The sequence below is a fragment of the Stenotrophomonas sp. SAM-B genome (assembly GCF_013387485.1).
Classification (GTDB): domain Bacteria; phylum Pseudomonadota; class Gammaproteobacteria; order Xanthomonadales; family Xanthomonadaceae; genus Stenotrophomonas; species Stenotrophomonas maltophilia_AA.
Genome location: NZ_JABBXB010000005.1, coordinates 114,153 through 171,061, shown reverse-complemented (window position 1 = coordinate 171,061; position 56,909 = coordinate 114,153). Strand labels below are relative to the sequence as shown.

General features: G+C 67.8%; 48 protein-coding genes (2 of these 48 cut by a window edge). 25 read left to right on the top strand and 23 right to left on the bottom strand.

Annotated elements, in window-relative coordinates:
- Together rplS and HH110_RS12850 are read left to right on the top strand one after the other, a co-directional pair.
- Nucleotides 1-56, top strand: partial view of a 50S ribosomal protein L19 gene (gene rplS, locus HH110_RS12855; protein WP_019184486.1) — the end only. Its footprint begins 352 nt before the window's first position; 56 of the gene's 408 nt are visible here — the last part of the coding sequence; the start codon falls outside the window, past its left edge; it ends in the stop codon at nt 54-56.
- An 85-nt stretch (nt 57-141) separates the two neighbouring features.
- Nucleotides 142-519, top strand: a complete 378-nt coding sequence (locus HH110_RS12850; RefSeq protein WP_176990032.1) for a DUF6404 family protein — start codon at nt 142-144, stop codon at nt 517-519.
- Here the strand turns inward: HH110_RS12850 and HH110_RS12845 are convergent.
- A complete protein-coding gene (locus HH110_RS12845) occupies nt 516-2,003 on the bottom strand; it encodes an MATE family efflux transporter (RefSeq protein ID WP_176990031.1) in 1,488 nt (495 codons plus the stop codon). The two genes, HH110_RS12850 and HH110_RS12845, sit on opposite strands and share 4 nt — an antisense overlap.
- A 244-nt stretch (nt 2,004-2,247) precedes the next feature.
- Between HH110_RS12845 and HH110_RS12840 the strand changes: the two genes are divergently transcribed.
- Both HH110_RS12840 and HH110_RS12835 read left to right on the top strand, forming a co-directional pair.
- A complete protein-coding gene (locus HH110_RS12840; protein ID WP_241696564.1) occupies nt 2,248-2,409 on the top strand; it encodes a hypothetical protein in 162 nt (53 codons plus the stop codon).
- Nucleotides 2,402-2,806 carry an RNA-binding S4 domain-containing protein gene (locus HH110_RS12835; RefSeq protein ID WP_176990030.1) on the top strand — a complete coding sequence of 135 codons (405 nt, stop codon included), beginning with the start codon at nt 2,402-2,404 and terminating at the stop codon, nt 2,804-2,806. The genes HH110_RS12840 and HH110_RS12835 overlap by 8 nt, the downstream gene beginning before the upstream one ends.
- A gap of 69 nt (nt 2,807-2,875) precedes the next feature.
- On the opposite strand, the gene katG is transcribed toward HH110_RS12835, so the two are convergent.
- From katG to HH110_RS12815, 4 genes are all read right to left on the bottom strand, one after another.
- Entirely contained in the window at nt 2,876-5,110 is a 2,235-nt protein-coding gene (gene katG, locus HH110_RS12830; protein WP_176990029.1) for a catalase/peroxidase HPI, read from the bottom strand.
- Between the two features lie 203 nt (nt 5,111-5,313).
- The gene (locus HH110_RS12825; protein WP_176990028.1) at nt 5,314-5,919 is read right to left on the bottom strand and encodes a DUF937 domain-containing protein; all 606 of its coding nucleotides are present in this window, start codon (nt 5,917-5,919) and stop codon (nt 5,314-5,316) included.
- Nucleotides 5,920-6,123: 204 nt separating this feature from the next.
- The gene (gene mutS, locus HH110_RS12820) at nt 6,124-8,679 is read right to left on the bottom strand and encodes a DNA mismatch repair protein MutS (RefSeq protein WP_176990135.1); all 2,556 of its coding nucleotides are present in this window, start codon (nt 8,677-8,679) and stop codon (nt 6,124-6,126) included.
- 310 nt (nt 8,680-8,989) lie between these two features.
- Entirely contained in the window at nt 8,990-9,394 is a 405-nt protein-coding gene (locus HH110_RS12815; protein WP_176990027.1) for a barstar family protein, read from the bottom strand.
- 172 nt (nt 9,395-9,566) lie between these two features.
- Between HH110_RS12815 and HH110_RS12810 the strand changes: the two genes are divergently transcribed.
- The 4 genes from HH110_RS12810 (at nt 9,567) to HH110_RS12795 (ending at nt 15,197) form a co-directional block, all read left to right on the top strand.
- The gene (locus HH110_RS12810; protein WP_176990026.1) at nt 9,567-10,754 is read left to right on the top strand and encodes an OsmC family protein; all 1,188 of its coding nucleotides are present in this window, start codon (nt 9,567-9,569) and stop codon (nt 10,752-10,754) included.
- A complete protein-coding gene (locus tag HH110_RS12805; protein ID WP_176990025.1) occupies nt 10,735-13,725 on the top strand; it encodes a TonB-dependent receptor in 2,991 nt (996 codons plus the stop codon). Before HH110_RS12810 ends, HH110_RS12805 begins: the two co-directional genes overlap by 20 nt.
- A gap of 5 nt (nt 13,726-13,730) precedes the next feature.
- Nucleotides 13,731-14,705: a DUF1684 domain-containing protein gene (locus HH110_RS12800; RefSeq protein WP_176990024.1), complete on the top strand. Its 975-nt coding sequence runs from the start codon at nt 13,731-13,733 to the stop codon at nt 14,703-14,705.
- A gap of 174 nt (nt 14,706-14,879) precedes the next feature.
- A complete protein-coding gene (locus tag HH110_RS12795) occupies nt 14,880-15,197 on the top strand; it encodes a glycine zipper 2TM domain-containing protein (protein ID WP_237334345.1) in 318 nt (105 codons plus the stop codon).
- Nucleotides 15,198-15,260: 63 nt separating this feature from the next.
- On the opposite strand, the gene fabR is transcribed toward HH110_RS12795, so the two are convergent.
- Nucleotides 15,261-15,926 (bottom strand): HTH-type transcriptional repressor FabR, encoded by a 666-nt coding sequence (gene fabR / locus HH110_RS12790; RefSeq protein ID WP_176990134.1) that lies wholly within the window; start codon nt 15,924-15,926, stop codon nt 15,261-15,263.
- 93 nt (nt 15,927-16,019) lie between these two features.
- Here fabR and HH110_RS12785 point away from each other — a divergent pair, with 93 nt between their 5' ends.
- Nucleotides 16,020-17,093, top strand: a complete 1,074-nt coding sequence (locus HH110_RS12785) for a ferredoxin reductase (RefSeq protein ID WP_176990023.1) — start codon at nt 16,020-16,022, stop codon at nt 17,091-17,093.
- A gap of 2 nt (nt 17,094-17,095) precedes the next feature.
- On the top strand, nt 17,096-18,229 hold the full coding sequence (locus HH110_RS12780; RefSeq protein WP_176990022.1) for an acyl-CoA desaturase: 1,134 nt from the start codon (nt 17,096-17,098) through the stop codon (nt 18,227-18,229).
- Here HH110_RS12780 and HH110_RS12775 read toward each other — a convergent pair whose 3' ends face one another.
- From HH110_RS12775 to HH110_RS12755, 5 genes are all read right to left on the bottom strand, one after another.
- The gene (locus HH110_RS12775; protein WP_176990021.1) at nt 18,230-20,401 is read right to left on the bottom strand and encodes a TonB-dependent siderophore receptor; all 2,172 of its coding nucleotides are present in this window, start codon (nt 20,399-20,401) and stop codon (nt 18,230-18,232) included. It lies immediately after the preceding gene.
- Nucleotides 20,402-20,511: 110 nt separating this feature from the next.
- Nucleotides 20,512-22,011, bottom strand: coding sequence for a M23/M56 family metallopeptidase (locus HH110_RS12770; protein ID WP_176990020.1), 1,500 nt, complete (start codon nt 22,009-22,011; stop codon nt 20,512-20,514).
- On the bottom strand, nt 22,008-22,394 hold the full coding sequence (locus HH110_RS12765; RefSeq protein ID WP_176990019.1) for a BlaI/MecI/CopY family transcriptional regulator: 387 nt from the start codon (nt 22,392-22,394) through the stop codon (nt 22,008-22,010). Before HH110_RS12765 ends, HH110_RS12770 begins: the two co-directional genes overlap by 4 nt.
- Before the next feature lie 99 nt (nt 22,395-22,493).
- Nucleotides 22,494-23,627 carry a metallophosphoesterase gene (locus tag HH110_RS12760; RefSeq protein ID WP_176990018.1) on the bottom strand — a complete coding sequence of 378 codons (1,134 nt, stop codon included), beginning with the start codon at nt 23,625-23,627 and terminating at the stop codon, nt 22,494-22,496.
- 100 nt (nt 23,628-23,727) lie between these two features.
- Nucleotides 23,728-25,152: a diguanylate cyclase gene (locus tag HH110_RS12755; protein WP_176990017.1), complete on the bottom strand. Its 1,425-nt coding sequence runs from the start codon at nt 25,150-25,152 to the stop codon at nt 23,728-23,730.
- A 143-nt stretch (nt 25,153-25,295) separates the two neighbouring features.
- Here HH110_RS12755 and HH110_RS12750 point away from each other — a divergent pair, with 143 nt between their 5' ends.
- From HH110_RS12750 to HH110_RS12740, 3 genes are all read left to right on the top strand, one after another.
- The gene (locus HH110_RS12750) at nt 25,296-26,330 is read left to right on the top strand and encodes a cation diffusion facilitator family transporter (protein WP_176990016.1); all 1,035 of its coding nucleotides are present in this window, start codon (nt 25,296-25,298) and stop codon (nt 26,328-26,330) included.
- A gap of 89 nt (nt 26,331-26,419) precedes the next feature.
- Nucleotides 26,420-27,169: a 2,3-diphosphoglycerate-dependent phosphoglycerate mutase gene (gpmA, locus tag HH110_RS12745; RefSeq protein WP_176990015.1), complete on the top strand. Its 750-nt coding sequence runs from the start codon at nt 26,420-26,422 to the stop codon at nt 27,167-27,169.
- Nucleotides 27,170-27,384: 215 nt separating this feature from the next.
- The gene (locus tag HH110_RS12740; RefSeq protein ID WP_176990014.1) at nt 27,385-29,481 is read left to right on the top strand and encodes a M13 family metallopeptidase; all 2,097 of its coding nucleotides are present in this window, start codon (nt 27,385-27,387) and stop codon (nt 29,479-29,481) included.
- A 71-nt stretch (nt 29,482-29,552) separates the two neighbouring features.
- On the opposite strand, the gene HH110_RS12735 is transcribed toward HH110_RS12740, so the two are convergent.
- From HH110_RS12735 to HH110_RS12720, 4 genes are all read right to left on the bottom strand, one after another.
- Nucleotides 29,553-30,149 carry an HD-GYP domain-containing protein gene (locus tag HH110_RS12735; RefSeq protein ID WP_176990013.1) on the bottom strand — a complete coding sequence of 199 codons (597 nt, stop codon included), beginning with the start codon at nt 30,147-30,149 and terminating at the stop codon, nt 29,553-29,555.
- Between the two features lie 106 nt (nt 30,150-30,255).
- On the bottom strand, nt 30,256-33,723 hold the full coding sequence (gene mfd, locus HH110_RS12730) for a transcription-repair coupling factor (protein WP_176990012.1): 3,468 nt from the start codon (nt 33,721-33,723) through the stop codon (nt 30,256-30,258).
- A 147-nt stretch (nt 33,724-33,870) separates the two neighbouring features.
- Complete coding sequence (locus tag HH110_RS12725; protein ID WP_019184458.1) at nt 33,871-34,416, bottom strand: GNAT family N-acetyltransferase; 546 nt, start codon at nt 34,414-34,416, stop codon at nt 33,871-33,873.
- 126 nt (nt 34,417-34,542) lie between these two features.
- Complete coding sequence (locus HH110_RS12720) at nt 34,543-35,400, bottom strand: 23S rRNA (adenine(2030)-N(6))-methyltransferase RlmJ (RefSeq protein ID WP_176990011.1); 858 nt, start codon at nt 35,398-35,400, stop codon at nt 34,543-34,545.
- A gap of 45 nt (nt 35,401-35,445) precedes the next feature.
- Here HH110_RS12720 and creB point away from each other — a divergent pair, with 45 nt between their 5' ends.
- From creB to HH110_RS12685, 7 genes are all read left to right on the top strand, one after another.
- Nucleotides 35,446-36,135 (top strand): two-component system response regulator CreB, encoded by a 690-nt coding sequence (gene creB, locus HH110_RS12715; RefSeq protein WP_176990010.1) that lies wholly within the window; start codon nt 35,446-35,448, stop codon nt 36,133-36,135.
- 2 nt (nt 36,136-36,137) lie between these two features.
- Entirely contained in the window at nt 36,138-37,595 is a 1,458-nt protein-coding gene (creC, locus tag HH110_RS12710; RefSeq protein WP_176990009.1) for a two-component system sensor histidine kinase CreC, read from the top strand.
- Nucleotides 37,596-37,689: 94 nt separating this feature from the next.
- Nucleotides 37,690-39,009 (top strand): cell envelope integrity protein CreD, encoded by a 1,320-nt coding sequence (gene creD / locus HH110_RS12705; protein WP_176990008.1) that lies wholly within the window; start codon nt 37,690-37,692, stop codon nt 39,007-39,009.
- Nucleotides 39,010-39,018: 9 nt separating this feature from the next.
- Nucleotides 39,019-39,456 (top strand): hypothetical protein, encoded by a 438-nt coding sequence (locus HH110_RS12700; protein ID WP_176990007.1) that lies wholly within the window; start codon nt 39,019-39,021, stop codon nt 39,454-39,456.
- Nucleotides 39,457-39,550: 94 nt separating this feature from the next.
- Complete coding sequence (locus HH110_RS12695; protein WP_176990133.1) at nt 39,551-41,137, top strand: M20/M25/M40 family metallo-hydrolase; 1,587 nt, start codon at nt 39,551-39,553, stop codon at nt 41,135-41,137.
- A gap of 118 nt (nt 41,138-41,255) precedes the next feature.
- Nucleotides 41,256-42,659: a glutamate--tRNA ligase gene (gene gltX / locus HH110_RS12690; protein ID WP_176990006.1), complete on the top strand. Its 1,404-nt coding sequence runs from the start codon at nt 41,256-41,258 to the stop codon at nt 42,657-42,659.
- Between the two features lie 16 nt (nt 42,660-42,675).
- Nucleotides 42,676-43,161: a Fur family transcriptional regulator gene (locus HH110_RS12685; protein ID WP_019184450.1), complete on the top strand. Its 486-nt coding sequence runs from the start codon at nt 42,676-42,678 to the stop codon at nt 43,159-43,161.
- Nucleotides 43,162-43,524: 363 nt separating this feature from the next.
- Here HH110_RS12685 and HH110_RS12680 read toward each other — a convergent pair whose 3' ends face one another.
- The 5 genes from HH110_RS12680 to HH110_RS12660 all read right to left on the bottom strand — a co-directional run bounded on the left by HH110_RS12680 (nt 43,525) and on the right by HH110_RS12660 (nt 50,660).
- On the bottom strand, nt 43,525-44,709 hold the full coding sequence (locus HH110_RS12680; RefSeq protein WP_176990005.1) for an HlyD family secretion protein: 1,185 nt from the start codon (nt 44,707-44,709) through the stop codon (nt 43,525-43,527).
- 8 nt (nt 44,710-44,717) lie between these two features.
- Nucleotides 44,718-46,403 (bottom strand): MFS transporter, encoded by a 1,686-nt coding sequence (locus HH110_RS12675; protein WP_176990004.1) that lies wholly within the window; start codon nt 46,401-46,403, stop codon nt 44,718-44,720.
- Nucleotides 46,400-46,966 carry a TetR/AcrR family transcriptional regulator gene (locus tag HH110_RS12670; RefSeq protein ID WP_176990003.1) on the bottom strand — a complete coding sequence of 189 codons (567 nt, stop codon included), beginning with the start codon at nt 46,964-46,966 and terminating at the stop codon, nt 46,400-46,402. The genes HH110_RS12675 and HH110_RS12670 overlap by 4 nt, the downstream gene beginning before the upstream one ends.
- 100 nt (nt 46,967-47,066) lie before the next feature.
- A complete protein-coding gene (locus HH110_RS12665; RefSeq protein ID WP_176990002.1) occupies nt 47,067-48,308 on the bottom strand; it encodes an MFS transporter in 1,242 nt (413 codons plus the stop codon).
- Between the two features lie 156 nt (nt 48,309-48,464).
- Entirely contained in the window at nt 48,465-50,660 is a 2,196-nt protein-coding gene (locus tag HH110_RS12660) for a TonB-dependent receptor (protein WP_176990001.1), read from the bottom strand.
- 156 nt (nt 50,661-50,816) lie between these two features.
- On the opposite strand from HH110_RS12660, the gene HH110_RS12655 reads away from it, so the two are divergent.
- A complete protein-coding gene (locus HH110_RS12655) occupies nt 50,817-51,230 on the top strand; it encodes a MerC domain-containing protein (protein WP_176990000.1) in 414 nt (137 codons plus the stop codon).
- Between the two features lie 118 nt (nt 51,231-51,348).
- Complete coding sequence (locus HH110_RS12650) at nt 51,349-51,531, top strand: 30S ribosomal protein THX (RefSeq protein WP_019184443.1); 183 nt, start codon at nt 51,349-51,351, stop codon at nt 51,529-51,531.
- An 83-nt stretch (nt 51,532-51,614) separates the two neighbouring features.
- Here HH110_RS12650 and HH110_RS12645 read toward each other — a convergent pair whose 3' ends face one another.
- The 3 genes from HH110_RS12645 to HH110_RS12635 form a co-directional block, all read right to left on the bottom strand.
- On the bottom strand, nt 51,615-52,877 hold the full coding sequence (locus tag HH110_RS12645; protein ID WP_176989999.1) for an ectonucleotide pyrophosphatase/phosphodiesterase: 1,263 nt from the start codon (nt 52,875-52,877) through the stop codon (nt 51,615-51,617).
- Nucleotides 52,878-52,951: 74 nt separating this feature from the next.
- On the bottom strand, nt 52,952-53,443 hold the full coding sequence (locus HH110_RS12640; protein WP_176989998.1) for a methylated-DNA--[protein]-cysteine S-methyltransferase: 492 nt from the start codon (nt 53,441-53,443) through the stop codon (nt 52,952-52,954).
- Nucleotides 53,440-54,906, bottom strand: coding sequence for a DNA-3-methyladenine glycosylase 2 (locus tag HH110_RS12635; protein ID WP_176989997.1), 1,467 nt, complete (start codon nt 54,904-54,906; stop codon nt 53,440-53,442). Before HH110_RS12635 ends, HH110_RS12640 begins: the two co-directional genes overlap by 4 nt.
- A gap of 176 nt (nt 54,907-55,082) precedes the next feature.
- On the opposite strand from HH110_RS12635, the gene HH110_RS12630 reads away from it, so the two are divergent.
- The 3 genes from HH110_RS12630 to HH110_RS12620 all read left to right on the top strand — a co-directional run.
- The gene (locus tag HH110_RS12630; protein WP_241696572.1) at nt 55,083-56,225 is read left to right on the top strand and encodes a hypothetical protein; all 1,143 of its coding nucleotides are present in this window, start codon (nt 55,083-55,085) and stop codon (nt 56,223-56,225) included.
- 62 nt (nt 56,226-56,287) lie between these two features.
- Complete coding sequence (locus HH110_RS12625) at nt 56,288-56,821, top strand: DUF4019 domain-containing protein (RefSeq protein ID WP_176989996.1); 534 nt, start codon at nt 56,288-56,290, stop codon at nt 56,819-56,821.
- 18 nt (nt 56,822-56,839) lie between these two features.
- A protein-coding gene (locus HH110_RS12620; protein ID WP_176989995.1) for an MAPEG family protein crosses the window boundary here: on the top strand, nt 56,840-56,909 show its beginning. The gene runs 320 nt beyond the window's last position; only the first 70 of its 390 coding nucleotides appear in the window; its start codon is at nt 56,840-56,842; its stop codon lies beyond the right edge, outside the window.

Below are 56,909 nucleotides of genomic sequence, written 5' to 3'. Positions count from 1 at the left end.
TGGCTGCTGCTGCGCAGGCCAAGGCCGCGCGCCTGGCTGCCAAGGCTGCCCAGTAATACCCGGCCGACAACTCCGGTTGTCGCCTCAAACGGCCACCTTCGGGTGGCCGTTTGCATTTGTGGCCTCGTGATGGAGAAGCACATGGACCGTTATCCCGCTGACGTTCGCAACGCCTTGCAGGCCATGGCCGACGCCAACGTGCCTGCCGGCATGCGTGCGCCGCCGATGCACCGGCTGCTGTGGCGCATGGGGCTGCGCGTGCCGCCGCCGCTGCTTGCCAGCTTCAGTGCCAACCTGTTCGTGATGGGCGGGCTGTTCGGCGTGTTGTGGGGCGTGTTGTGGCGTGCCTTGATGTGGCTGGTGCTGGACCTTGGCTCACTTACGCTGGGTATCACCATCGGCAGTGCTGTCATGGCCGGGCTGTTGTTCGGCGTGCTGATGGCGCTGCTGATGCAGCACCAGCGGCGCCGCTACCAATTGCCCGCCTGGAAGACCCTGCTGCGGGGCCCTGCGGCCTAATCCGGCCGTGCGGTGCCTGCCGGGGCCGGCTGGAGCGGCGTGGTCGGGTTCGGGTCCGCCACGGGCGAGGGGGGCGAAGCGGGGACCTCGGCCGGTGCGGCCAGTTCCTCGCGGTGGCTGGGCAGCATGCGCGCCTTGCGCCAGCCGCCCCAGCGGTAATACGCCAGCGACATCAGCATCGCGCAGAACGAGCTGACCGGGAAACTCCACCACACCGCATCGGCGCCCCAGCGGTCCTGCAGCAGTTCGGCGAACGGCACGCGGATGCCCCACAGCGAGGCGGCCAGGATCAGCAGCGGCGGAATCACCGCGCCGGTCGAGCGCACCACGCCGGAGATCACGAAGTTCACGCCGAAGAACAGGAACGACCACACCGCGATGTGGTTGAGGTGGCGCGCCACTTCCAGCGCCTGGCTGCCCTCGGGCAGGAACAGGGCCAGCGTGTAGCGGTCGAGCAGGATCAGCGGCAGGATCAGCACGCCGGTCAGCAGGAAGTTGTAGAGCACGCCGCTGCGCGCGGTGCCGCGCACGCGGTCCCAGCGCTGCGCGCCGACATTCTGCGCGGCCATGGTCGAGCACGCCGCGCCGATCGCCATTGCCGGCATCTGTACGTACGTCCACAGCTGCAGTGAGGCGCCATATGCGGCGGCGGTGTCGGTGCCGTAGCTGTTGACCATGGTCATCATCAGGATCATGGACAGCGAGATCAGCACCATCTGCAGACCCATCGGCACGCCCTTGACCACCAGGGCACGCAGGATTTCGCCGTCGATCTTGAACAGCGCCATGTCCTTGCGCCCCAGCCACAGCACGTGGCGCTTGTTGCGCATGTACCAGAGCAGGCCGAGCAGCGAAAGGGTCTGCGCGATCAGCGTGGCCCAGGCCGCGCCGGCGATGCCGAGCTGCGGGAAGGGGCCGATGCCGAAGATCAGCAGCGGGTTGAAGCCGATATCCAGCACCACCGAGAGCAGCAGGAAGCGGAACGGCGTGCGTGAATCGCCCACGCCGCGCAGCGCCGAACTCAGGAAGGCGAAGGCGTACAGGGTTGGCATCGCCAGGAAGATGATGCGCAGGTAGGCCTCGGCCAGCGGCAGGGATTCGGCGGGCGTGCCCATCGCCGCCAGCAGCGGGTGCGACAGCCACCAGCCGGCGATCGCGATCACGACCGACAGGCCGATGAAGAAGGTCGCGCTGGTGCCCATCACGCGCCGGGCCTGGGGCAGATCGCGCGCACCCATCGACTGGCCGATCAGGATCGAGGCGGCCATGCCGATCCCGAACACCGAGCCGATCAAAAAGAACATGATGTTGTTGGCGTTCGCCGTGGCGGTCAGCGCTGCCTCGCCAAGGAAGCGGCCGACCCATATCGCATTGACTGAGCCGTTCATCGACTGGGCGATGTTGCCGGCCAGGATCGGCAGGGCGAACAGGAACAGATTGCGCCCGATGGGGCCGGTGGTCAGGTCAAGCGGCGCTTTGGCCATGTGCGCTGGAGATCGAGCTCAGAGAGCGGCACACTAGCATCAAGCCCGTCAGTGGGATATCGCGATGCGCACCACCGCGTCTCAATGCACGTCCGCCGCTCCACCCGTAGTGCCGGCCGCTGGCCGGCTACAGAGCGTCCCGGCTGACCGGTTCATCCCCGCCGCGCTGGCCCTCTTGATTGGCGCCTCGCTGACCGCATGTTCGAGTACGGACGAGCGCCTGCGTGACACGCAGGTGCGCCCGATGGACCGACCGGAATGCCAGGTCGGCAGCCAGCGCCGCGATCTGGATGCCGGGGGGCCGGCGCTGATCGGCGGTACCGGTTGTCGTGGCACGCCGGACGCTCCGCAACCCCTCAACCGACAACCGGCCAATGCCGTGGAGCTGGATAGGAAGCATGACTGACGCAACACCGGTGGCCGCCGTGCGGCTGGACGTGTGGCTGTGGGCCGCGCGGTTCTTTCGGACCCGCAGCCTGGCCAAACAGGCGGTCGAAACGGGCAAGGTCGATGTGGCCGGGCAACGCCCGAAATCCTCGCGCGCGGTGCGCGTGGGCGAAGCGCTGCAGATCAGCCGCGGCGATGAAGTGTTCGATATCCAGGTGCTTGGGCTCAGCGAAATGCGCGGCCCCGCTCCGGTGGCGCAGCAGTTATACGCCGAGAGCGAGGCCTCCCTGGCACGCCGGGCGGAACTGCGCCTGCAGCGCGCCGCGGCGAAGAACGGGTACCAGCCGCCGGAGCACAAGCCGGACAAGCGTGCGCGTCGATTGATCCGTGCGCTGGGCGATCTGGACGCCTTGTGATCTGCATGCGGCGCACATGAAAAGACCGGGCCCATGGGCCCGGTCTTTGTTTCTGCGCGCGACGTCGCCTCAACGCAGGTCGTAGCGGTCCAGCTCCATCACCCGCGCCCAGGCGGCCACGAAGTCACGGACGAACTTCTTCTCACCGTCCGCGCTGGCATAGACCTCGGCCAGTGCACGCAGCACCGAGTTCGAGCCGAACACCAGGTCCACCCGGCTGCCGCTCCAGCGCGGCGCGCCCGTGCTGCGGTCGCGGCCGCTGTAGCCATCGCCGTGGGCGACCCACTGCGTACGCATGTCGAGCAGGTTGACGAAGAAGTCGTTGCTCAACGTACCGACGCGATCGGTGAACACGCCGTCCGTGCTCCCGCCGACGTTGGTACCGATCACCCGCAGGCCACCGACCAGTGCGGTCATCTCCGGCGCGGTCAGCGTGAGCAGCTGCGCACGGTCGATCAGCAGCGCTTCGGCAGGCACGCTGTAGCGGCCCTTGACGTAGTTGCGGAACCCGTCGGCATACGGCTCCAGCACCGCGAACGACTCCACATCGGTCTGCGCCTGGCTGGCATCGGTGCGGCCGGGGTTGAACGGCACGCTGACCTCATGGCCACCGGCCTTGGCCGCCTGTTCGACACCCACATTGCCGGCCAGCACGATCAGGTCGGCCAGCGAGACCTGCGCGCCGCCGTCGCCCTTGAAGCCGGCCTGGATCTTCTCCAGCACGGCCAGCACCTTGCCGAGCTGCTGCGGCTGGTTGACCGCCCAGTCCTTCTGCGGGGCCAGGCGCACACGTGCACCGTTGGCGCCGCCACGTTTGTCCGAGCCGCGGAAGGTGGAGGCCGATGCCCAAGCCGTGGAGACCAGCTCGCCCGCGCTCAGCCCGGCGGCCGCGATCTGCTGCTTCAGCGTGGTGATGTCCTGCGCGCTCAGCGTGGTCTGCGGTGCCGCCGGCACCGGATCCTGCCAGACGAATTCTTCGGCCGGAATCTCAGGGCCGAGATAGCGTGCACGCGGGCCCATGTCGCGGTGGGTCAGCTTGAACCACGCCCGGGCGAAGGCATCGGCGAAGGCCTGCGGGTCGGCCAGGAAGCGGCGCGAAATCTTCTCGTAGGCCGGATCGACGCGCAGCGACAGATCGGTGGTGAGCATGGTTGGGCGGTGCTTCTTCGACGGATCGTGCGCGTCGGGAATGATCGCCTCGCTGTCCTTGGCGACCCACTGGTGCGCACCAGCGGGGCTCTTGGTCAGCTCCCACTCGTGCCCGAACAGGATCTCGAAGAAGTCATGGCTCCACTGCGCCGGGGTGCGCGTCCACGTCACTTCCAGGCCGCTGGTGATGGTGTCGCCGCCCTTGCCGGTGCCGAACCTGTTGGCCCAGCCCAGGCCCTGGCTTTCCAGCCCGGCCGCTTCCGGTTCGACATCGACATTGTCGGCCGGGCCGGCGCCGTGGGTCTTGCCGAAGCTGTGGCCACCGGCGATCAGGGCGACAGTCTCCTCATCGTCCATGGCCATCCGACCGAAGGTGTCGCGGATGTCGAACGCCGCCTTGAGCGGATCGGGGTTGCCGTCCGGGCCTTCCGGATTGACGTAGATCAGGCCCATCTGCACCGCCGCCAGCGGATTCTCGAGGTCGCGCGAGTGGATGTCGCCGTCAGCGTCATCATCGGAGACCAGCACGCCGTGGTCTTCCTGCACGCCTTCGGAGCCATGCGCATAGCGAACATCGCCGCCGAGCCAGGTGGTTTCGCGGCCCCAGTACACATCCTGGTCCGGTTCCCAGGTATCCGGGCGGCCACCGGCGAAGCCCAGCGTCTTGAAGCCCATCGATTCAAGCGCGACGTTGCCGGTCAGCACCAGCAGGTCGGCCCAGGAGATCGCTTGGCCGTACTTCTGCTTGATCGGCCACAGCAGGCGGCGTGCCTTGTCCAGGCTGACGTTGTCCGGCCAGCTGTTGAGCGGAGCGAAGCGCTGCTGGCCGCGGCCGGCGCCACCACGCCCATCGCCGATGCGATAGGTGCCGGCACTGTGCCACGCCATGCGCACGAACAGGCCGCCGTAATGGCCGAAGTCGGCGGGCCACCAGTCCTGCGAGTCGGTCATCAAGGCCTTGAGGTCGGCTTTGAGGCCGGCGTAGTCCAGCCCCTTGAAGGCCTGGGCGTAGTCGAACGTCTCATCCAGTGGATGCGAGCGGGTCGAGTGCTGGTTGAGCAGGTCCACCCGCAGCTGCTTGGGCCACCAGTCGCGGTTGGTGGTGGCATCGCCGACGAGGGCGTGGTTGAACGGGCACTTGGCTTCGCTTTTCATGGGTATCTACCTGTGGACTGGCGAACGTGGAAACCACCGGCGCGGGGGAGGCGATGGCGACGTCGGAAACGTGGTGCCTGCGAATGCGGGCGTGGGGCGCCGCGATGTGAAGGCGTACCCACACGTTAGACACTGTCGTTCATTCAGTACATTTGAATGAATCAACCAATGCGATAGGCGCAGGCTATTTCCAGCGCCTGTCCTCAGCGCTTGCCGAACAGACCGCCACCGAGCTTGAGCAGGTCACCTACGCCGAGCTGCCCATCGCCGTCCTGGTCCAGCACCGAGGTCAGCAGGCCGCCGCTGTTGGCGCTCTGTGCTTCCTGGCCCAGGACCTGGCTGAGCTGGTTCGGGTTGCCGCCGCTGGCAAAGCGCTGGGCAAGATAGGACATGACGATCGGCGCCAGGATGGCGAGCAGCTGGCTGGTCTTGCTGCTGTCCAATCCCGTGGCCTGGCTCAGGCCCTGGGTGGCGCGCTCGGTGTTGCCGCCGAACACGTGGCCGAGGATGCCGGCGCCATTGGTGGCATTGCCGCCGCCTCCGCCAAGCACGCTGCCGAGCAGACCGCCCAGATCGAAGCCGCCGCTGCTGGCGGGGGCGTGGTCACGCTGCAGGGCACCGAGCAGGGCCTGTGCACCCTGCGGTTCCTGCGCATTGCGGCCCATCGCGCCGAGCAGCAGCGGCAGGGCCGCGCCGATCGCGCCGCTGGCCTGGTTCTGGTCGATGCCGAGCTGCTGGGACACCTGCTGCAGGCCTTGGCCCTGCTGCAGCTGCTGGAAGAGGGACGCGGCAAGCGATTCGGTATTCACGGCGGACTCCAGGGCAGGGATGGGAACCGGCCGAGCATAGCGCTGCGTTCACTACGGGAATGCGAAGAATTCACGCGGGTGGGATGCGCCCACCCGACCAACGGTCGGGTGCTACCGGTTCCGTGTGGAGCCGGCCAGCGGCCGGCACTACCGCACCGCCGTGGTAGGCCACGACCGTTGGTCGTGGCCAGCCCGGACGCTCCTTCAGAGCAGCGTCTTCAACCGGTACAGTGCTTCCAGTGCCTGCTTCGGGGTCAGCTCGTCCGGATCGATCGCGGCCAGCGCATCCTGCGCGGCCGTGTTCGGCGCGTTGAACAGCCCGAACTGCTGCGGTGCATCCAGCGCCTGCGCCGCGACCACCGCGGACTGGGTCTCGTGGCTGCGCTGTTCCAACTCGGCGAGGCGACGCCGCGCCTGGGCCACGGTCGACTTCGGCAGGCCGGCCAGCGCGGCCACCTGCAGGCCGAAACTGCGGTTGGCCGGACCGTCCTTCACCGCGTGCATGAACACCAGGGCGTCGCCATGCTCCACCGCATCCAGGTGCACGTTGGCGATGCCGCTGGCGCCGCCTTCGTGTTGTTCGTCGGCCAGTGCGGTCAGCTCGAAGTAGTGCGTGGCGAACAGCGTGTAGCAGCGGTTCTGGTAGGCCAGATGCCGCGCGACGGCGTCGGCCAGGGCCAGGCCGTCGTAGGTCGAGGTGCCGCGGCCGATCTCGTCCATCAGCACCAGCGACTGTGCGCTGGCGTGGTGCAGGATGTAGCTGGTCTCGGCCATCTCGACCATGAAAGTCGACTGCCCGCGGGCCAGATCGTCGCCGGCGCCGATGCGGGTCAGGATGCGGTCGATCGGGCCGATCACCGCGCGCCGGGCCGGCACGAAGCTGCCGATGTGGGCCAGCAGCACGATCAGGGCGTTCTGGCGCATGTAGGTGGATTTACCGCCCATGTTCGGGCCGGTGATCACCAGCATGCGACGGTCCGGATGCAGGTCCAGGTCGTTCGGCTCGAAGGGCTGCTCGCGCACCGCTTCGACCACCGGATGACGGCCCCGCTCGATCTTCAGGCAGGGGGCGGTCTCCAGTTCCGGCCGCGCCCAGTCCAGTGCCTGCGCGCGCTCGGCGAAGCCGGCCAGCACGTCCAGTTCGCTCAGGGCGGCGGCGCACTGCTTGAGCGGCTCCAGCCCGCTGGCGAGGATGTCGAGCAGCTGCTCGTACAGGAATTTCTCGCGGGTCAGCGAGCGTTCGCGTGCGGACAGCACCTTGTCTTCGAACGACTTCAGTTCTTCGGTGATGTAGCGCTCGGCATTGGTCAGCGTCTGGCGGCGCGTGTAATGCACCGGCGCCTTCTCGGACTGACCCTTGCTGATCTCGATGTAATAGCCGTGCACGCGGTTGTAGCCGACCTTCAGCGTGGCGATGCCGCTGCTGATGCGCTCGCGTTGTTCCAGGTCGATCAGGAACTGGTCGGCATGCGTGGACAGGCGGCGCAGCTCGTCGAGTTCCGCATCGTAGCCCTCGGCGATCACACCGCCATCGCTGAGCTTCAGCGGCGGCGTCGGCGCGATCGCGCTGGCCAACAGGTGCGCGCACTCGTCATGCGAGCCCAGTGCATCGTGCAGCGCGACCAGGCGCGGAGAATCCAGCGGTGCGAGCACCGCGCGCACCTCGGGCAACAGGCCCAGGCCATCGCGCAGCGTGGAGAAATCGCGCGGGCGCGCCGAGCGCAGGGCCACGCGGGTGAGGATGCGTTCCAGATCACCCAGTGCACGGAAGGCGTCGCGCACGTCGCCCTCGGCGCCGCGATCGATCAGCGTGGCGACCGCATCGTGGCGATGCACGAGTACCTCGCGCAGGCGCAGCGGGCGGTGCAGCCAGCGCCGCAGCAGGCGACCGCCCATCGGGGTCACAGTGGTATCAAGCACGCCGAGCAGGGTGTTGCGGGTATCGCCATCGACGCGCGTGTCCAACTCCAGATGCCGGCGCGTGGCCGCGTTCATGGCGATGGCTTCGCTGGCGGTTTCGGTGGCGATCGCGGTCAGGTGCGGCAGGCGCTGTTTCTGCGTCTCTTCGACATAGCCGAGCAGGGCGCCGGCCGCGGCGGTGGCCCGTGGCTTGTCGTCGATCCCGAAGCCGGTCAGGTCGTGCAGCTTGAAGAAACTCAGCAGCTGTCGGCGGCCGCTGTCGGCATCGAACAGCCACGGCGCGCGACGGCGGATGCCATTGCGGTACTGCAGGAAGGCGGGCCAGTTCTCTTCATCAGGCACCAGCAGCTCGGCCGGCTCCAGGCGGGCCAGCTCGGCCTCCAGCGCATCGTCCGAATCGACTTCGTTGACCAGGAATCGGCCGCCGGCCAGGTCGGCCCAGGCCAGGCCATAGCCGTTCTTCCCTCGCGAGAGCGCCATCAGCAGCGTATCGCGGCGCTCGTCCAGCAGCGCCTCATCGGTGACGGTGCCGGGGGTGACGATGCGCACCACTTTACGGTCGACCAGGCCTTTGGCCAACGCCGGATCGCCGATCTGCTCACAGATCGCCACCGACTCGCCCAGCGCGACCAGCCGCGCCAGGTAGCCTTCGTAGGCATGCACCGGCACGCCGGCCATCGGGATCGGGGCGCCGCCCGAGCTGCCGCGCTGGGTCAGGGTGATGTCCAGCAGCCGCGCCGCCTTGCGGGCGTCGTCGTAGAACAGCTCGTAGAAGTCGCCCATCCGGAAGAAGAGCAGCAGGTCCGGGTAATCGGACTTGGCGGCGAAGAACTGCTTCATCAGCGGGGTGTGTTCGGCGGGCTTCTGGGTCACGCGGGGTCCATCGGTGGCGGGGCCTTGGGCAGGCCGGACTCCACATTGTAGGGGAGGGCCGCAGCTGCGGCTGCGGCCTGCGCACCTAAACGGTTGGCTGACTGAATGGTAGGGTCGGTCGCAAGACGACTGCCGATGGTAAATCCACGCCCGGTAACGCATGACCTTGAACGGAACCGTTCCTCCGGTCGCGTCCATGCGCCACCGGGCGTTGCTCGTCTACGTGCGGTCGTTTGGGAATCGACCCTACCAATCGGGGCCCTTCGGCCAGGGAGGCTCAGCGACCTTCCAGCTGGATCCGGGGATGGGCGGCGAAAATCTCCATGACGATCTGGAAGTAGGTCTGGCCTTCGCCGGCATCGAGCGCCTCGAGCTGAGCGGCGACCGTGCGTACGTTGAACGTGCCATCTGCATCCAGCTTCGCCTGCAGCCATGTGCGGGTAGTTTCCACGCCGAGCGCGATGCGGGTCTGCTCGATGTCCTGCCAGATCACCTTCGCGCTTTCGTGCCCGGCCAATACGCCATAGCCGCCGTACAACATGTCGTCCAGTGCATCCAGGCTGTGCCCGAGCTGCCAATCCTCGTCGGCCATGAAGACCCGGTTGATCTCGGCATAGAAACTGGGGATGTCACCTACTGCGCTGCCTTGCAGCACCAGTACCAGTGGATCGGTGGTGGTCATTCAGTCCTGTCCCTCTGCGCCTGCTCAGTACGACTCTAGCAGTGCCGCCCCATCGCCCAGGTACCAGGCGATGGGGCATGTATATGGGAATTGCCAACGGTTATTTAAATGCGGCGATGCGACATGAAAGAGTGGGCTTCTATTCACGAACCACTCCGGAGGCCGTTCTCCCATGTCCATCGCACGCTGCACGACGCCGTTCAAGGTAATCGGCACCACCGCACTATCCGCCATGCTCCTGCTGGCCCCGCTGGTCTCCTCGGCTGCGGACCAGGCCTCGCCGCTGCGCACCTACCTGGCCGACAAGCGCGAGGCCATCCAGGCCCAGTCGGCGAAGCCCGGCACGCCCACCGCGATCCATGCCAAGGTCACCGCCGAAAGCCGCTCCGGCGTACGCCGCCTGCGCATCGGGCCGACCGGCGAATTCCAGTACATCAGCGACAGCGGGCGCAACTACGCCGGCTACAACCTTGGCGCCGGCTCCTGGGATTCGCTGGTGGGCACGCTGGCCAGCTCGGTGGCAGATGAGTACATCGTGCAGGCGGCCGTGCAGGGCGTGCCGCTGGATGGCCTGGACGTGGTGTTCACCAGCATTCCCGAGCGCAAGAGCGAGACGCTGGCCTACCCCAACAATCTTTCCTACGTGGCCTATATCGATTCGCCGGCCACCGATGCGCAGCTGCAGGCGCTCAAGCGTGCGGTGCATGAGAATTCCTCGGCCATCGACCTGGTCACCCGTCCGCAGCAGGTCAGCCATGCCGATGTGGAATACATCCACAGCGCAGCCGAGCGCGATCCGAAGTTGCCGCCGGGCCTGCGTGACTTCATCACCGAGGAGAAGCGCCCGGCGGTGCTCGCCAGGCAGGTGAAGCCGGGCGCCAAGGCCAAACCGGCCGAGCCGGAAACCCTGGTCGCGCGCGCCCACGTCGAGCCGCGGACCGGCCTGCGTCGGGTGTTCCTGGGCAAGGACGGTTACCACCAGCAGCTGCACGACAGCGCGCCGGGACTGCTCGGCTATGGCCTTGCCCCGACGGTGGAAGAACACCTGCTCGGCGTGACCGGTACCTGCCTGACCCACATCTTCGAAGTGCAGGCAGCCTCGCGCAACGTGCTGCTGGATTCGCTGGAGCTGACCGTGGATGGCCAGGTGAGCCCGCGCTTCGGCAGCAACGTGCGTTCGCCGGCGCGGTACAGCGACATCCGTTACAAGGTGCGGATTGAATCGCCGGCCTCGGAACAGGAGATCGATGCGCTGCGCCAGTCGGTCGAGGCGACCTGCCCGCTGTACAACCTGGTGAAGGACGAGCAGAAGCTTGAAGGCAGCATCGTGCGAGGCGCATATGCGGAAGCCACGCGCTAAGCGCAGTCATCTGGCGCTGGCCCTGTGCACGCTGCTTGCGCCGGCCGGTGAGGCTGCGGAGGCCGCCGAACCTGTAGAGACTGCAGAGGAGGCCGCTGCATCGGCGTCGCAGTCGCAGGGCTCCAACGCCCGCACGCTGGACAAGGTTTCGGTACTCGGCTCGCAGATCGCCGGCGGCGGCGCGCAGGCGGCACTGCCGGTGGTGGCGGTGGATCGGGAGCAGATCGATGCCACCCTTGCCACCAACGGCAACGAACTGTTCCGCAGCCTGCCGCAGTTCGGTGATGTGGCCATTACGGAAAAGGGCACCACCAACGCAGGCCGGAACTCCAACGTCGCACGCGGTGACGTGGGCTCCATCAACCTGCGCAACCTGGGCTCGAAGTACACGTTGCTGCTGGTCAATGGCCGCCGCACCGTGCAGCACCCGATCAGCAACAGCGGCGATGACACCACCTACAACGCCAACGCCATTCCGGTCTTCGGCCTCGATCGGGTCAACCTGCTGCTGGACGGCGCGGCGTCCATCTACGGCTCCGATGCGGTGGCCGGCGTGGTGGACCTGGTGATGCCGAGCAACTTGGCAGATGGCGGCGGCGTTCGCCTGAACTACGGCAAGGTCGCCGATGGCCACCGCGAAGAGGTATCGCTGGACGGGTACTTCGGCAGCGACTTCAGCGAGGGGCGCGGCAATCTCTCAGTGCTGTATGGCTTCTCCAGGCGGACCTCGCAGCTCAATTCCGATGCCTGGTTCACTGCCACCGACGGCCGCCGCGCACTGGGTGATGGCACCAGCGTGCCGGACCCGAACGGGACCACCGGCTTCAGCACCCGAACGCCATGGGGGCATTTCGATACCTATACCGGAAGCCGCCGCACGGGCAGCTGGTACGTCAATCCCACCACGGGGGCGTTGACCTCGGGCACGGTACCCACGCGCTATCACTACGATTCGGCGGCCGAGTCGGGCATCACCACGTCACCGGCCATCCGCAAGGGCAACGTGTTTGCCACGGGACGCTTCGACGTCAACGACAGCGTGCAGCTGTTCGGTGAGCTGGGCTATTACCGTGCCACTTCCGAATCGTGGGTGAGCAGCGAGTCGGGCTTTGGCGGTGATGGCTTCCTGCTGCATATCCGCCCGGATGCGTACTGGGTTCCGCAAGCGCTGCGTGGTGTCGATGCGATCCGGCTGCTCAACTACCAGTTCGCCGATTCGGGCATCCGCCGGGTAAAGGTGGACAACGACCAGTCGCGGGTGCTGTTGGGCGTGCGTGGATGGACCGAGGGCGGCTGGAACTGGGAAACCGCGCTGCTGTACTCCCGCGCCCGCAGCACCGATACGCAGCAGGGCGGGCTGACCGATGCCTTCATCGAGGCGGTGAACCGCACCGACGCCAGCGCCTACAACCCGTTCAGCGGCGGCGACCCCACCAGCATCCGGGTGGGCGATGCCACGCCCTACGACACCTCGTCATTCATCGGCGAGGCGACCCGCGAAGGCACCACGGAACTGGCGCTGTGGGACTTCAAGGTGAACCGCTCCGACCTGCTGACCTGGTACGCCGGCGACATCGGCATGGCGGCGGGCGTGGAGTACCGCTATGAAAGCCGGCGGGATGACCGCGACGAGGACATCGATGGCAGCAACCCCTATACCGACTGGTACACCGGCACGGTCGCGGCCAGCAACTTCTTCACCCACAGCCCGCGGCCGGATGTGCGCGGCAGCCGCAACGTCAAATCGGCGCTGATCGAATTCGCGGTGCCACTGGTGTCCCCGGCGCAGGGTATTCCGCTGGTGCAGTCGCTGGACCTGCAGATTGCCGGGCGTTGGGAGGATTACAGCGATGCCGGCAAGGTGGGCAAGCCGAAACTGGCGGCCGCCTGGAAGGTGGTGGACAGCCTGCTGCTGCGCGGCTCGGTGAGTGGCGGCTTCCGTGCACCGGGGCTGGAGCTGGTGAACTCGCCGCCGACCTATGGCTTTGGCTTCAACAACGATGCGGTCCGCTGCCATGCGCTGGTCACCAAGGGCGCGCAGCCCGATTACACCGCCTGCTTGAATGCCTTCAGCAGCGGTTCGTCGGTGAAGCCGTCAGTGAGCTCGGTGACGTCGTACGGCGACGACGTCAAACCGGAAACCACCCGCCAATCCTCGTGGGGCGTGGTGTTCGAGCCGCAGTTCCTGCCCGAAGGGCTGGGGGCGATCAGCCTGAGCGTGGATGCGTGGCGGGTGAAGGTGGAGAACCCCATCAGCACCATGGGCGAGGAACTGCTGTATGACGCCTACCTGCGCTTGGTGGAAGGCAGCAGCAACCCGAACGTGGTGCGCGCGGAGGTGACGGCGGAGGATATCGCCCAGTTCGAAGGCACCGGCCTGGCGCCGGCGGGCGTGGTGACGCACATCTACAACCGCTACCAGAATCGCCGGCCGCTCACCGCGTCGGGCGTGGACTACAACCTCGGCTGGCGCCTGCCGGAAACGTCGTGGGGCACCTTCTCGCTGCTGGTCAGTGCCAGCCAGCTCAAGGAATACACCCAGCAGAAACCGGCCGAGATACAGCAGGTGGCCGCAGCCATCGCCAGCGGGCAGCTGAACATCCTCGTGCCCGACCTGGGGGCGGCCAACGAGGTGGGCATCAACGGCGCGAAGCCGGAGTGGCGGGCCAGCGCGACCTTGATCTGGAACCTGCAGGACTGGACGGTGCGGCTGCGCGACGACTACATCGACAGCGTGACCGCCGGCGCCTATTCCGACCGCACGCCGTTCGTGGTCGGCTCCACGCAGCGCTGGGCGCTGTCGGTAAAGAAGGAGTTCACCCGCGGGCGGTTGAGTGGAACTGCGGTGGAAGTGGGCGCGCGAAACCTGTTCGACAAAGAGCCACCGCTGAGCACCACCGGCAACTACCTGAGCGCACTGCACGAATCCTACGGACGCTACCTCCACCTCGGCATTTCGAAGAACTGGTGAACATCATGAAGACGCATGCAGTCGTTTCGCTGTTCGTGGTAGCCCTGCTCGCCACCGCGTGCAGTCCGCAGGATCGGGCAACGGGGGTGCCATCCGCCTCCGCGGCCGCAGCCGCGGCGCTGGACTTCCAGGACGAACACACGCAGTGGGTACGTCAACGCAGCGCGGACCTGAGCAAGCCGGATGGCTGGACCAGCCTGATCGGGCTGCACTGGATCGAAGCAGGCAAGCGCAGCGTGGGAGGGGGCGCGGACAATGCGATCCGCCTGTCCATTGCGCCGGATCGACTGGGCGAGGTGGAGCAGCGCGCCGATGGCCTGTACTTCCAGGTCGCCGCCGGGGTGCCGGTCACCGTGGACGGCAAGCCGGTACAGGGCGAGGTGCGCCTGGATCCAGAAGGGGCGGGCGGTGGTACCAAGCTGGCCTATGACGAGGGCAGGGGCCAGATCACCGCGATCAAGCGCGGTCAGCGCCTTGCCCTGCGCGTGCGCCACGCGGACGCACCGGCACGGCGGGACTTCGCGGGCCTGGACTTCTTCCCGGCCGATGAAGCCTGGCGCGTGCAGGCACGGTTCGTGCCGCACCCGGCCGGCAGGACGCTTCCCATCGTCAACGTGCTCGGCGAGGTCGCCGACAACCCCAACCCGGGCTATGTGGTGTTCGAGAAGGAAGGGCAGGAGTGGCGGCTGGAAGCGTTGGGCGACCCGGCCAAAGGCCTGAACCTGATGTTCCAGGACCAGACCACGGGCCGGCTCACCTACGGGGTGGGGCGCTACCTGCGCACCGACCCGGTCGCGGCAGACGGCACGGTGGTGGTGGACTTCAACCGTGCGCACAACCCGCCCTGCGCGTACACGGAATTCGCCACGTGCCCGCTGCCGCCGCCGGAGAACCGCCTGGCCCTGCAGGATGGCAGCGGCGAACGCACGCGGCTGGCGGTGCTGGCCGGGGAGAAGAAGTATGCGGGGGGCAACCACTGACATCCCGACGACGCGCCAATGGCTGCCGGCTGAACAGCGCGTGCGGCGTTGACGCGACATCCACGGCTTTTCACAGGGGGTTCCCAACGCCGCGCAGACACTGGCGCTATGTCATGAAGCGAGGAGCCAACCATGAATCTCTCTACCCGAAACGTGCTGTGTGCAGCGGCCCTGATGGCATCGGTGTTCAGCGCAAGCGCCCAGACCTACGGGCCGAAGGACGAAGGGCGCCGCTTCAACGATGGCACCAAGGTGGTCTGCAAGAACGTTGAAGTGCAGCGCAACAGCCGCGATCCGAACCGCATTGCCGGTACGGCCACCGGCGCGGTGGTAGGCGGCCTGCTGGGCAACCAGGTGGGTGGCGGCAGCGGCAAGAAGATCGCTACCGTGGCCGGCGCAGTAGCGGGTGGCGCGGCCGGTCGCCAGATCCAGGGCAACTCGCAGAGCAAGAACGGCGACCGCGTGGTGGAGCGTCAGTGCTATCGCCGTTGATGCGAACGCGCGCAAGGCGTGCTGAGTGAAACGAAAGGGCTGGCCATGCGCCGGCCCTTTTCTTTAGCGCGTCGGCGGATACCCGGCAATCGTCCGCGCCCCGGTGATGATCATCCGCAGCATCTGCGCGGTCTGTTCGATCATCTCCGGGTCGCGCTCGGGCGGCTGGTCCAGCGCGGTACCGCCCATGGCGAACACCAGCCGGGTGATCGCCTTGGCCACCAGGTGCGGCTCATGCAGCAGCGCGCCGTTGTCGGCGTGCGCCAGCCGGATCAGGTCGACGCAGAGCTCTTCTTCGAAGTAATTCAGTTCGCGCTCGACGGCTTGCTTGAACGCATCCGAGCCGGCGCTGCCTTCGCGCAGCAGCACGTGCAGCAGGCGGTCGTCCGCGCGCAGCTGTTCGAAAAACGTTTCCACGGACAGGCGAATGACACTGCGGTCCGACGATGCCGCGCGCTGCCGTGACTCACCAATTATGGTGCGCAGCGAGCGGCCGGCCAGGTCGATCAGGGCCACGGTCAGCTCGTCCATGTCGCGGAACTGACGGTAGAACGAGTTCGGGGCGATCCCGGCTTCACGCGCGACCTCGCGCAGGCTCAGCGTGGAGACGCTGCGGTGCGGCCCGATCAGGGCCAATGCCGCGGCCAGCAGATCCTCGCGTGAGATCGAGGCTTTGCGCGCGGGATGGGCGTCGTCGGAGGCGGGCAGGGGCAGGTCTGGGGAGGTCATCGGGGGCAGGGGAGTCAAGTCCCTGAATCATAGCCCGTCCCGACTATATACAACTGTATACACAGTCGTATGCTCGGCCGTATAGTGCGCAGCATGAGCACCGTCCCGCGCATCGCCGCCCGCCGTCACACCGCCAGCCCCCGCCGCTGGGTCTCCGAGGAGCTGTTCGACTTCTGGGGCACCCGCCTGCATCCGCTGTGGACCCTGCGTCGCCCGTTGGCACGGCTGGTGTCGCGCACCGCCGAGAGTGCGGATGCCGTCACCCTGGTGCTCAAGCCCAACCGCCATTTCCGCGGCCTGCTGCCGGGCCAGCACATCACCCTGGGCGTGGAGGTCGACGGCCGTCGGCTGTCGCGCAGCTACAGCCCCACCGCGCTGGCCGATGGCCGGCTGGCGATCACCGTCAAGGCGATCGCCGGCGGCGCTGTCAGCCAGCACCTGGCCCGGGCCGCGGTGATCGGAGACGTGTTCGAACTCGGCCAGGCCTTCGGTGAGATGACCCTGCCCGCAGTGCACGGCGAGCGCCTGTTGCTGCTGGCAGCCGGCAGCGGCATCACCCCGATGCGCGCCCTGCTGCGCCAACTCGACGCCTCCGGCATGTCGGCGCCGGTGGACCTGGTGTACTGGGCGCGCCGCCGCGAGGAACTGTGTTTCGCCGAGGAGCTGGCAGCGCTCGCCGCACGGCATCCCTCGTTCTCGCTGCATATCGCGTTGACCCGCGATCCGGCCGCACCGGCCCCGCGCGTGGACGCGTTCGCGTTCGAGGCGCTGGGTGACCTGGGCAGTGCGCGTACCCTGGTGTGCGGCCCCGGCGGGTTTGTCGACGCCGCGCAGGCCCGCCTGCAGGGCCGTGTCGCCTCGCTGCAGTCCGAAGCCTTCACCCCGCCGGTCCTGCCGGCGGCGGAAACGGGCACCGTGCAGGTCGAGCTGCGTCGCAGCGGCCGCACGCTGTCCCTGCCGCGGGGCACCTCGCTGCTGCAGGCGCTGGAAGCCGAAGGGCTGCGCCCGGCCAGTGGCTGCCGCATGGGCATCTGCAATACCTGTGTCTGCGGCAAGGTGTCCGGCGTCACCCGCCACACCCTGACCGGCGAGCACGCGGCCGAACCGGCCACGCAAGTGAAGCTGTGCGTGAACAGCGCCAGCACCGACCTGATCCTGGAGCTGTGACCATGTCTTCCGTGCACAACCGCGCGCTGTCCCCGGCCGAACTGCAGGCCTTCGGCGATGAACTCGATGCACTGCGCGCGCGCCAGCTGGCCACGCTCGGTGCGCGCGACGCGCGCTACATCCGCCGCGTCGTTGCCGCCGTACGCTGGACCGGCGTGGCCGGCCGTGCGCTGCTGTTCCTCGGTGCGTTCGTGCACAGCGTGCTGGTCCCGGCGTGGATCGCCGGCGTGGTGATGCTGGCGCTGTCCAAGATCCTGGAGAACATGGAGCTGGCGCACAACGTCATCCATGGCCAGTACGACTGGATGGGCGATCCGCAGCTGCAGGGCAGCACCTACGAGTGGGACATCGTCGGTACCGCCGACGCCTGGCGCAAGACGCACAACTTCCGCCATCACACCTACACCAATGTGCGCGGGCTGGACGACGATATCGGCTATGGCCTGCTGCGCATCTTCCCCGAGCAGCGCTGGCGCCCGTTCTACCTGATGCAGCCGGTGGTCGCGGTGGTGTTCGCGCTGCTGTTCGAGTGGGGCATCGCCATACAGGACCTGCGCCTGGGCCGCGTGTTCGCCGGCAAGATGACGCTGCGCCAGCTGGGGACGCAGTTCCGCCCGGTCGGCCGCAAGATGGGCAAGCAGATGTTCAAGGACTACCTGCTGTTCCCGGCGCTGGCCGGCCCGTTCTTCCTGCCGGTGCTGCTGGGCAACGTGGCGGCCAACCTGATCCGCAACGTGTGGACCTACGTGATCATTTTCTGCGGTCATTTCACCGCGGACGCGGAGACCTTCCCGAAGGAATGCGTGCGCGATGAAAGCCGCGGCCACTGGTACCTGCGCCAGCTGCGCGGCTCGTCCAACCTGACCGGCGGCAAGCTGATGAACGTCATGTCGGGCAATCTCAGCCACCAGATCGAACATCACTTCTACCCGGATATCCCGGCCAACCGCTACGCCGCGGTCGCGGTCGAGGTGAAGGAGATCTGCGCGCGTTACGGCCAGCACTACAACACCGGTTCGCTGCCGCGCCAGTTCGGCCAGGTGATGTGGCGGATCGTGCGCCATGCCTTCCCGAGCAGGCCGGGCCGCGCGCGTGCGCTGCCGGCGGTAGGCGAGGCGAGTCGCCAGCCGGGCTGATCAGAGCGGGAGCTCGAGCTGGAGGCGCAGCAGCGGCGAAGCCCTGCGTTGCCGCCGCAGCTGCTCGGTGCCTTCGTCGCTGATCCGCGATTGCCCGGTGTGCAGCGACGGGTGCAGCGTGTTGTTGAGGCTCAGCCGTAGTTTGCCGCCTGCGCGCAGCGACCACAGCGAATACAGGTCCAGCTCGCGTGCGTAGGCGCTGGTCTCGAACTGTCCGGGACTGACCTGCACCGAACCGCCGGTCCGGTAGGTGTAACTGCCGCCGACCGTCCAGCCGGTGCGAATCAGATAGTCCGCGCCCAGCGTGCTGCTGAAGCGCACCTGCTCATCGAGGCGGTTGTCCGGACCGGGCACATCGTCCACGCGCGAATCGTTGGCCGTCGCATTGAAGCGGAGCGCTACATCCGGCGCAGCGGCGATCACCTGCGGCAGGCGCAACGCGGTATCCATCTCCACGCCCCAGGTCATCGCGGTGCCGCCGTTCACCGGCGAGGCCACCCAGCGCCCGTCCTGCAGATGCGTCTCGGTGCGGATCACGTCCGTGATCCGTCGCACATAGCCCCCCACACTCAGCTGCGCGCCTTCCTTGCCGTAGGTCTCGTAGGACAGGTCCAGCCCGGTCGCCAGCTCCGGGCGCAGCGCAGGGTTGCCGCGTTCGTCGGGATTGAGCGGGCGGTTGTTGGTGGAGGTGTACGGACGGGGGATCAGCGATGCCAGCGTGGGCGAGCGGTAGGTGCGGGTGAGCGCGACGCGCAGCTGATGGCTCGTGGTGCCGGGGATTTTCCAGAGCGACTGCAGCACAGGCGACAGTATCTGCTCGCGCCGATGGATGCCGCTGAATCCGCTGCCTTCACTACGCGTATCGATCTGCTCCCACCGCGCCCCGGCATAGACCGACCAGCGCTCGCTGAGGGTGACGTCGTCCTGGGCATAGAGCGCCAGCCGCCGGATGCGGGCGTCGAAGGCCAGGTCACTGAACCACTCCGCTTCCCCGCCGACCGGCAGCAGGTGCTGCATCCGCGACTCGTCACGACGGTCTTCGCTGCCTTCCCAACCGAGCTGCAGCGCATGACGCCCGCGGGATGTCAGTGTGTATTTTCCGGTGCTGTTGAGGTCGCGCACGCTCAGCCGCGCATTGGTGTGGTCGTCCAGGTTCTGTTGCCCCTCCGGTGACCGACCCTGCTCGCGGTAGGCATAGCGCTCGCGGTTGCCGCCGAGGCGCAGTCTGGTGGTGAATGTGCCGCCCTGTTCGAAGGCGCGCGTCCACGTCACGCTGCCGTTGGCCTGGGCGACATCGATGCGCGTGCGTTGTTGATACCGACTCGTCCGCAGTGGCGCGCCGAGTGTGCTGATCCACTCGATGTCAGTGACGCGGTTGAACCGGCTGGCATCGACGAGGCCCTGCAACGCAAGCGTGTCACCGTTCTCCAGCGTGGCTTCCAGGCTGGGGGCCAGCGAGAGCACATCGCGGTTCCCGCCCGCGCGCAGGGTGGTGTCGCGCAGCACGGTCCGGGTTCCCTCTGGGTCCCACGCGCGTTCGGTGCCGGTTTCCTCGACGAGGAACTCGCGACGCGATGCGGTCGCCGAGATCGCACTGCTGCGATGTCCGGCGCGCCGGTTGCGCTGCCAGCTGGCCGAGGGCGTGTTGCGGCCATTGCTACTGCCCCAGGCCACCGTCAGCTGGTCGGCATCCGTGCGTGCACCGGCGGCCAGCACGATGTTGATCGAGCCGGCGATCGCTTCGCCACGCTGGTCGGCGGTCGGCGCGCGGATGATCTCCACCCGCTCGACCATCTCCGGCGTGAGCGAATCCAGATCGAAGCCGGTGGGCGCTTTCTGGCCATTGAGCAGGATCTGGGTGTAGCCCGCGCCCAACCCTCGCAGCGACAGCGCGCCGCTGCGACCGGGGGCGCCGGTGCCGACGGTGATGCCCGGCAGGCGTTTGAGCGCATCGACCAGGCCAGGGTCGCCGTACTGGCGCAGCGCCGCGGCGCCGATCACGATCCGGGTGGCGGTGTCGTCGCGGCGGATGTCGTAGGCCTGCGCCTGCACCTGTACGGTGTCCAGCGCGGTGGTCGGCGGAGTCGCTGGCGCGGGGAGTGACTGCGCAGCGCTCGGGAACGCGGTGCATAGCGGGGCCAGGGCCAGGGCGATGCGGAACGAAGAAGTCATGGGCGATCCGTGCAGAAGGGCCAGGTACGCATTTCGCCGGGCAACACGCGCCCCTCCTGTGGCCAGGAAAACGAAATGCAGCGGTGGTTTCGGGGGAGCGGCTTAGCGGGTCATGGCAGGTGCGCCTGCGGATCGACGCGCTCACCGTTGCGCAGCATTTCCAGATGCAGGTGCGGGCCGGTCACGCGCCCGGTGCTGCCGACCCGTGCGATCTGCTCGCCGGCATGTACCTGCTGGCCGACCGCCACATCGGCACTCTGCAGGTGGGCGTACAGCGTCTGCCACCCCTGGCCGTGGTCGATCACCACCACCGTGCCGTACTGCGGGCCATCGGGGTAGGCGGTCGTTGCGGCCACGACGCGGCCGTCCGCCGGCGCCAGCACTGGCGTGCCCGGGCGCGCACCGAAATCGGTGCCGCGATGCGGGCGCTGACGGATGCTGCCGGTATCGCCGAAGCGACCCGTGATCCGCGGGGTGACCAATGGCGCCTGGAACAGGATCTCGATGGGGGTGTTGCCCATCGGCGGCAGCGGCAATGCGGCGTGGGTGGTCGAGCTCAACGCCGGGGCACTCGAGGCGGCAGGGCCTTGCAGCGGTCGCGCGGTGCTGGCCTGCATCACCATCAGCGCGCAGCCGATGATCAGTGCGCTGCCCAGCAGCATGGCACCTCGTGATCCCGACAGTGGCCTTGCAGCATCGCCATGCAGCATGTGGCGGATGCGGATTTCATGCCCGGCCAGATCGCGGTGGGTCAGTGCGGTGGAGGGCCTGTGGGCCGCCGTGGAAAGTCGCAGCGTGCGTACGTAGGCTGCAGCGAACTCGCGCCCGCCGTGGGCATCACCGGCGAGTGCATGTGCATCACAGCGCAGCTCTGCCGCCAGCTGCACACGCGCACCGATCCGCGCCAGGAACGGGTTGAACCACAGGAGCGCATTGAACACCGCCATCAGCCCGGCGCGTTGGGGATCGCAGCGCATCAGGTGAGCGGCTTCATGGCCGAGGATCAGGCACAGGGCGCGATCATCCAGCGCTTGCAGTGCCGAGGCCGGAAGCACGATCAAGGGCCGAGGCCAGCGCACCGCGAACGGGCTCACCGGCAACGTGCTGAGCCGGCAGGCGATGCCGGCCGACTGCAGCCGAAGCGCTGAAGCCCGACTGCGCGGGCCTGGCCAGGCTTCCGGCGCGATTAGCGTAGTCGCGCGGCACAGCCGGCCCGTCGCCCGCGTGCCGAGCAGGACGCGCAGCAATGCGACACCCACGCCGATCAGGTAGAGCGCGGCCAGCAACGTGGCGGTGGCCGGACGCGTCCAGCCGGACGCCATTACGGTCCGGTCCGTCGCACCGGGATTGCCCAGGTCCAGCGCGAGCGGCAAGGGCATGCTCAACGCCGTTGGCAATGAGACGAGCGGTGCGGGCGCCCACAGCGCCAGTACTGCCGACAGCAGCACCGGCATCACCGCCAGCAGCCACAGCCCCATCCAGTAGCCCTGCGCGGCGTGGGAGAGACCCAGCCGCCGGTGGAGACGTTGGCCGGCGGCCCACGCGAGCCAGCCACCGGCCAGGGCGCCGGCCCCATGCACCACCCAGAACCCGAGCGTCGGCAGGGTCATGCCGGGTCATCCTGGGCAGGCGCGCGCAGCAGGGCATCGAGCTGCTGGAGTTCCTGCTCGCTGAGCAGGCGGCTGTCGGCGAAGGCCTGCGCCGGCAATGCGCCGTCGAGCTCCAGCACCCGGCGCGCGAAGTCGGTGCTGAGCGCGGCCAGCGTGGCGACCTTGCCCACCTTCGCGCGGTACATGTTCAAGCCGTGCTCGACGGTTTCCTTGACCAGACCTTTGTCGACCATGCGTTCCAAGGTCTTGCGGGTGGAGGAATAGGACCAGTCCAGCGTGGCCACCGCACCGTTGTGCACTTCGCGCGCGCTGCAGGCGCCTTGGCGCCAGAGCGCTTTGAGCAGTTCCAGCTCGGCATTGGAGGGGCTAGGCAGTGCGGACATGAGACTCCAAGCGTGGCGAGGTGTCGCAAGTGTGCGACACATGTCGCACGCGATGCAACAGGTCGGTCATTGAAGCGGATCAATGCCGCCGACGGCCGGTCAGTCGCTCTCGCCGAGCCGGCCTTCGGCCAGCGGCACCCGCGAGCCGTCCAGCAGACCGCGGCTAAGCGTGCCGTTCTCGATGAACAGCAGCTCGCCGTTCTCGCCGTTCTTGATGCTGCTGTCGATGGCGATGATGCGGTCACCGTGGAAGCTGCTGACATGCGGCATCGAGGTGTGGCCGACCACGATGCGGGCGAGGTCCAGTTGTTCGAGCAGCGTCTCCACCTGGGCGGTGTCCATGCGGCCATCGAAGTAGCCGCGGTACCAGATCGGGCTGGTCTTGCCGTCGAACAGGCGGGCGGTGTCCGGCGCGGCCTTGACCTGGTCCTTGGGCAGGCCGACCGCCGCTTGATAACCGGCATTGGTCGCATCCATCCCGCGGACCAGGTCCAGGTTCTCCGGTGCGATGCCGCCGTGCAGGAACAGGGTATCGCCGACGCGCAGCAGCACCGGGCGGGTGCGCAGCCACTGGCCGATCGTCGAATCGGGGCCATACAGCGCCGGATAGGAGCGGCCGAGCAGCTGCGCGGTTTTGAGGTACTTCGGGTTGACGTAGCGCAGGTCGTTGTAGAGCACCATCGTCTCGTGGTTGCCGAGCACGAAGTGCACCGCACCACCGGCGGCCGCGGCCTGTTGCTGCAGGCTGTACAGCAGCCAGAAGGCCTCGGTCACCTGCGGGCCGCGGTCGAACACATCGCCGGCCACCACCAGCGTGGCGTCGCCCAGCGCCCAGCGGTCCTCGTTGTCGATCACCTGGTGGGCGCGCAGCAGCGTGATGAGCAGGCCGTACTGGCCGTGGATGTCCGACAGCGCGACGATCCGCGGCGTGGCCGGGAAACGGGCGATCTCCGCGGTGCGCGTCGGCAGCACCGTCAGCGGGTGCGGATAGCCGCATGCGGGCGCGATCACCGTGGTCTCGCCGCGCGCCGGCAGTGTGCGGCGGACCACCTGGTCCTTGCATACCCAGGCCGCTTCCAGCCCCGTGGCGGTGCGGAACACATAGGGGCCGTCGGCATCGACGTGCTCGGCCGGTGCGGCCACCTCGCGCGCGGCGCCCAGCAGCGGTGCCATCAGCAGCGTCGACTGGAGCAGCAGCACGGCAGGGCGGGTCAGGGCGCGGCGGATCGACATCGGGGTGTTCCTGTGGCGGAGTGCAATGCGGCGATGCTACGCCGCCTGCGCCGCCCCGGGCATGCGCCATTGGTCAGCCCGGTATGCCGCAACAGGTGCCTCACCCGCGCTGCAGGGCCTGTCGTCCGGGTGCATCGGGCAGGTCATCGCTGGCCAGCACCACCCGGTCGCGACCGCGTTTCTTGGCCTGGTACATCGCCGCATCTGCACGCGCCATCAGGCGCTCGTAGTCGGGATGGCCATCATGAGCCGCCACGCCGATGCTGGTGGTCAGCGACAGCGCCTGGCCACTGGCCAGCTGCACCGGGCTCTGCGCGATGTGCTTGCGCAGGTTCTCGGCGATCACTTCGGCCTGCACGTCGGTGGCGGCCACCAGCACCACCACGAACTCCTCGCCGCCATAGCGGAACAGATAATCGCTGCCGCGGGTGAGCTGGCCCAGCAGGGCGGCCACGTGCTGCAGGGCGCGGTCACCGCCGTCGTGGCCGTGCGCATCGTTGATCGCCTTGAAGTGATCCAGATCGAGCAGCAGCACCGAGAACGGCGTCCGCGTGGAATTGGCCAGTTCGATTTCACGGCGCAGCACGGTCGGCAGGAAGCGGCGGTTGAGCAGGTTGGTCAACGCATCGCTGCCGGCATCGAGTTCGCCGATCCGCTCGAACAACATGCCCATCAACGTACGGATCTGCGCCAGCCGCTCGCGGATGCCCTGCAGGGCGCCGAAGCGTGCCGCGAAATCGGCATGCGCCAGGGCTTCCTGCAGCTGCGTATCGACCGCGGCCACCAGCGCACCGACCTGGCCGGTCTCGCTGCTTTCGCCGAAACTGGGAATGCCCTTGTGGGTGAACCACAGGCCGAACTCGGACTGCGCCAGTCCGGTGAGCTCCGCCTCGGCATTCTGGCTGGCCATCGCGTAGAGCAGGGCGTTTTCCCAGTCGAGCAGCAGGGCACGCTGCCGTTCGCGCTCGGTGCTGACGTTCTGCACCAGCGAGAACAGGCGATACGCCGCATCGGTACGCGAGGAGCGCTCACGTGCGTGGGTATAGGCGAGCGTCATGCCCTCCAGCGCGATATCCATCGACGCGCTGAGACAGTGGATCGCCGCGAACGCGGTGGCGCTTTCCTCGGCCTGCGCGATGATGCGATCGAACAGGCGGTGCTTGAGCACGCGCGCGCCCCGGGCGACCAGATCCACCGGGATGCCGACACGGGCGTGCACGTCACCGATCACGCGCTGCGCGGCGACCAGTGCGTTGATGCTGTCCGGTGTGGCGGTGAGGATCTGCTGCAGCCAGCGCTGCATCGCCGGCTTCAGGCGCAGCCGCACCTGGTCGTGCGAGAGGAAGCGGCCCGCGCGCGGGTCTTCAAGCAGCACATCGTAGAAGTGGTGGGCCAGCTCGGGCGGGCTTTCCGCCGACAGGCTCGCCAACAGTGTCGCCGCGGCGGCCGGCGTCTGCGCCAGCGTCTGGCTCCAGGCCAGCGCGAGCGGCTGGCTGGCATCATCAAGGTTTGGAACGTTATGCACGATTGTCTTCCCGCCACACAGGCCGTCGAGAGGTAGCGGCCGGGCGCTGTTGTTATTGAGTTGCAAACTGAACGCTGCAGTAAGTGTAATAGTCTCCGCGCGAGGCGCTGCTTAACCTGCCGGCATTGTCCAGGAGAGCTTTCATGGGTCACGACCACGACCATCTGCCCAGCGAGATCCGCCACGAAAAACCGTTGTGGTGGGCGCTGGGGCTGACCACCACGTTCCTGCTGGTGGAGGTGGCCGGCGCGTTCTGGACCAACAGCCTGGCGCTGCTGTCCGATGCCGCGCACATGGCCACCGATACGCTCGCGCTTATGATCGCGCTGGTCGCGGTCCGGCTGAGCCGGCGCCCGCCCGATGCCAAGCGCACCTACGGCTACGCACGGTTGGAAGCGCTCGGCGCGATGATCAACGGTGGCATGTTGTTCGTGGTGGCCGGCTACATTCTCTGGGAAGCCGTGCAGCGCTTCCGCGCTCCGCAGGAGATCGCGTCCACCGGCATGCTGGTGATCGCGGTGTTCGGGCTGGTCATCAACCTGATCTCGATGCGCCTGCTGCGCGCGGGCAGCGGCGAGAGCCTCAACGTCAAGGGCGCGTATCTGGAAGTCTGGGCGGACATGCTCGGCTCGGTCGCGGTGATCCTCGGCGCGCTGCTGATCCGCTGGACGGGCTGGAAGCCGATCGATCCGATCCTGGCCGTGCTGATCGGGCTGTGGGTGCTGCCGCGCACCTGGGTGCTGATGCGCGAAGCGATCAACGTGATGCTGGAAGGCGTGCCCAAGGGCATGGATGTCGCCGCGGTGCGGCGCACGCTGTGCGCGCACGATGGCGTGGTGGACGTGCACGACCTGCACGTGTGGGCGCTGGCCTCCAGCACGCCGGCACTGACCGCGCACGTGGTGATGGGCACCGGCGTGGATGCGGACCGGCTGCGCCGCGAGCTGGGTACCGACCTTCACGAGCAGTACGGCATCGACCACGTGACCCTGCAGATCGAGGCGGACCACTGTGGGGATCCGTGCAGCGTCGGCAGCCCGCGCGATCGGCATGCCGACGACCATGCCGGGCACGATCACGCCGCCCATGATCATGCGGGCCACGCGCACGCCGGCAGCGACGGCCGCCGCCGCGCCGCCCCGGACGCGCAGGGCCACCACGGGCATCCGCATCCCTGAGGGCTGTGGCCTTGGCCCGGCGGCGGACGGGCAGGGCAGGGTTGCCGCTACAATGCGGGCCTGCCTTGCCATCTGTCGGAGATACTGCAGTGACCCGGAAACTCGTACTGTTGCGCCACGGCCAGAGCCAGTGGAACCTGGACAACCGCTTCACCGGCTGGGTGGACGTGGAACTGACCGAACAGGGCCGCCGCGAGGCTGCCGCCGCCGGCCGCCTGATGCGTGAAGAAGGGCTGCAGTTCGATGTCGCCCACACCTCGGTGCTCAAGCGCGCCATCCACACCCTGCAGGGTGCCCTGGCCGAGCTGGATCAGGACTGGCTGCCGGTCAGCAAGAGCTGGCGCTTGAACGAGCGCCATTACGGCGGGCTGCAGGGCTTGGACAAGGCCGAGACCGCAGCCAAGCACGGCGAGGACCAGGTCAAGATCTGGCGCCGCTCCTACGATATTCCGCCGCCGGCGATGGACATCGAGGATCCGGGCCACCCGATCCACGACCGTCGCTATGCCGGGCTGGACCGCAATGCACTGCCGGGCACCGAATCCCTGGCCACCACGCTGGACCGGGTGCTGCCGTACTGGTTCGATGCGATCGCCCCGCAGCTCAAGGATGGCAAGACCGTGCTGGTCACCGCGCACGGCAATTCGCTGCGCGCGCTGTACAAGTACCTCAACAACGTTTCGCAGGAAGCGATCCTGGAGCTCAACATCCCGACCGGCATCCCGCTGCTGTTCGAACTGAACGACGATCTGACGGTGCAGTCGTTCCGCTACCTGGGCGACCCGGAAGCGGCACGCAAGGCTGCCGAGGCCGTGGCCAATCAGGGCAAAGCGCGGTAGATACCCACCGTTGGTGGGTATGCATTCCATTGATGGGGATGCATTCCGTCGGTAGGGATGCATCTGCCCGGTGTGTGCAGACCAACGGTCCGCACACACCGACCACAGGCGTTCCCACCTGTGACCTTTGGCCGGTCCGCCCCGGCCCCTCCCGCGCTACGCTGCCCGATTGCCCGTGATCCGGGTGATGCATCCATCTGTAGCCGGAGAGTCGAATGAAGTTTTCCAAGCTGGTCCCGCTGGGCCTGACCGTCGCCATCGCCGTGTCGCTGGCCTCCTGCGGCAAGACCGATACCGCGCCTGCCGCCACCGCCGATGCGGCCAAGCCGGCGTTTGACCAGTCGCAGATCAAGACCGCGCTGATCTCGCTCAACACTGCCGATCTGGATACCGCCATCGCCGCCTGTACCGACCTCAATGGGTTCGTGAACAGCAAGTGGCTCACCGCCAACCCGGTGCCGAACGATCAGACCACCTGGGGCAGCTTCGAAATCCTGCGCGAGCGCTCGCTGGAAGTGCAGCACGCGCTGGTCCAGCAGGCTGCCGCCACCCAGGCCAAGGCCGGTTCGGTGGAAGCCAAGATCGGCGACATCTGGAAGACCGGCTCGGATGAAGCCAAGATCGAGGCCGCCGGCATCACCCCGCTGCAGCCGCAGCTGGACAAGATCGCCGCGCTGAACGACACCGCCGCCATCACCCAGTACCTGCGCGACAGCCAGGCGCAGGGCCAGGGCGTGCTGTTCTCACTGTTCGCCAATGCGGATTACAAGGATTCGGCCAACGTCATCGCGTACGTCGGCCAGGGCGGCCTGGGCCTGCCGGAGAAGGGCTATTACTTCGACGATTCGCAGGCCAAGATCCGCGATGCGTACGTTGCCTACATCGCGCAGGTACTGACCCTGTCCGGCGTCGATGCCGAGCAGGCCAAGACCCAGGCCAAGGCCGTGATGGACTTCGAAACGCGTCTGGCCAAGGCCTCGATGTCGCGCATCGAGATGCGTGACCCGGCCAAGCGTTACAACCCGGTCAGCGCCGCTGACGCGGACAAGCTGACACCGAACTTCAGCTGGACCGCCCTGTTCGACACCCTGAAGGTGCCGGCCGCGCAGAAGTTCTCGATGGCCCAGCCGGGCTTCTTCGGTGAAGTGGACAAGATGCTGGCCGATGTCCCGGCTGCCACCTGGCAGGCCTACCTGCGTTTCCATACCATCGATGACGCCTCGCCGTACCTGAGCAGCGCCTTCGAGAAGGCCAACTTCGATTTCTACAGCACCACCCTGCGTGGCCAGAAGGAAATGCAGCCGCGCTGGAAGCGCGTGCTGGAGTCGGTCAATGGTGCCATCGGCGAAGGCCTGGGCCAGATGTATGTCGACGCCGTGTTCCCGGCCGAGTCCAAGGTGCAGATGCAGCACCTGGTGGAGAATCTCTCGGTGGCGCTGAAGGCGCGCCTGGAGAAGCTGGAGTGGATGAGCGAAGACACCCGCAAGAAGGCGCTCGAGAAGTGGGCCAGCTTCACCCCGAAGATCGGCTATCCGGACAAGTGGCGTGACTGGTCGGGCCTGGAAACCAACGGCGACAGCTACCTGGGCAACATGCAGGCGGCGCGCACGTTCAACTACCGCTACATGCTCAACAAGATCGGCAAGCCGGTCGACAAGACCGAGTGGGGCATGACCCCGCAGACCGTCAACGCCTACTACAACGCGACCAAGAACGAGATCGTGTTCCCGGCGGCGATCCTGCAGGCGCCGTTCTTCGACGCCAAGGCCGATCCGGCGCTGAACTATGGCGGCATTGGTGCGGTCATCGGCCACGAGATGATGCATGGCTACGACGACTCGGGCAGCCAGTTCGCCGCCAACGGCAACTTCGACAACTGGTGGACCGACAGCGACCGTGCCGCCTTCACCCAGCGTACCGACCAGCTGGTCGCGCAGTTCGACGGCTATGAATCGCTGCCGGGCGTGAACGTGAAGGGCAAGCTGACCCTGGGCGAGAACATCGGTGACCTGGGGGGCCTGACCGTGGCGTATGACGCGCTGCAGATGGCGCTGAAGGAAGACCCGAAGGCCAACGTCGACGTCGACGGCTATTCGCAGGACCAGCGCTTCTTCATGAACTGGGCCACCGTGTGGCGCCGCAACTTCAACGAAGGCGAGCTGCGCGTGCGTCTGAACACCGATCCGCACGCCCCGGCCAACTTCCGTGCCAACGGCGCGCCGTCGAACATGCCGGCGTACGCGCAGGCGTTCGAGTGCAAGGCCGGCGACGCGATGGTGCGGGCCGACGACAAGCGCGTCGTGATCTGGTGATCGCACGCGGTTGAGTGAAACAAAAAACCCGGCATTCGCCGGGTTTTTTGTTTGCCATGCAGGGTGTGGCGCTAGACAGCCGTGGAGATCATGCGGGTGAACGTGGCGAACACGTCCGGATCGATCAGGCCACCCTGCTGCTCGGCGAGGATGCCCATGGCCTTGGCGTGCGGCATCGGGCCGCGGTAGGGGCGGTTGCTGGTCATCGCGTCGTAGCCGTCGACGATGGTGAGTACACGGGCGGCCAGCGGTATCTCGCTGCCTTTCAGGCCGTCCGGATACCCGCCGCCATCGAAGGCTTCGTGGTGTGCCCGGATCAGGCGGCCCACCGCGGCCGCGTCGCTGCGCCCGGTCGCGGCGAAAATGCGTTCACCGCGCTCGGGATGGGTGCGCATGATCACGCGCTGTTCGTCATCCAGGCGGGCCGGGTGCAGCAGCACGTTGTCGGGAATACCGATCTTGCCGATGTCGTGGAAGCGCGCGGCGAGCGCCAGATGCGCGCGCTCTGCCTCATCCAGATCGCACAGACGGCCGAGCTGTTCGCCCAGCAGGCCGACGCGGTCGCAGTGGAAACGGGTGTATTGGTCGCGCATCTGCAGCGACATCGACAGGGCATCGATGGAACACGCCTGCGGGTGGGCATCGTCGAACCGGGGGGAGTCGAACATGGGGGCGTCCGGTGGTGGGCGGCCGGAAGACCGCCATCCTGGCAGGACGGCATGCCGCCCGTGCCGGTGGAAAGATACCGCCTGGCGACCGGCGCCAGGCGTGAAATCAGCGAGGGGACAGGGTCAGCAGCAACGCCTTGGCGGCACTGAAACGGTCTTCGGGCAGCGGCAGGGGATGCTTGATGCGCAGCTTGTCCGGCCCATCCATCGTATACAGCTTGGGCTGCTTCTGGATCAGCTGGATGACCGCCATCGGGTCGATCTCCGGCTTGGGATTGAACACGATGCGGCCGCCGTTCTCGCCCAGCTCCAGCTTGCGGATGCCGAGCGCGTTGGCCTGCAGCTTGAGTTCTGCGATCGCGAACAGGTGCTTGGCCGGGTCCGGCAGCAGGCCGAAACGGTCGATCATCTCCACCTGCAGTTCGCGCAGCTCGCCGGTATCACGCGCGCTGCTGATGCGCTTGTACAGGGTCAGGCGGGTATGCACGTCGGGCAGGTAGGCGTCGGGGATCAGGGCGGGAACATGCAGCTCGACCTCGGCACCGCGTGCCTCTTCACCCGCATCCAGGTCAGGCAGCTTGCCCAGGCGGATGCTGCGCACCGCACGTTCGAGCAGCTCGGTGTACAGGCTGAAGCCGACCTCGGCCATCTGGCCGCTCTGGTCCTCGCCGAGCAGCTCGCCGGCACCGCGGATTTCCAGATCGTGGGTGGCCAAGGTGAAGCCGGCGCCGAGCTCGTCCATCGAGGCGATCGCCTCCAGGCGCTTCTCGGCATCGGGCGTCATCGCGCGCTTGTCCGGTACCACCAGGTAAGCGTACGCACGGTGATGCGAGCGACCGACGCGGCCGCGCAGCTGGTGCAGCTGGGCCAGGCCGAAGCGGTCGGCGCGGTTGATGATGATGGTGTTGGCGTTGGGGATGTCGATGCCCGATTCGATGATCGTGGTCGACAGCAGCACGTTGAAACGCTGCTTCTGGAAGTCCAGCATCACCCGCTCCAGCTCGCGCTCGGGCATCTGCCCATGTGCGATGCCGATGCGCGCTTCGGGCACCAGCTCGGACAGCTCGCGCTGCATGCGGCCGATGCTCTCCACATCGTTGTGCAGGAAATACAGCTGGCCACCGCGGGCCAGTTCGCGCTGGAACGCTTCGCGCAGCAGTGCGTTGTCCCAGGCGGTGATGAACGTCTTGACCGCCAGCCGGTTCGGCGGCGGCGTGGCGATGATCGACAGATCACGCAGGCCGGCCATGGCCATGTTGAGCGTGCGCGGAATCGGCGTGGCGGTCAGCGTCAGCAGATGCACGTTGGCGCGCATCGCCTTCAGCGCTTCCTTCTGGCGCACACCGAAGCGCTGTTCCTCATCGACCACGACCAGACCGAGGTCCTTGAACTTCACGTCCGGCTGCAGCAGGCGATGGGTGCCGATGATGACGTCGATGGTGCCGGCGGCGACCTTCTCCAGTTCGGCCTTGATCTCCTTGGTGGATTTGAAGCGCGACAGCACCTCCACCCTGAGCGGCCAATCGGCGAAGCGATCGCGGAAATTGCGGTAATGCTGTTCGGCCAGCAGGGTGGTCGGCACCAGCACGGCGACCTGCTTGCCGGCGCTGGCGGCGGCGAACGCGGCGCGCACGGCGACCTCGGTCTTGCCGAAGCCGACGTCGCCGCAGACCACGCGGTCCATCGGCTGGCTGCTGGCCAGATCGCGCAGCGTCGCGTCGATCGCGGCGAGCTGATCCGGCGTTTCCTCGAACGGGAAGCCGGCCGCGAACGGCTCGTACATCGCGCGGTCCACGTGCAGCGCCAGGCCGGCACGCGCACGCCGACGCGCCTGGATTTCCAGCAGCTCGGCGGCGACGTCGCGGACTTTTTCGGCCGCCTTGCGCTTGGCCTTGGTCCACTGCTCGCCACCGAGCGAATGCAGCGGCGCGGTTTCCGGCGACGCGCCGGAGTAACGGCTGATCAGGTGCAGCTGGGCGACCGGCACATACAGGCGGTCGCCCTTGGCGTATTCGATTTCCAGGAACTCGCCGGGCATGCCGCCGGCATCCAGCACGATCAGGCCGCGGTAACGGCCGACACCGTGGTCTTCATGCACGATCGGCGAGCCTTCGCTGAGCTCGCCGAGGTCGCGGATGATCGCTTCGGGCTCGCGCCCGGCACGGCGGCTGCGGCGCTGCTGGCCGGCGCGTTCGGGGAACAGCTGGCGCTCGGTCAGCACCGCGATCGGCGGATTCTCCAGCGCGAAGCCATCTTCCAGCGGCGCCACGGTGATGCCGAAGCGCACGCTGTCGTCGGCCAGGAAGCCGGGCAGGTCGGCGACTACCGGCGGCTTCAGCTCGGCGGCGAGCAGCACTTCCAGCAGCGCTTCGCGGCGGCCGGCGGAATCGGCGGCGATCAGCACCCGGCCCGGGTAGTGACCGATGAAGGATTTGAGTGCCTCGGCGGCCGGGGCATCGCGCGCGGCCACCGGCAGCGGGGGCAGCGGCTGGTCGCCCAGCGGCTGTGCATCACCGATGCGATCGTGATCCGGCGGCCAGACTTCCACGCGGGCGAGGCCGTTGAGCGTGGCGCGCAGTTGCTCGGGGCTGGCATACAACTCTTCCGGCGCCAGCAGCGGGCGCTCGACATCGTGGCGGCGCTGCTCGTAGCGGTTCTGGGTCTGCGCCCAGAACGCGGCCGCGGCATCGAACACGTTCGGCGCCAGTACCGGCAGCACGTTGGGCTGCAGGTAATCGAGCAGGGTCGCGGTCTTGTCGAAGAACAGCGGCAGGTAGTACTCGATGCCGGCCGGCGCGATACCGGCCTTGAGATCCTGGTACAGCGCGCTGCGCCGGGTATCCACATCGAAGCGTTCGCGCAGCGTGTTGAGTACGCGCGAGACGCTGAGGTCATCCAGCGGTACTTCACGGCCGGGCAGCATGTGCACGGCCTCGACCTTGTCCAGCGAGCGCTGCGATTCCGGATCGAAGGCGCGGATCGAATCGATGTCTTCGTCGAGCAGTTCCACCCGCAGCGGCGCGTCGGCCCCCATCGGGTAGACATCGAGCAGGCCGCCACGCACGGCGAAATCACCCGGGTCCATCACCTGCGGCACGTTGCGGTAGCCGGCCGATTCCAGGCGGCGCTTTTCCGCATCCAGATCCAGTCGCTGGCCGACGGTCAGGTCGAAGCTGCCACCGATGACGTACTTGAGCGGGGCCAGCTGCTGCAGCAGTGTCTGCACCGGCACCACCACGATGCCGCGCTTGAGCGCAGGCAGGGCGTGCAACGCGGCCAGGCGCTGGGAAATGATGTCCGGGTGCGGGCTGAAGGCGTCGTAGGGCAGGGTTTCCCAGTCCGGGAACGCCACGATCGGCACGTCGCCGGCCGTGCCCAGCAGGGTGTGCAGGTCCGCTTCGATCTGGTTCGCGCCGTGGTTGTCGCGCGCGACCACCAGCAACGGCCCGTCGTGCGACTGCGCCGCGCGGGCGATGTACCACGCCAGCGCTGTCGCCGAAGCGGGAGCGCGCCACCAGGCGCGGAGCTGTCCAGGACGTGGCAGCGGCGGTACGGGATAGGAGGTGCGTGACATGAACCGTCGATTTTAGCAGACCGCAGCGTGCAGGCCGCTGGCAGTCAACGGTAGTGCCGGCCGCTGGCCGGCTCCAGGCGATGCGTGATGTTCGAGAGCCGGCCAGCGGCCGGCACTACCGATCAGGGCGTGGGCATGCGCCCCGTTTCAGCTGTCGAGTTCGAGCACCATGCGCACCAGGCCCGGCGTACCGTTCGGGTGCGGGATCGGCTGGAAGCCCAGCGAGGCGGCCAGCTGCTTCATCGGCTCGTTCTCTTCGGCGACATCGCCGTACAGGCGGTCCAGATACTTGCCACGGGCCCACTTGACCAGCTTGCGCATCAGCTGCCGGCCCAGGCCCTGGCCGACCAGGAAGCGGCTGACCAAGATCGCGTACTCGGCTTCGCGGGTGCCGGGGATGATGGAGGCGCGCGCCACCGCGCCCACCACGGCTTCACCGGCGGGCAGGGATTCGGCCGCGACCAGGGTGATTTCGCTCTTGGGATTGGGGTGGGTCAGGCGCTGCGTCGTTTCCGGCGACAGCTCGGTCACCGACTGCAGGAAACGGTCGCGGATCTCTTCGGGACCGAACAGACTGAAGGCAGCATGCAGCGGCGGGCCGTCTTCCGGCCGGATCGGGCGGATCAGCAGCTCGTGGCCACTGGGTGCCTTGAAAATCTCGTGCCAGGGCGGCATGCGGTTACGGGTAGCCATACCGGTGATTCCTTGGTGGTCTCAGGATTCTCGCATCCCGGGGGCAGCGTTCCGTGAACGGATCACTCACGCCGATCCGGCCGGGAGGAGCCGGCCAGGCCGGGGTTCCGGTCTGGCCTGGAGGGGTCATTCGGCCTGCTTGAGCCACTGCAGGCGGGTCGAGGCGCCGGCCTCGCCCAGGTATTGCTTGAGCGCCGGCATCGCCGGGGCCAGGACCTGGTCGAACTGCCACGGCGGGTTGAGCAGCAGCATGCCGCTGCCGTTGAGCCGCAGCGGGGAGTCGTCCGGGCGGATCAGCAACTCGGCGGTCAGCACCGATTTCACCGGCAGGGCGCAGGCCTTGCGCAGGAAATGCAGGATGGTCCGGCGCTGCTTGATCGGGAACCAGATCGCGAAGCTCGCCTGCGGCCAGCGGCCCAGGATCTCCGTCACCGAAGCGATGATGGCCTGGTATTCGGCGTCCTGGCCCTCGTAGGGCGGGTCGATCAGGACCAGCCCGCGGCCGATCTTCACCCCGTTGGCCTTGGGCGGCAGCAGCTTCCTGTTCTGGGCGTAGCCGTCGGCCTGGTACACCGCGACGCGGCTGTCATGGGCGAACAGCGCCTTCAGCGCGGCGGCTTCTGCATCCTGGACCTCGCAGACCGCCATGCGGTCCTGCTCGCGCAGGGTCTGGGCGGTCAGCAACGGCGAGCCGGGGTAGCTGATCATCGCCCCGACCGGATTGTCGGCCTGGACCGCCTTGAGATAGCGCTCGACCACCGCCGGCAGCTGCGGCTGGGCCATCAGGCGCATCACGCCGTCCTCGGCCTCCAGCGTCTTGCGGCTTTCCTCGCTGGCCAGCAGGTAGCGGCCAGCGCCGCCGTGGGTGTCCAGCACGAAGAACGGGCTGTCCTTGCGCTTGAAGGTGTCGAGCAGGGCAAGCTGCACGATGTGCTTGAGCACATCGGCATGGTTGCCGGCATGGAAGGCGTGGCGGTAATTCATCGGGGCAGTGTACGGGGCGGCGGGCCCAGCGGCTATGCTGCGCGCATGAACCACCCCCTGCACAACGTCCTGGTGGTCGAGGACGAAACCGCCATCGCCGACACCGTTCTGTATGCGCTGCGCAGCGAAGGCTACGGTGCCCACCACAGCCTGCTCGGCGGGGAGGCGCTGGCCCGGCTGCGCCAGCAGGCGTTCGACGTGGTGGTACTGGACGTCGGCCTGCCGGACATGAGCGGCTTCGAGGTCTGCCGCACGCTGCGGACCTTCAGCGAGGTGCCGGTGATCTTCCTGACCGCCCGTAATGACGAGTTCGACCGCGTGCTCGGGCTGGAACTGGGCGCGGACGATTACATGGCCAAGCCCTTTTCGCCGCGCGAGCTGGTGGCGCGGGTCCGTGCGCGCCTGCGCCGGTCGGCGGCTCCCGCGGAGACCTCGGGCTGGCAGCAGCACGGCCGTTTCTCGATCGACCGCGAGGGCAGCCGGATCCGCTTCGGCGACCAGCCGCTGGACTTGACCCGGTACGAGTACGCGCTGATGGCGGCCCTGCTGCAGCGCCCCGGCGCGATCCTCAGCCGCGCCCAGCTGATGGACCGCGGGTGGGACAGTGACGCCGACAGCGCCGACCGCACGGTGGATACGCACGTGAAAACGCTGCGCGCCAAGCTGCGTGCCGCTGGGGCCGCGACCGACCCGATCCGCACCCACCGTGGCCTGGGCTACGCACTGGAGGTGTAGGCATGCGGCTGGGCCTGAAACTGTTCCTGGGCTTCTTCCTGATCGTGGGCATCGCCGCGTTCTTCGTGATGCGCATCTTCGTCAACGAAGTGAAGCCGGGCGTGCGCCAGGCGATGGAGTCGACGCTGGTCGATGCGGCCAACGTGCTGGCGGAAATGGCCGCGGCCGATCTCAAGGCCGGGCAGATCCGCCAGGGCCGCTTCGTCGCCGACCTGGCCCGGGCGCAGCGGCGCGACCCCAAGGCGATGGTATGGCGGTTCCCCAAACGCACGCTGGATTATCAGGTCACCATCACCGATGCCAAGGGCATCGTGGTGTACGACTCGACCGGGCGCGATGTCGGCCGCGACAACTCGCGCTGGAATGACGTCTACCGCACACTGCGTGGCGAATACGGCGCGCGTTCCAGCCCGGAAACCCCGGGCGACGATACCCACTCGGTGATGCACGTGGCCGCGCCGATCTTCGATCCGGCCGATGGGCGCCGCTTGATCGGCGTGCTCAGCCTGGCCCAGCCCAACCGCAGCATCGATCCGTTCATCGCGGCCAGCCAGCGCGCCATCATGAAACGTGGCGCGTGGTTGATCGGCCTGTCGGCACTGATCGGCCTGCTGATGACCGCGTGGCTGATGCACGGCGTGAGCCGGCTCAACCGCTATGCCAAGGCGGTCAGCGCCGGTGAGCCGGTGCCGCCACCGAAGCCGCGCCGCGATGAGATCGGCGATCTGGGCCAGGCACTGGAAACCATGCGCCGCAAGCTGGAAGGCAAGGCCTACGTCGAGCAGTACGTGCAGTCGCTGACGCATGAAATGAAGAGCCCGCTGGCCGCGATCCGCGGCGCGGCGGAACTGCTGCAGGAGCCGCTGCCGGATGCCGACCGCGCGCACTTCGCACGCAGCATCGAAGGCCAGGCGCAGCGCCTGACCGAAACCATCGACAAACTGCTGGCGCTGGCCGAGGTGGAGCAGTACGGCTGGCTGCAGAAGCATGAGCGGCTCGCGCTGGCACCGTTGCTGCAGGCCGCCGCCGACGCGGTGGCGGTACGCGCGCAGGCGGCCGGGGTGGTGATCGCGATCGACGTGCGGGCCGACAGCGTGCAGGGCGATGGCTACCTGCTGCGCCAGGCCCTCAACAACCTGCTGGAAAATGCCGTGGCTTTCTCGCCTGCCGGCAGCGCCATCACCCTCGGTGCGGGCGTGGAAGGCGAGGGCATCGCACTGACCGTGGCCGATCGCGGCAGCGGCGTGCCGGAGTACGCGCTCGACCGTGTGTTCGAACGCTTCTATTCGCTGGCGCGCCCCGGCACCGGCCAGCGCAGCTCCGGCCTCGGCCTGTCCTTCGTGCAGGAAGTGGCGCGCCTGCACGGCGGCCGCGTGAGCCTGCGCAACCGCGATGACGGCGGCGCGCAGGCGGTGTTGTGGCTGCCGTCGCGGCTGCCCGCGCTCCCGCCGCGGCGCTGACCGCCGCGCCACACTTCACACAGACTTCAAACCCGGCACAAACCCCGCACACCGGCGCGCGGGAAGCTGGCCCCCTCCCAACCGAGGACGGGTCATGAAATCCCTGAAGATGCTGTTGCGGTTCGCCATCGTGGGCGGGCTGATCCTGTTGCTGCTGATTCCGCTGAGCCTGATCAAGGGCGTGATCCGCGAACGCGAGGCGTACCGAGACGAGGCATACCAGCGCGTGGCGCAGAGCCGCGCCGGCGCGCAGATCCTGACCGGCCCGATCCGCGTGGTGCCGTGGACCGAGACCCGCGAGGTGGAGGTAGTGGATGCGGCCGGCACCAAGAAGAAGGAAAAGCAGGTCGAGCAGGGCCAGTGGCTGCAGATGCCGGCCACGCTGAAGGTGGACGGCGTGATGCAGCCGGACGAGCGCCGGGTCGGGCTGTTCCGGGTGCCGGTCTACAGCTGGAAGGCCACGGTCACCGCCGAGTTCGCCGATGACGATTACCCGGTGAAGGCGGGCCGCGTCTATGGTGCGCCGTTCCTGACCGTGGGCATCGCCGACGTGCGCGGCCTGGTCGGTTCGCCGAACCTGCGGGTGGATGGCAATGCCCTGAACCTGCTGCCCGATGCCGGCGGCGTCAGTGGCATCGGCACCGGCCTGCATGTCGGCCTGCCGGGCCTGGAGGATGCACGCGGCGGGCTGCTCAAGGGCAGCAAGGTCGAACTGGAGCTGGTGCTGGATGGCACCCGGTCGCTGTCGGTGGTGCCGGTCGGCGATGACAGCCGCATCGCGCTGCGCTCGCCCTGGCCGCATCCGCTGTTCGGTGGCAGTTTCCTGCCCAACGAGCGCAGGGTCGACGCGCAGGGTTTCGACGCGCAGTGGGCGGTGTCTTCGCTGGCCTCGCGTGCCCAGCATCAGCTGCGCAACCGCCCGGACATCGACGCCGAAGCCGTCAGCGTGGAGCTGGTCAACCCGGTCGATGTGTATACCCAGGCCGACCGCGCCAGCAAGTACGGCATCCTCTTCATCCTGCTCACCTTCGTCGGCTTCATCCTGTTCGAGCTGATCAAGCAGCTGCGCATCCACCCGCTGCAGTACCTGATGGTCGGCCTGGCACTGGCGATCTTCTTCCTGTTGTTGCTCAGCCTCTCCGAGCACATCGCGTTCTGGCAGGCCTATGCGCTCTCGGCACTGGCGTGCATCGGCATCCAGACCGTGTACCTGGCCGGGGTGCTGAAAAGCTGGAAACGCGGGCTGGGCTTCGCGCTGATGCTCAGTGCACTGTACGGCGCGCTGTACGGGCTGCTGATCTCGGAGAACAACGCCTTGCTGATGGGCTCGCTGCTGCTGTTCGGCGTGCTGGCCGCGGTGATGTGGGTGACCCGCCGGGTCGACTGGTACGAACTCGGCGCGAGCCTGAAGTAAGGACCGACCATGAGCTGGCGTCGTTGTCTTCAGGAACGCATGCGCCGGGCGCTCCCCGCCCGGCTGGAGGTGGCCTCGCTGCTGGACGGCGAGGCCCCGGGATGGCCGTCGCCACTGATGGCACTGCCGGGCGCGCAGGGGGCACCGGGCCTGGTCCGCTTCGGGCTGGCCCCGGTCACCTGCGAGGCGATCGCGGCGCAGGGACTGCGCTTTCTGGAACAGGCACGGCAGGCGCGCGGGCGCCTGCCGCTGCCGCAGTGGTGTGGCGAGTATCGGCCGTGGCGCGAAGGTGCCCAGGCCCTGCGCGAGATCGGCATCCGCGGCTTGCCCGGCGACTGGCCGGTGCATGCGCCGGTCTACGCCAGCGCCTCCCTGGACCGCAGCCGCTGGTTGCTGGTGCTGCCGACCCGCGGCCAGCTCTGGTACGGCTGGATGGATGGACCATGACTCTTGGCCCGGGGGTACCGGGCCAGCGCTCGATAGACTCGGGGATTGTTCGTGGTCTGGCCGAGAGGCGGGGGTAATCGTGTTCAAGTGGGGCATGTTGAGCGTGGCATTGGCATTGAGCGGCGTCGCCGATGCACAGACGAAGGAGACGGTGGACCTGGACATGGTCAGCCGCATCCGTCAGGAAGCCTTCCACCGATCGCAGGTGATGGCGACCTTCAGCCACCTGACCGAGCAGATCGGCCCGCGCCTGACCAATTCCCCCGCGATGGGCGAGGCCAACACCTGGACCCGCAGCAAGTTCAACGCGTGGGGTCTGGTCAATGTGCACGACGAGGCGTTCGATGCGTTCGGCCGCGGCTGGGAGTTCAGCAACGCCAGTGTGGAACTGCTGAGCCCGCGCGTGGCGCCGCTGTATGCGCTGCCGAAGGCCTGGACGCCGGGCACCAACGGTCCGGTCGAAGGCGAGGTGATCAAGGTCGAGATCAAGAAGCTGGCCGACCTGGATCAGTACAAGGGCAAGCTGGCCGGCAAGATCCTGCTGCTCAACGATGCGCGCGACTACGAGCGGGCCACCAAGTCCGATTCGCACCGCCACGATGACGCCGGCCTGGCCGAGCTGCAGGTGTTCGCGGTGCCCAAGGATGTCGCCGATGCCAAGGCCGACCGGGCCAAGAAGGCCAAGGAATACCTGGAAAAGCAGGCGCTGACCCGCGCCACCAACGCCTTCTTCGCCGAGCAGGGGGTGCTGGCCACGATCAGCATCAGCGGTTGGGACAACGGCATCATCCGCGTCGGCGGCGGTGGCTCGCGCAAGGCCGGTGAACCGGTCGGCGTGCCCGAACTGGCGATGATGGCCGAGCACTACAACCAGTTGGTGCGGGCGGCCGACCAGAAGCAGGCGGTCAAGCTGCGCGTGAATGTCGAGGCGCGTTTCACCGATGCGCAGGACCAGCCGGGCTACAACACGCTGGCCGAGATCCGCGGCAGCAGCAAGGCCGACGAGATCGTGATGCTGGGGGCGCACATGGATTCCTGGCACACCGGCACCGGTGCGGCCGACAACGCCGCCGGCGTGGCGGTGATGATGGAAGCCATGCGCATCCTCAAGGCGGTGGGTGCCAAGCCCAAGCGCACCATCCGCGTGGCGCTGTGGAGCGGCGAGGAGCAGGGCCTGGTCGGCTCGCAGGACTACGTGTCCAAGCACTTCGCGCGCTACCCGGAGCCGACCGACCCGGCGCAGCTCAAGCTGCCGGCCTCGATGCGTGAGCCGACCGGCGCCCTGCAGCGCCAGCGCGATTACGACAAATTTTCGGCGTACTTCAACATGGACAACGGCTCGGGCCGGTTCCGCGGCATCTATGCGCAGGAGAACCTGGCCGCGGTGCCGATCTTCGAGGCATGGCTGGCCCCGTTCCATGATGTCGGCGCGACCACCGTGGCGACCCGCAACACCGGCAGCACCGACCATATCGCGTTCGATCGCGTCGGCCTGCCCGGGTTCCAGTTCATCCAGGATCGCCTGGATTACTTCACCAACGTCCACCACAGCAACCTGGACACCTGGGACCACGCCGAGCCGGAAGACCTGAAGCAGGCCGCCGCCATCGTCGCCTCGTTCGTGTACAACGCGGCCATGCGCGATGAAAAGCTGCCGCGCAAGCCGTTGCTGGCGCCCTGAGAGGCACCGCGGGACCGCCCGGAGAGGGCGGTCCCGGCCATGCCGGGCAACGAGTGCCCGGTTTGCGGCCGCGGCGGGGTAAAATTGCCGGGATTCCGTTTCCCGCCCTGAGCCCTCCATGACCTGCCGCACCCGTTTTGCCCCCAGTCCCACCGGCTACCTGCACATCGGTGGCGCCCGCACGGCGCTGTATTGCTGGCTGGAGGCCCGTCACCGCGGCGGCGAGTTCGTGCTGCGCATCGAAGATACCGACCGCGAGCGCAGCACCCAGGGCGCGATCGACGCGATCCTGGAGGCGATGGAGTGGCTGGGCCTGGGCTATGACGAAGGCCCGATCTACCAGACCCAGCGCGTGGCCCGGTACCTGGAAGTGGCCGAGCAGCTGGTCGCCGATGGCAAGGCCTACTACGCCTACGAGACCAGGGAAGAGTTGGACGCGATGCGCGAGGCCGCCATGGCCAAGCAGGAAAAGCCGCGTTACAACGGCGCCGCGCGCGATCTGGCCCTGCCGTACAAGGACGACCCGAACCGCGTGATCCGCTTCAAGAATCCGCTCGAGGGCACCGTGGTGTTCGACGACCTGATCAAGGGCCGCATCGAGATCGCCAACAGCGAGCTGGACGACATGGTGATCTTCCGTCCGGACGGCTTCCCCACCTACAACTTCGCGGTGGTGGTGGACGATTGGGACATGCGCATCAGCGAGGTCATCCGCGGCGACGACCACATCAACAACACCCCGCGCCAGATCAATCTGTATGAAGGCATCGGTGCGCCGGTGCCGAAGTTCGGCCATATGCCGATGATCCTGGACGAGCAGGGCGCCAAGCTGTCCAAGCGCACCGGTGCGGCCGACGTGATGCAGTACAAGGACGCCGGTTACCTGCCCGACGCGCTGCTGAGCTATCTGGCCCGCCTGGGCTGGTCGCATGGTGACCAGGAGCTGTTCAGCCGCCAGGAGCTGATCGATCTGTTCGATGTGACCCACTGCAATTCCAAGGCTGCGCGCCTGGACATGGCCAAGCTGGGCTGGGTCAACCAGCATTTCCTGAAGACCGAGCAGCCGGCCGACATCGCCCCGCACCTGGTCTACCAGCTGAACAAGCTGGGCTTGGATCTGAACGCCGGTCCGGCGCCGGCGGACGTGGTGGTGGCGCTGCGCGACCGTGTGCAGACGCTGAAGGAAATGGCCGAGAAGGCGGTGGTCTGGTACCAGCCGCTGACCGAGTACGACGAGGCCGCCGTGGCCAAGCACTTCAAGCCGGGCGCGGAACTGGCGCTGGGCAAGGCGCGCGAGCTGTTGGGTGCGGCGGGGGAGTGGACGGTGGAGAGTGTGTCGGCCGTCCTGCACGATGTCGCAACGGCGCTGGAGATCGGCATGGGCAAGGTCGCCCAGCCGCTGCGCGTGGCCATCACCGGCACCCAGGTCAGCCCCGACATTTCGCAGACGGTGTTCCTGGCCGGGCGTGAAGAGGCCTTGAAACGCATCGACGTCGCACTCACTAAAGTACCGACGGCCTGACCACAGGAGACCGCGCATGTCCGCAAAGACCGCTTGTACCGCTCCGCACCATCATGTTCACGATGCCTCCGACTTCGTGAAGGTGGTCGAACGCGTGTGCTCGGAACGCGGGCTGCGGCTGACGCCGATCCGCGCGAACGTGCTGCGCCTGATCGCCGAGGCCGGGAAACCGGTCAAGGCGTATGAGTTGCTGGAGTGGGTGCGCAATGGCAAGGGCGTCGGTGCCGACGCGCCGCCGACGGTGTACCGGGCGCTGGATTTCCTGATGGCCAATGGCTTCGTGCACAAGCTGGAGTCGGTGAACGCGTTCGTGGCGTGCCACCACCCGAGCAGTGCGCAGCATTCGGTGCCATTCCTGATCTGCAACAGCTGCCACAGTGCGGTGGAGCTGGAGGACAAGGAGATTGTCAGCCAGCTGGAAAAGCGGGCGAAGGAGCTGGGGTTCCAGCCGCAGGCACAGACGCTGGAAGTGCATGGCCTGTGCGCGCGCTGTGCGGGGTAGGTACCGACCGTTGGTCGGTACGTTACGCCGGTAGGTATGTTGCACCGGTAGGTTCGCTGCACCGGTAGGTACCGACCGTTGGTCGGTACGCTGTCGATGTTGAAAAGCCGCGCACCTGCGCGGCTTTTTCGTTTCTGCACGAGAGCAGCCATTCCATTTTCATGGCCACCGGATGACTCCATGCTCGTCGCCCCGTCTCCCGCTACGTGGCGCTGTTCCGTGCCCGCTTGATCTGCCGTTTCTGCGTTGCGTTGGGCGTCGCGTACGCTGGATCGAGGCCGCGCTCGATGCTTTTGACGGCCATCTTCCGCCCCCGGGATGCGCGGGATCATTGCCACGCCAGTCGGCGTCATCGCAGCCGCATCACGGCGTCGCCTCGACCGGCTCACGCCCTTCCACGCCGGTATCCACCTTGACGATCACCGACATGCCCGGACGCAGGCGCGGTGCCAGCGGCTGGTCGGGGTCGATGGAAATGCGGATCGGCAGGCGCTGGACCACCTTGGTGAAGTTGCCGCTGGCGTTGTCCGGGCGCAGCACACTGAACTCCGAGCCGGTGGCCGGTGCGATCTGTTCGATGTGGCCGTGCAGCTTCTGGCCATCGAAGGCATCCACGGTGAAGGTGGCCGACTGTCCGATGCGCATCTTCCAGGTCTGGCCTTCCTTGAAGTTGGCGACCACCCAGAGCGTGTCCGGTACCAGGAACAGCAGCTGCGAGCCGGCGGTGACGTATTGGCCCAGGCGCACCGACGCTTCGCTGACCTGGCCGTCGCGTGGGGCCTGGATCACCGTGTTGGCGAGGTCGATCCTGGCCAGTTCCAGCTGGGCCTGGGCCGTCTCGACGCGGGCCTCCAGTCCTTTTCGGGCGACCTGGGTGGAGGTGAGGGTTTCCTCGGCGATGCGGATCTGCGCCTGCGACTGCTGCACGCTGGCCTGCGCGGATTGCGTGGTGGTGCGGAACTTGTCGCGGTCGTTGAGGGCCACCAGCTGCTGGGCGGCAAGTTCTTCGTAGCGCTTCAGCTCGGTACGCGAGCGGGAAAGCTCGGCCTGGCCGGCGGAGAGGTTGGCCTGGGCGGCCTGGATCTGCGCGCGGTTCTGCGCCTGCGACTGGTCGGAGTTGGCCAGTGCGGCCTTCGCGCTGTCCAGGTCGGCTTCGGCCTGGACCACTTTCTCGCGGTAGATGCGGTCGTCGATGCGCAGCAGCGGCTCGCCCTGTTTGACGTGCTGGAAGTCCTTGACCAGCACCTCGGTGACGTAGCCGTTGACCTGCGGCGCGAGCACGGTGATCTGGCCGCGCACGTAGGCGTTGTCGGTGGTCACCCGTGCCGTTTCGAACGGCCACAGTGACCAGGCGCGCAGGATGAGTGCGATGCCGATCAACGCGACCACGATCATGATGATCACGGCACGCAGGCTGGGTTTGAGGTACTTGGGCACGCCCGACGGCGCGGCCGTCGGTGGCGGTGCAGGGGCGGGCGCGGCGTCGGTCGGCGGCGGTGGGTTGACGTTTTCCGGGGCGACGTCGTCGTGCGGCGGTTGGGTCGACATGGGCGGGCTCATCGGGGCGCGGCGCTGCCGGGCGTCGGCGCGGAAAGGGGAGGTGTCGGCGCGTGGCGTTTGCGCCATTGCTTGAGCACGGCGGTGCGTACCGCGAGCAGCAGCAACCAGCCGAGGAAGATCAGGGCGACGCGGCCGCTGAGCGCGAACACATCATTGAAGGCGCGCACGTTGGCTTCGCGGCGGGTGATCTGGGCCAGCTGTGCGGTGCCCTGCGCGCTGCGCTGGACCGGGTCGGTGATCAGCCGGCCGTAGAGCTGCTGTTGCTGTTTCAGGCGCTGGGCGACCACGTTGTCGGCCGGGTCCAGCTGGCTGACCAGCGCGCTGGAATACACCTGCTCGCGGTGCAACTGGTAGGTGCCCAGCACCGCCGAGCCGGCCAGGCCGCCGAGGGTCTGGGTGATCGAGAGGGTGACCAGGAAGGTGATCATGTGGTCCACGCCCTGCTTCAAGGCCTGGGTGATGCCGAGCATGATCAGCGGGCCCATGAACATGCCCGCGCCGACCGACGCCAGGAACTGGCTGGCGAAGAAATCGTGCGGCCGGTCCTGGCTGGTGCGACTCTGGTCGAGCAGGGCGGCGCTGCCGAGCAGCAGGATCGCCATCAGCAGCTGCGGGATCAGCCGCTTCGGGCCGAAGGTCAGCGAGCTGGCGGCCATGCCGGTGATCACGCCGGCCAGGATCACCGCGAACAACGGGCGCATCTGGTCCGGCCCCATGCCCAGCGTGCGCATCAGGCCGACCACGCCGTAGGACTGCTCGGTGGTCAGGAAGCGGATCAGGAACGCCCCGATGATGAAATGGACCACCGGCAGGCTGGCCAGCCACCGCGTCTGCAGCAGCGGATTGCGGCGGTAGTGCTCGATGATGAAGGCGGTGGTGGACAGCGCGATCGAGGCGACCAGCGCCCAGCCCAGCCACGGGGTATCCAGCCACCAGCGCGTGTATCCCTGCGCGAGCACGACCACCAGCAGGCCGACCGCGGGGGCGAGCAGGGCGAAGGTCAGGAAGTCGAGCGGTTCGAAGGCCTTGATCTGCGCGCCGGGCGGCAGCTTGAGCACGACCACGGCGGCGAACGCGCACAGGGCGAGGCCGGCTTCGAACAGATACAGGTTGTGCCACTGCCCGGTGTCGACCAGCCCGGGCGAAACCAGCCAGGCGATCGGCACCGCGAGCTGCGAGATGCCGACGCCGATCACCAGCAGATTGCCCGTGTATCTGCGCGGCAGCGACTGCAGCATGTACAGGGTGCCCAGGGTGGTACAGGCCGCGCCGGCGAAGCCGCTGGCCGCGCGCATCAACACGGTGGTCTCGAACGTGCCGACGAACAGATGCAGCACCGCGAGGGCGGCATACAGGCCCAGCCCGATCTCGGCGAACAGGCGGATGCCGTACTGCTGGCGGAACTTGAAGGCAAGCAGGTTGGCGGTCACGTTGACCATCGCATAGGCCGCCACCAGCCAGCTGCCCTGCGCCGGGGTGAGCCCGAGCTGGCCCTGCAGGAACGGCAGGTTGGCGCTGACCAGTGCATTGCCCAGGCCACCGGTGATGCCGACCAGCAGGGCGACCAGCGCATAGGCCACGCGGCGGTGCGGGGGATGCCACGGCATCGAGGCCGAGCCCGGCAGGGTCGGTTTTTCGTGCTCCTCCCAGTCCGGAACCGGCTTGAGGTACTGCGACATCATCTCTCCCCGTCGGCAGGCCCCCGCAATCCGCCACGCAGCAATTGCAGGGCGCGCGTGACCAGCCGGGCGCGTTCGTCACGCGTCTTGCCACGCAGCGCGGCTCCCAGCATGCCTGAGATGAGTGAAATGTCCGTCGTTTCCAGATCCGGCCGGCACAGGCCGGCGGCGATCGCGCGCGCGATCGGTTCGCGCAGCAGTTCGTAAATGGTCTCGCGCGCGGCCCGGATCGGAATCTGGTCGGGATCGACGGCGCGCCAGTAGTCCGACAGGGCCGGTGACTGCACGATGCGGTTGGCCATGCTCTCGAGCACCTCGAACAGCGCGTCGTCGCGGTCGCCCAGGGTCTGTACCTGCCGGGCGATGCGGTTGACGGTGCGCTGGAGCAGGGCCTCGACCAGCGCGGTGCGGTCAGGGAAGTTGCGGTACAGGGTGGCGCGGCCGACCTGCGCACGTTCGACCACCAGATCCAGGGGGGCGGTGACACCGTGCTGGCCGAACACGGCATCGGCAGCGTCGAGGATCTGGGCGCGGCGGGCGGCCGCGTCGGCACGTTGGGTAGGCATGCCGCATCATCGGACACAACTGTCCGGCGCGGAAGGGGGAGGTGTCGGTTTTGGCGCGCGCTGGTTGGCGCGCGCTGGGCAATGTCGAGGGCGGGTGAGCTCAGCGCGGGGCGGGCACGCCGTGACAGCCCCCCATCCGGGCCTCGCGGATGGGCAGATTGATCAACGCGGCGAGCACGGCCAGGCCCATGTCGGCGTACCACATCCACAGGTAATTGCCGGTGTGGGCCAGGGCGAGCCCGCCCAGCCATGCGCCGAAAAAGCCGCCGAGCTGGTGCGAGAGCAGGGTCAGGCCGAACAGGGTGCCGAGGTAGCGCGGACCGAACAGCTTGCCGACCAGGCCTGCGGTGGGCGGAACGGTGGCCAGCCAGGTGAAGCCGAGCGCGGCGGAGAAGACGTAGAAGGTGAGCGGGGTGGGCGGAGCGACGAGGTAGACCCCGATCATCACGGCGCGGCTGGCGTACATCCAGAACAGCAGGTACTTCATGCGGTAGCGCTGGCCGAGGGCGCCGACAATCAGGCTGCCGGCGACGTTGAACAGGCCGATCAGCGCGATGGAGGAGGAGGCGACAGTGGGCGAGAGGCCACACAGCGCGATCTCGCCGGGGAGATGGGTGACCAGGAAGGCGATGTGCAGGCCACAGGTGAAGAAGCCCAGATGCAGATACCAGTAGCTGCGATCGCGCAGGGCGACGCGCAGTTGTGCGCGCAGGCCACCTTCATCGGTCCCGCCGACGGCAGGCGCGTGGTCACCGGTGCGACGGCGCAGCGGCCAGGCCAAAGGAACCGAGAGCAGCGTGATGACGGCCATCGTGATCATGGCGCGCGCCCAGCCGGCGGTGCCGATGATCCATTGCACCAGCGGCGCGAATACGAACTGGCCCAGCGAGCCGCCGGCATTGATGAGGCCGGCGGCGAACGACCGCTTTTCGGTGGGCAGGCGGTGGGCGGTGGCGCCGATCAGCACGGAGAAACTGCCGGCACCGGCACCTGCGGCCATGAGCAGGCCGAGGGTGAAGGTCATGCCGAGTGGGCTGGTCAGCAGCGGGGCGAGCAGCAGCCCGGCCGCCAGCAGCAGCGCACCGAAGATGAGCACCGGCAGGGCGCCGCGCTGATCGGCGACGGCCCCGAACACCGGTTGCACCGCGCCCCAGACGAATTGACCGATGGCCAGCGCAAAGCTGATCTCGACGATGCTGACGCCGGTGCCGCGGTGGATGGGGTCGACATAGAGGCCGGAGGTCTGGCGGACGCCCATGGTGACCATGAGGATGGCGGAGGCGGCGACCAGAAGGCCCCAATGCATGGAGGGAGCGCGGGCCGCGGCGGTGGACGTGCTCATGCGTCGGCTCCGGCAGGCAGGCAGGGCGTGGTCGAACGGTACGCTCGGCATGCACGTTGCCACAGTGTGCGGGCAGGGCATAGCACGCCGATGGCCGTGCACAAAAAAAGGGGGCCTTGCGGCCCCCCTCGGGTCATGCACCACCCGATCAAACGATCAGAAGTAAGCGCGGATGCCGAACGCGACGCCTCGGCCCGGCAGCGGGGAATAGTCGCGCAGCAGGGAGGTGTGCGGACGGACCTCGCGGTTGGTCAGGTTGTTGCCATCCAGGAAGACTTCGTAGCTGTTGCTGTCGGTACGGTCCCAGCGGTAAGCGAGGTGGGCATCGACCAGGGTGTAGCCGTTGCTCGGGTCCTCATTCTGGGCGACATCCTTCTGGCTGCTGTAGCGCACGGCACCGACCGAGGCGCGCCAGCCGTCCTTGGACCAGCGCAGGTCGGCGCCGACGCGGCCCGGGGCGATGCGCGGCAGGTAGCCGGTGTTGGCCAGGTCCACGGTGTAGTTGTGGTTGTGGTCACCGTGCGGGACGGCGATATCGACGCTGCGGCTGCCGCTGCCATCCAGTTCGGCTTTGACGTAGTCGCCGAACACGCGCAGGTCCCAGTCGCCGGCGTTGCCTTCGAAGAGATGGAACAGGGCTTCGGCTTCGGCCCCCTTGAAGGTGGCGTCCTGCTGGGTCCACAGGCGGACCGGCAGCGATTCGACCACGCCGGTGTCGGCCAGGTAGATGAAGTCCTTGAACCTGGTCTGGTAGATCGAGGCCGAGAAATCGACGCGGTCGCTGTGGGTGTGGATGCCCAGTTCGACGCGCTGGCCGCGTTCGGTCTTCAGGTTGGCATCGCCGATTTCCAGCGAGCGGGTGGCGATGTGCGCGCCGGCGGCGTACAGCTCTTCGTTGGTCGGGGCGCGCTCGGAGCTGTCGATGCCGAAGCGCAGGTCGACGGCGTCATTGAGCGTCCAGATGCCGGCCGCGGAGAGATTCGTGGCATCGAATTTGCGGACGCGGTAGTCACCGGTCGGTTCGAGCTTGACCTGGTCATGGCGGCCGCCGAGTTCCAGCTTGAACGGGCCGAACTGCTTTTCCTGCAGCACGAACAGGCCGATGTTCTTCGTCCCGGTGTCCGGCACGAAGGCTTCTTCGCCCTTGGCGCCGAAGTCGCTGTTGCCGAACTGGAGGCCGAACGCGCCGTCCCAGCCGCCGATCTGTTCCTGCACCGCTTCCAGGCGGGCTTCGATACCGCGGTTGGTGAAGCGGGTGGCCGGCGTGCCGGCTTCCAGTTCGGTGTGCTCGTAATCGGTGTAGGCGGTACGCAGATTGATGTTCTTCAGGAACGAGGTCGGCTGGTAGATGCCGCCCTTGGCTTCGAAACGGTTCTGCACCATGTCGATGCGGACGTCATGCTCGTCGCCTTCTTCCTCGTCGCCATGGTCGTGATCGTGGTCATGATCATGGTCGTCGTCGGCATGCACGTGCGCGCCGTTGGGAATGCCGTAGTTGGTGCGGTAGGTGCTGGCGGACACGCCGAAGTAGCCCTCGTCGCCCAGCCAGGTGGCACCGACGCCGCCGGCGCGGGTGCGGATCGAACTGTTGTCCAGGCGGCCGCGGCGCGGTTCGTCGGTGTCGCCTTCTTCATGGTCGTGGCCGCTGTGGTCTTCCAGGCCATCGATCACGGCGTAGCCGGGAATGCGGAAGTCATCGCCGTTGCGGACCAGGCCGTCGACATGCAGCACCACGTTGCCGCTGACACCGTCCAGGCGGAACATGCCGCTGCGCTCGTCGTTGACCGAGTTGCCGCGCAGTTCGGCGCGGCCGCTGAGCGGACGGTCCGGGAGTTCGCGCGCGATGCGGCCATCGACCACGTTGACCGCGCCGCCGATCGCGCCGCTGCCGAACAGCAGCGTGGCCGGGCCCTTCAGCACTTCGATCTGGTCGGCCAGGAACGGCTCGATGCTGGTGGCATGGTCGGCGCTGACGGTCGAGGCATCCATGTTGCCCATGCCGTTGGACAGCACCGCCACGCGCGGGCCTTCCTGGCCGCGGATGATCGGGCGGCCGACCCCGGGGCCGAAGAAGGTGCTCTGCACGCCGGGCAGCTTGGCCACGGTGTCGCCGAGGGTGCCGGCCTTCTGCTCGTCCAGGCGTTCACCGGCCAGCACGTCGACCGGGCGGGCCAGCGATTCGGCATCGCCCTGCAGCGGCGAGGCGGTGACCTTCACGGTGGACAGCTCGGTCAGGTGGCCGTCGCGATGGCTGCCGGGGGCGTCGGCGGCGCTTGCCAGCGAGGGCAGCATCGCCGCGGCAAGGGCCAGGGACAGGGCGTGGGGGGTGAGCAGGAGGGAGCTGGAGCGCATAGGGCAAGGGCCTTCGGTCAATTGTTACAATATATCAATGGTGGGGCGCGCGAATCCCGTAGCGGAACGGGGGAGGGCAAGTCAGGGGGAGGCAGGGTGCGCGTCAGGATTGATGTTATATTATTCCATAACGCTTCGCCGACCTTGCTGGAAGTCATGCCCCTGTTCCCTCGCCTCCGCCATCTGATCGATCGTTTCGGTGCCACCGGTTCGCTGCTGTGCGCGGTGCACTGCGCCGTGCTCCCGGTGCTGCTGGCCGCTGCGCCCTCGCTGGGCCTGTCGGTCTGGATGAGTGATGGGGTGGAGCTGGCGCTGGTGAGCTTCGTGACCCTGCTGGGCCTGTTCAGCCTGGTCTGGGGCTGGCGTCGGCATGGCGCGCTGCGTGCGCTGGGCTTCCTCATTCCTGGCCTGACCGCGCTGTGGGCCGGGCTGCTGTATGGCCCCCTGCACCATTCGGCCGTGCCGCATGCCGTGGTGATGACCCTGGGCGGCGTGCTGGTGGGTGTGGCCCATCTGGTGAATCTGCGCCTGAACCACGGCCACGTCCATGACGCCAGCTGTGCTCATTGAGAGCGCGCATGGTAGGCTTTCCGATCGTGCGCGGGGGCGCCTGAGAGGGCGGCCCCGCCGAACCCGTGTCAGTACGGGGTAATCAGATTTCGCAGCATTCAGACTAAGGAGTTACGACATGGGTAAGGGTGACCGCAAGACCGCCAAGGGCAAGCGCTTCAATGCCAGCTACGGCAATTCGCGTTCGCACGTCGTGAGCAAGGCGGCCGTGGGCGCAGCTGCGCCGGTTGCCAAGAAGACCGTGACGAAGGCGCCGGCCAAGAAGGCCGTTGCCAAGAAAGCGGTGGCCAAGGCCGGCTGATCCAGCCAGGCGGGTCATGAAAAACGCGGCGCTTGCGCCGCGTTTTTTTTTGCCCGCGTTCCGGCGACGAAGCCGCTGCGTGCTCAGCGCAGCGCAGGCAGCAGTCGCTCGGCGTCGCCATCGTTGGGTGCCGCCGGAATTCCGAGCAGGCGGGTCAGCAGCGGATACACATCCACGTTGTCGAACGCGGGCAGGCTCTGCCCTTGCTTGAACGCGGGGCCGCGCGCCACGAATACCGCGCGCATCGAGGGCAGGGCATTGTCATAGCCGTGCGAGCCGCGATTCCCCGGGCCACGTTTTGCGATGCGATCGCGGGTCAGGGCATCCCAGCCTTCGTGCATCTGGCAGATGATCGGCGGAATGCGCGGGTTGCTGCCGTACTTCCAGCGCGCCGGCAGGGTCTGGCGGGTCCAGCAGTCGTAGTGGGCGTGCGCGCCCAACAGGATCTGCTCGGCCTGCGCCTGTCTGCCGGGCAGCGGCGCGAAGCCGATCGACTGGCCCACCGAGATTTCCCGGGCAATGGCGGGATCGATCATGTCTTCGGTAGCCACCACCTGGCCGGCCGGCACGCCCGCCATGCCGTGATCGGAGACCAGGATCACATTGGTGGTATCGGCCAACCCACGCGCCTGCAGGCCATCCAGCAGGCGACCGACCGCGCTGTCGGCGACTGCCACGGCGTCGGTGTACTCGGGCGATTCCGGGCCGTGATTGTGCCCGGCCTTGTCGACCTGCTCCATGTACAGCGTGACCAGGCGCGGCGACTGCGGGCCGTGCTGATCCAGCCAGCCCAGCACCTGATCGACGCGGTCCGGCAGGCTCACACGTTCGTCGTAGCCGTGCAGCTGGCTGGGGCGGACGCCCTGGATGGCGGCCTCGCTGCCCGGCCAGGACCACACCGCGGTGCGCACACCGGCCTTTTCCGCGCCCACCCAGATCGGCTCGCCCCCCCACCAGCGTGCGTCGGCCACCGATTCGCGCACGTGCAGCTGGAACTGGCCCAGTGCGTCCTCGTGCATGCTGTTGTGGATGATGCCGTGGTGGTCCGGGCGCAGGCCGGTCACGATCGTGTAGTGGTTGGGGAAGGTCAGCGATGGATAGGACGGCGTCATCCATTGCGCGCGCACGCCTTGGCGGACCAGCCGGCCGATGTTCGGGGTGATGCCCCGATCAAGCATGTCCGCACGCAGGCCGTCGATGGAGATCAGCAGCAGCTTCTGCTGATGCGCAGCCACGTTCGGCGCTGTCGCCGCGGTCGCCGCGGCAGGTGGGGAAGACGGTGTCGTGGCGCAGGCGGCCAGCGAAAGAGCGGCGGCAAGCGCCAGCGGAAGGCGGACGGAAATCATCGCGACATGATAGTGCGTGGCGGTGACGCGTCGAAGACAACCCATGGCACATGCCCGCGGTGACGCGTGTTGCCCTACGCGAACAGCGAATCGCGCCGCGTTTCCAGGCGCAGCAGGGCCGCCTTGGTTTCCAGCCCGCCGCCGAACCCGGTCAGCGCACCGCTGCTGCCGATCACGCGGTGGCAGGGCAGCACGATCGGCAGCGGATTGCGGCCATTGGCGGCGCCGACCGCGCGGCTGGCGGTGGGGTGGTCGATATGCCGCGCCAGCGCGACGTAACTCCAGGTCTGGCCGAACGGAATATCGGCCAGCGCCTTCCACACCCGCAGCTGGAACGGCGTGCCGTGCGGCGCCAACGGGAGATCGAAGCGCACGCGCTCGCCGCGCAGGTACTCCAGCAGTTGTCCGCGTGCGTCCCGCAGTGCATGGGCGTCGCGCTGCCAGTGTTCACGCCCTTTGGCATCGTAACGATTGTTCTCGAACAGGATGTGGTGGATGCCCTGGCTGTCACCGGCCACGGTGAGCGCGCCGATCGGGCTGTCGAAGGTGTCGTAGAGCAGGCTCATGAGGTGGCTCCGGAAGAAGGCGTGGCCAGGTGCCACAGGTGGAGAACGGCGTAGGCGCGCCACGGACGCCAGGGTTGCGAACGTGCCTCGGTGGCGCGTTCGCTCAAGCGCGCATCAACGCCGAGCACCTGTTGCAGGACCAGGTCGCCGGCCGGGAAGGCATCGGGGAGGGCCAGCGCGCGCAGCGCCATGTAATGCGCGGTCCACGGCCCGATCCCGGGCAGCGCCACGCAGCGGTCGACGAAGCCGGCCAGCGATTGGCCGGCACGGAAATCGAGCCGGCCATCGACCACTGCCTGGGCGACGGCACGCACGGTGGCGGCACGGGTACGCGGCAGGCCGATCGTTTCCAAAGGGGCCTGCGCCAGCATCCCGGGGGAGGGGAACTGACGGTCCAGCCCCTCCGGCATGCCCTCGAGGGTGGCGCCGAAGCGATCCACCACCCGCCGCGCGAGGGTGGCTGCGGCCGCGACGCTGACCTGTTGGCCGAGCACCGCGCGCACGGCGACTTCAAACCCGTCCCAGCCGCCGGGCACGCGCAGCCCGGGGCGTTGCGCGATACCCGTGGCGAGCAGGGGTTCCTGCTCCAGTGTCGCGTGCACCATGCGCAGGTCCGCATCGAGATCGAAGATGCGGCGCACGCGACGCACGATGCCCGGGATCGCGCGCGGGTCGACCTGGCCCAGCTGCAGCAGCAGCTCAGGGCGCCGCGGGTCCGCGGTGACGCGCAGCAGCGAGGGACGTTCGGGCGGGCCGATCACTCGCTGATAGCTGGCGGTATCGATCTGTTCGATGCCGGGAATCGCGCGGCGGCGCAGGAAGCCGAGCATCGCGGGGAAATCCAGCGGCGGGCGATAGCCCAGGCGCAGGGTCAATGCGCCTTCGGTGAGCGCGCCGCGCTGGCGGCGGATCGCGGTGGGGGGCATGCCGCAGCCTTCCAGAAACGCCGCGTTGAATCGGCGCAGGCTGTTGTAGCCCGAGGCCATCGCCACATCGGTGACCGGCAGAGCGGTTTCGGTCAGCAGCTGCTTGGCCAGCAGCAGCCGGCGCGTGGCGTGGATCTGCGCCGGCGCCGCGCCGAGGCGGGCGACGAACAGGCGCTGCAGCTGGCGGGCACTCAGGCCGACGTGCGCGGCCAGATCGGCGACCGGCTGGTCCTGCAGGTAGCCATCGTGGATCAGCGCCAACGCGCGCTGCAGGGTTTCATTGTTCAGTGCGTCCTGCGCCTCGGGCGCGAGCTCGGGGCGGCAGCGCAGGCAGGGGCGGAAACCCGCGGCGGCCGCGGCGGCGGCGGTCGGGTAGTAGGTCACGTTGGACGGCTTCGGCGCCGGGGCCGGGCACACCGGCCGGCAATAGATGCCGGTGCTGCGCACGGCGGTGAAGAACACCCCGTCAAAGCGCGCATCGCGGGCAAGGCGGGCGCTTTCGCAGGCGGCGTGATCCAGGGGCAGGGCGGTCTCCATGGGGGCCAGTCTATGCCTGCCCGCCGGTGCAGGCTCGCCATTTTCGGACAGCAATGCCAGCCCCGCGCCGCCCGGTTCAGGACAGGTTGCCGCGACACGCCAGCCGCGCACTAGACTGTGCATCCGCGCTCGTTTTGCCGCGCATTCCCCCTCGCAAGGATTCCGGGTTGTCCATGTTGCTCAAGTCGTGGTGGTTGCCGTTGTTATGCCTGGGCCTGGCCGGTTGCAGCCAGCTCGAAAACCCCGGCAATGTCACCGCCGCCGACAAGGCCGTGCGGGCACAGACCGCCGATGGCGACCACATGGTGTCGATCAACGCCGCCGATGCGCCGCCACCGCCGCCGCCCGCGCCCAAGCGCGGCGACCTGAGCTGGCCGGCCGCCGCCCTGGAAAACGGCAAGGCGTGGATCAGCTGCGATACCGACTATGCCGGCGATGCGGGCGATGGTGCACCGCTGGAGGTGCTGGATCGGGCCAGCATCGATGCCGCCCTGCAGCCCTGTGCGGAACGCGGCCTGCTGCGCGTTCGCTACGTGGGCAAGATCAACCTCGGCTTCTCCGAGCTGGTGGCGCGGCTGGCCGTGGTCGCCGATGCGCAGCGTATTTCCCGCCGCATCCTCGATCTGGATTCCAGCGGCGGCCAGGTCGAAGCCGCCATCGTGGCCGGCGACCGCATCGGTGAATCCAACTGGACGATCTGGGTGCGCGAAGGCTCGGTCTGCCACAGCGCCTGCGTGTTCGTGCTGGCCGCCGGCGACAACCGGCTGGTATCGGGCAAGGTCGGCATCCATCGCATGATGCGGATCAGCTCGAAGGCGACCTCGCGCGCCGAGCTCAACCGCGAGCTCCACGAGGTCTACGACAACGTCAAGGATTACCTGCAGCGCAATGGCGTGGCGGTGGGCGTGGCCGACCTGATGATGACCGTGCCCAACCGCAGCCTGCGCCTGCTGACTGCCGAGGAGCTGCGTCAGTTCGGTCTGGATGGCACCAATGCGGTGCAGGACGATCTGGAGCGGATCAAGCAGATGCGCAAGTGCGGCGATGCCTTCGTCCGCCGCAAGGATGCGTTCCTGGTCGCCTTCGATCAGGAGTGCAAGCGCGAAGGCAGCGAACTGGACGCCGTCAACAGCTGTGGGCAGGCGCTGAAGCAGCGTTTCGGTTTCCCGGATGAGACCTGCCCGGATGAGAGCCCGCTGTCGGAGATCGATGTCTCCACGCTGTTGCCGGAGACGACCGCACCGGGCCAGCCGGAGGCGGTGGAGCAGACCTTGGGCGATGCCCGCCCGTCACCGGCGGACGCGGCCGAGCGCAACTGACGGAGGACTCACGTCCTTCCCGTAGACTGGAACGCAGTTCCTTCCAGCCAACGGTGTCCCTGATGCGTGTTCCGCTGCTGCTGTTGTCCGCTCTGCTGCCTTTCGCCACGCTGGCCCAGACGCCAGCACCACCGGCCACGCCCGCACCGGCCCCGGCGCGCCCCGCGCCCGCCGCCGCCCCTGCGGCACGCCCGGCACTGAGCCCGGCGCAGCAGGCGCAGGTGCAGAAGCAGGATGCGGAGATGACCGCCGCCGCATTGCAGGTGGCCCGCCTGATCGACGCCAATCGTGCCGGCGAGGCATGGAAGGGTGCCTCCGCCGTGGCGAAGAAATCGGTGACCGAGCAGGCCTTCGTCAGCCAGCTCACCGCGGATCGCCAGCGCCTCGGTGCGTTGGCCTCGCGTGGCCAGCCGGTGGTGACCCGGGTCAAGTACGCCGCCGGCGCGACCGTGCCCGAGGGCCTCTACATCAACGTCAGTTTCCCCACGCGCTTTGCCAACAGTGCCCAGCCGGTCCGCGAACTGGTCTCCTTCCGGTTCGATGAAGACCGCATCTGGCGCCTGGCCGGTTACAGCGTGCGTGCCGCCACCCCCTGATTGCCGGAGCCTGCGCAGATGAGTATCGAAATCCAGATGCTGGTGTGGTCGATGCTGCTGGGCATCGTGCATGTCTTCGCCCCTTCCA

What these genes read in the sequence shown, in the direction of transcription:
- HH110_RS12850 (WP_176990032.1), top strand. Translation starts at nt 142, where the DNA reads ATGGACCGTTATCCCGCTGACGTTCGCAACGCCTTGCAGGCCATGGCC.
- HH110_RS12845 (WP_176990031.1), bottom strand. Translation starts at nt 2,003, where the DNA reads ATGGCCAAAGCGCCGCTTGACCTGACCACCGGCCCCATCGGGCGCAAT.
- HH110_RS12840 (WP_241696564.1), top strand. Translation starts at nt 2,248, where the DNA reads ATGGACCGACCGGAATGCCAGGTCGGCAGCCAGCGCCGCGATCTGGAT.
- HH110_RS12835 (WP_176990030.1), top strand. Translation starts at nt 2,402, where the DNA reads ATGACTGACGCAACACCGGTGGCCGCCGTGCGGCTGGACGTGTGGCTG.
- katG (WP_176990029.1), bottom strand. Translation starts at nt 5,110, where the DNA reads ATGAAAAGCGAAGCCAAGTGCCCGTTCAACCACGCCCTCGTCGGCGAT.
- mutS (WP_176990135.1), bottom strand. Translation starts at nt 8,679, where the DNA reads ATGAAGCAGTTCTTCGCCGCCAAGTCCGATTACCCGGACCTGCTGCTC.
- HH110_RS12815 (WP_176990027.1), bottom strand. Translation starts at nt 9,394, where the DNA reads ATGACCACCACCGATCCACTGGTACTGGTGCTGCAAGGCAGCGCAGTA.
- HH110_RS12810 (WP_176990026.1), top strand. Translation starts at nt 9,567, where the DNA reads ATGTCCATCGCACGCTGCACGACGCCGTTCAAGGTAATCGGCACCACC.
- HH110_RS12805 (WP_176990025.1), top strand. Translation starts at nt 10,735, where the DNA reads ATGCGGAAGCCACGCGCTAAGCGCAGTCATCTGGCGCTGGCCCTGTGC.
- HH110_RS12800 (WP_176990024.1), top strand. Translation starts at nt 13,731, where the DNA reads ATGAAGACGCATGCAGTCGTTTCGCTGTTCGTGGTAGCCCTGCTCGCC.
- HH110_RS12795 (WP_237334345.1), top strand. Translation starts at nt 14,880, where the DNA reads ATGGCATCGGTGTTCAGCGCAAGCGCCCAGACCTACGGGCCGAAGGAC.
- fabR (WP_176990134.1), bottom strand. Translation starts at nt 15,926, where the DNA reads ATGACCTCCCCAGACCTGCCCCTGCCCGCCTCCGACGACGCCCATCCC.
- HH110_RS12785 (WP_176990023.1), top strand. Translation starts at nt 16,020, where the DNA reads ATGAGCACCGTCCCGCGCATCGCCGCCCGCCGTCACACCGCCAGCCCC.
- HH110_RS12780 (WP_176990022.1), top strand. Translation starts at nt 17,096, where the DNA reads ATGTCTTCCGTGCACAACCGCGCGCTGTCCCCGGCCGAACTGCAGGCC.
- HH110_RS12775 (WP_176990021.1), bottom strand. Translation starts at nt 20,401, where the DNA reads ATGACTTCTTCGTTCCGCATCGCCCTGGCCCTGGCCCCGCTATGCACC.
- HH110_RS12770 (WP_176990020.1), bottom strand. Translation starts at nt 22,011, where the DNA reads ATGACCCTGCCGACGCTCGGGTTCTGGGTGGTGCATGGGGCCGGCGCC.
- HH110_RS12765 (WP_176990019.1), bottom strand. Translation starts at nt 22,394, where the DNA reads ATGTCCGCACTGCCTAGCCCCTCCAATGCCGAGCTGGAACTGCTCAAA.
- HH110_RS12760 (WP_176990018.1), bottom strand. Translation starts at nt 23,627, where the DNA reads ATGTCGATCCGCCGCGCCCTGACCCGCCCTGCCGTGCTGCTGCTCCAG.
- HH110_RS12750 (WP_176990016.1), top strand. Translation starts at nt 25,296, where the DNA reads ATGGGTCACGACCACGACCATCTGCCCAGCGAGATCCGCCACGAAAAA.
- HH110_RS12740 (WP_176990014.1), top strand. Translation starts at nt 27,385, where the DNA reads ATGAAGTTTTCCAAGCTGGTCCCGCTGGGCCTGACCGTCGCCATCGCC.
- HH110_RS12735 (WP_176990013.1), bottom strand. Translation starts at nt 30,149, where the DNA reads ATGTTCGACTCCCCCCGGTTCGACGATGCCCACCCGCAGGCGTGTTCC.
- mfd (WP_176990012.1), bottom strand. Translation starts at nt 33,723, where the DNA reads ATGTCACGCACCTCCTATCCCGTACCGCCGCTGCCACGTCCTGGACAG.
- HH110_RS12725 (WP_019184458.1), bottom strand. Translation starts at nt 34,416, where the DNA reads ATGGCTACCCGTAACCGCATGCCGCCCTGGCACGAGATTTTCAAGGCA.
- HH110_RS12720 (WP_176990011.1), bottom strand. Translation starts at nt 35,400, where the DNA reads ATGAATTACCGCCACGCCTTCCATGCCGGCAACCATGCCGATGTGCTC.
- creB (WP_176990010.1), top strand. Translation starts at nt 35,446, where the DNA reads ATGAACCACCCCCTGCACAACGTCCTGGTGGTCGAGGACGAAACCGCC.
- creC (WP_176990009.1), top strand. Translation starts at nt 36,138, where the DNA reads ATGCGGCTGGGCCTGAAACTGTTCCTGGGCTTCTTCCTGATCGTGGGC.
- creD (WP_176990008.1), top strand. Translation starts at nt 37,690, where the DNA reads ATGAAATCCCTGAAGATGCTGTTGCGGTTCGCCATCGTGGGCGGGCTG.
- HH110_RS12700 (WP_176990007.1), top strand. Translation starts at nt 39,019, where the DNA reads ATGAGCTGGCGTCGTTGTCTTCAGGAACGCATGCGCCGGGCGCTCCCC.
- HH110_RS12695 (WP_176990133.1), top strand. Translation starts at nt 39,551, where the DNA reads ATGTTGAGCGTGGCATTGGCATTGAGCGGCGTCGCCGATGCACAGACG.
- gltX (WP_176990006.1), top strand. Translation starts at nt 41,256, where the DNA reads ATGACCTGCCGCACCCGTTTTGCCCCCAGTCCCACCGGCTACCTGCAC.
- HH110_RS12685 (WP_019184450.1), top strand. Translation starts at nt 42,676, where the DNA reads ATGTCCGCAAAGACCGCTTGTACCGCTCCGCACCATCATGTTCACGAT.
- HH110_RS12680 (WP_176990005.1), bottom strand. Translation starts at nt 44,709, where the DNA reads ATGTCGACCCAACCGCCGCACGACGACGTCGCCCCGGAAAACGTCAAC.
- HH110_RS12675 (WP_176990004.1), bottom strand. Translation starts at nt 46,403, where the DNA reads ATGATGTCGCAGTACCTCAAGCCGGTTCCGGACTGGGAGGAGCACGAA.
- HH110_RS12670 (WP_176990003.1), bottom strand. Translation starts at nt 46,966, where the DNA reads ATGCCTACCCAACGTGCCGACGCGGCCGCCCGCCGCGCCCAGATCCTC.
- HH110_RS12665 (WP_176990002.1), bottom strand. Translation starts at nt 48,308, where the DNA reads ATGAGCACGTCCACCGCCGCGGCCCGCGCTCCCTCCATGCATTGGGGC.
- HH110_RS12660 (WP_176990001.1), bottom strand. Translation starts at nt 50,660, where the DNA reads ATGCGCTCCAGCTCCCTCCTGCTCACCCCCCACGCCCTGTCCCTGGCC.
- HH110_RS12655 (WP_176990000.1), top strand. Translation starts at nt 50,817, where the DNA reads ATGCCCCTGTTCCCTCGCCTCCGCCATCTGATCGATCGTTTCGGTGCC.
- HH110_RS12650 (WP_019184443.1), top strand. Translation starts at nt 51,349, where the DNA reads ATGGGTAAGGGTGACCGCAAGACCGCCAAGGGCAAGCGCTTCAATGCC.
- HH110_RS12645 (WP_176989999.1), bottom strand. Translation starts at nt 52,877, where the DNA reads ATGATTTCCGTCCGCCTTCCGCTGGCGCTTGCCGCCGCTCTTTCGCTG.
- HH110_RS12640 (WP_176989998.1), bottom strand. Translation starts at nt 53,443, where the DNA reads ATGAGCCTGCTCTACGACACCTTCGACAGCCCGATCGGCGCGCTCACC.
- HH110_RS12635 (WP_176989997.1), bottom strand. Translation starts at nt 54,906, where the DNA reads ATGGAGACCGCCCTGCCCCTGGATCACGCCGCCTGCGAAAGCGCCCGC.
- HH110_RS12625 (WP_176989996.1), top strand. Translation starts at nt 56,288, where the DNA reads ATGCGTGTTCCGCTGCTGCTGTTGTCCGCTCTGCTGCCTTTCGCCACG.